Genomic DNA, 55,137 nt, shown 5'->3' with positions numbered 1-55,137 from the left:
CACGGCCTCGTCGACCATCGAGTTGACCTTGATGCGGACGTAGGCGGGGCGGCCGGCGCGGTGGTGCTGGATCTCCTTGTGGATCCGGGACACCAGGCCGTCACGCAGGGACTTGGGCGCGACGAGGAGGCGGCGGTAGGTCTCGCGGCGGGAGTAGCCGGAGAGGCGGTTGAACAGGTCGGAGAGGTCCGCGCCGACCTGCGGGTCCGCGGTGAGCAGGCCCAGGTCCTCGTAGAGGCGGGCCGTCTTCGGGTGGTAGTTGCCGGTGCCGACGTGGCTGTAGCGGCGCAGCGTCTCGCCCTCCTGGCGGACCACCAGCGACAGCTTGCAGTGGGTCTTCAGGCCGACCAGCCCGTAGACGACGTGGCAGCCGGACTCCTCCAGCTTGCGGGCCCACTTGATGTTCGCGTGCTCGTCGAAGCGGGCCTTGATCTCGACCAGGACGAGGACCTGCTTGCCGGACTCGGCCGCGTCGATGAGCGCGTCGACTATCGGGGAGTCGCCGGAGGTGCGGTACAGCGTCTGCTTGATCGCGAGGACGTCGGGGTCGGCGGCGGCCTGCTCCAGGAAGGCCTGGACGGAGGTCGAGAAGGAGTCGTACGGGTGGTGCAGGAGTACGTCGCGGCTACGGAGGGCGGCGAAGACGTCCGGCGCGGAGGCGGACTCGACCTCGGCCAGGTCACGGTGGGTGCCCGCGACGAACTTCGGGTACTTCAGCTCGGGGCGGTCGATGCCCGCGATGCGGAAGAGGCCGGTGAGGTCGAGGGGGCCGGGGAGCGGGTAGACCTCGGCCTCGCCGATCTTCAGCTCGCGGACCAGGAGGTCCAGGACCTCGCGGTCGACCGACTCCTCGACCTCGAGGCGGACGGGCGGGCCGAAGCGGCGCCGCATGAGTTCCTTCTCGAGGGCCTGGAGGAGGTTCTCGGCGTCGTCCTCCTCCACTTCGAGGTCCTCGTTGCGGGTGAGGCGGAAGGCGTGGTGCTCCAGCACCTCCATGCCGGGGAACAGCTCTTCGAGGTGGGCGGCGATGACGTCCTCGATGGGGACGTAGCGGCCCGGGGACGCTTCCAGGAAGCGGGAGAGCAGCGGCGGGACCTTGACGCGGGCGAAGTGGCGGTGGCCGGTGACGGGGTTGCGTACGACGACCGCGAGGTTGAGGGAGAGGCCCGAGATGTACGGGAAGGGGTGCGCCGGGTCGACCGCGAGGGGGGTGAGGACCGGGAAGATCTGGTGCCGGAAGAGGGTGAAGAGGCGGGCCTGCTCCTTCTCCGCGAGTTCGTTCCAGCGGACCAGGTGGATGCCCTCCTCGGCGAGTGCCGGGGCGACGTCCTCGTGGAAGCAGGCGGCGTGCCGGGCCATGAGTTCGCGGGAGCGGGCCCAGATCATCTCCAGGACCTCGCGGGGCTGGAGACCGGAGGCGGAGCGGGTGGCGACACCGGTCGCGATGCGGCGCTTGAGGCCGGCGACGCGGACCATGAAGAACTCGTCCAGGTTGCTGGCGAAGATCGCGAGGAAGTTCGCGCGCTCGAGGAGCGGGGTGTTCGGGTCCTCGGCGAGCTCGAGGACGCGCTCGTTGAACGCGAGCCAGCTGCGCTCGCGGTCCAGGAAGCGGCCCTGCGGGAGCTGGGCGCCGCCGGCCTGGGACTCCTCCGACTCCTCGTACCCGTCGAGGTCGGCGTCGATGTCGGGCTCCAGGTCGGAGACCGTGGCGGCCACGGTGTGCGGGCGGTGCGCGGCGATGGAGCCCACGGAGGGCTGTGTGTGCTGGACCTCTGCCTGGGTGTTCGGCTGCCTCATGAACCCATTCTTCCGCGCCACGCGCAGGACAGGCGCGTCGGAAGGCGCGTGATGCTCTGCTCCTGGTGGCTCCGGCACGGTCGGCTTCATTCGGTGAGCGTCGCAAGGCTGTCTGAATCGATGGTTACGGGGACATGACGTGTGGGATAGCGGCGGGCTTCCGACGGTGGTGTCCGCCGGCGCCTGCGGCGGGCTGGACGGGGTCGGCCTGCGTCCGTGCCGGGTGACGGGACGACGTGTCCGCGCCGGGTAGCGGGGACGACGTCCGGGCGCCCGCGTGCGCGCCGGGTGACGGGACGACGAGTCCGTGCCAGGTAGTGGGGACGACGTCCGGGTGCCCGCGTGCGCGCCGGGCGACTGGATGACGGGCCCGTGTGTTCGTGCGGGGCGAGCGGGCGATGTGGCCGTGTGTTCGTGCGGGGCGAGCGGGCGATGTGGCCGTGTGTTTGTGCGGGGCGAGCGGGCGATGTGGCCGTGTGTTTGTGCGGGGCGAGCGGGCGGCGTGGTCGTGTGTTCGTGCGGGACGAGCGGGCGGCGTTCGCGTGGGGCGGCCGGGTGGTGTGCCCGCGTTCCCCGCACGGGATTTCCGCCTGCGATCGTGTGAACCGGTTGGCCGGGCTCGTCCGATGAGGAGACGTGAGCGAAACGAGAAGCGACGGGGAGCTGCTGCGGGCCGTCGCGGCGGATGCCGACCGGCGTGCCTTCGAGGAGCTGTACCGCCGGTACGCCCCCTGGCTGACCGCCCGTATGCGCAGCCGCTGCGCCGACGCCGGTGTCGTCGACGACGTCGTACAGGAGACCTTCCTCGCGGTGTGGCGGGGCAGTGCGCGCTACCGGGAGGAAGGCGACGTGGCCGGCTGGCTGTGGCGGATCGGATCGCGGCGGCTGGTCGACGTCCTGCGCGGCGACGGTGCGCGGGGCCGGCTGCGGCAGGCACTGGCGCGGCTGCGGCACCGGGACGAGGTCTCCGCCGAGGAGCGGGTGCTCGCCGGCGTCGAGCACGGCGACCTCGCCGGCGCGCTCGTCCGGCTCTCCCCGGAGCTGCGCGCGGTGCTCCAGGCCACCGTCATCGACGGGCTGACCACCCGTGAGGCGGCCGTCCTGCTCGGCATCCCGCCGGGCACGGTCAAGACGCGGGCGATGCGCGCCCGCCGGCAGCTGCGGGAGGCGCTGGCATGAGTATCGAGGGAAGCCGTCGCCGGGACACCTGGCACGTGGACGAGGACGACCTGCGGGCCTACGCCCGGGGCGAGCTGGCCGCGCCCGCGCTGTGGTCCGCCGACGCCCACCTGACCGCCTGCCCGCACTGCCGCGGCGTCCTCGCCGAGGTGAGTGACGTCGCCGTCCTGGACGCCGGGTGGGAGCGGCTCGACGCCGAGCTGGACGCACCCCGGCCGGGCTGGTTCGAGGGGCTGCTGGTGCGGTGCGGCGTCGGTGACGGCACCGCGCGGCTGCTCGCGGCCACCCCCGTACTGCGCCGGTCCTGGCTCGGCGCGGTCGTCGCCGTGCTGCTGATGACCTTCGGCGTCGCCTTCGCGGCCTCCGGCACGCCCACCCTCTTCCTCGCCCTCGCCCCGCTGCTGCCGCTGGCCGGGGTGGCGCTCGCCTACGGGCCCGCGCTGGACCCGACGTACGAGATGGCGGTCGTCTCGCCGATGCACGGCTTCCGGCTGCTGATGATCCGTACGGTCGCCGTGCTGGCCGTCGCGCTCGCGGTGAACGGGCCGGCGACCCTCGCCCTGCCGGGATACGGGCTGCGCGCCCTGTCCTGGCTGCTGCCCGGGCTGGCGCTGACCGCGACCGGGCTCGCGCTGGCGCCCCGGCTGGGTCCGGTCCTCGCGCCCTCCGCGGTCGCGGGGGCGTGGGTGGCGCTGCTGTTCGCCGCGGACGCGGCACGCGCGGCCGAGGACAGTCCGCTGGCGCCGTTCACCGCGGCCGGGCAGGGCGTGTCCGGGCTGGTGGCCGTGCTGGGTGCCGGGCTGCTGTTCCTGTTCCGCGACCGGTTCGACGTCTCGGCGCGGGGTGCCGCGTGAGTGCTGTCTTCTCCCCTTCCGTCTCCGTCTCTGTCTTCCTCTTCCTCCTCGTCCCCTTTCCGTCCGGGAGCGCCGCATGACCCACCCCACTGTTTCCGCCTCCGGGCTCAGCCTTCATTACGGCCGCACCCGCGCCCTCGACGACGTGTCGCTGCGGCTGACCCCGGGCGTCACCGGGCTGCTCGGGCCCAACGGGGCCGGCAAGACCACGCTGCTGCGGGTGCTCGCCACCGCCGTGCCCGCCGACCGGGGCGCGTTCACCGTGCTCGGGCACGACCCGGGGACCGCGCGCGGACGGCAGGAGGTGCGGCGGCGGCTCGGGTACCTGCCGCAGACGCCCGGCTTCCATCCGGACTTCACCGCCTTCGAGTTCGTCGACTACGTCGCGATCCTGAAGGAGCTGGCGGATCGCGGCGCCCGCCACCGTGAGGTGCGGCGGGTGCTGGACGAGGTCGATCTGGGCGAGGTGCGCGGGCGGAGGATCAAGAAGCTGTCCGGGGGCATGCGGCAGCGGGTCGCGCTCGCGGCCGCGCTGGTGGGCGACCCCGGGTTCCTCGTGCTCGACGAGCCGACCGTCGGTCTGGACCCGGAGCAGCGGATGCGGTTCCGGGAGCTGATCGCCGGGGCGGGGGAAGGGCGGACCGTCCTGCTGTCCACCCACCAGACCGAGGACGTGGCGATGCTCTGCCACCGGGTCGTCGTCATGGCCGCCGGAGCGGTGCGGTTCGACGGCACCCCGGCCGAGCTGACCGCGCGGGCCGCCGGGCGCGTGTGGAGCAGCAAGGAGAAGGATCCGGGCGCGAAGGCCGGGTGGCGTACCGGGACCGGGTCCTTCCGCAACGTGGGCGATCCGCCCGCCGGAGCGGAGCTGGTCGATCCCACCCTCGAAGACGGCTACCTGCTCGCCCTCGACGGCGCCGGCACGGAGGTGGCCGCGTGAGCGCCGTGCTGGCCCAGGCCCCGCCCGCCGTCGGGAACGAACCGCGCGGCGGTACGCGGGCCGTGCTCGCCCTGGCCCGGTTCGAGGCGCGCCGGCTGCTGCTGAGCATCCCGGTCGTCATCGCCTTCGTGGCGTACGTCGCGTGGATCGTCTGGCGTACCCGGAGCTCCTGGGACGGTCACCCGGCGTTGCAGGACGTCGACCGCGCCACCCAGAGCATGCCGATGCTCGTCGGCCTCGCCGTCCTGCTGTCCGCCAACATCGCCGTCCTGCGCTCCGAACGGCACGGCACCGAACCCCACTTCGCGGTGCTGGTGCTCGCGCCCTGGCGCCGTACGGTGGCCCACGCGCTGTCCGTCGTACCGGCCGCCCTGCTCACCGCGGTGTGCGTGGCCGGGCAGTTCACCTGGGAGGCCTTCAAGCCGGGTGCGATCGGGCACGGTTCGCCGGCCGAGCTGCTCGTCGGGCCGCTGACGGTGCTGCTGTCCGGGACGGTCGGGGTGCTGCTGGCCCGGTTGGTGCGGTCGGCGCCCGCCGCGCCGCTGCTGCTGGTCGTCCTGCTGTTCACGCTCGTTCTCGGCACGGGGCCGGGCGGTGCGAGCGGACTGTCGTGGCTGGCACCGGTCGTCGCCGACATCAGCTCCAACACCCTGCCCTCCGACCTGCTGGGGCGGCCCGCGGCCTGGCACGCCCTGTACCTGGCGGGCGCGGGCCTGTGCGCGGCCTTCCTCGCGGTCCTCCTCGCCGGTGGCCGGAACCTGGCCGTCCGAGCGGGCGTCGCGCTGACCCTCGCGCTGGCGGTGACGGGCGGGGTCCTGCAGGCCCGGGGCGTGTCGCCGTCGCCGGAGCTGACCGCGGCCCGCGAACGGGCCTCGGTGCGGCCCGAGCACACCTGCGTCGAGCACGGCGGGTCGACGTACTGCGCCTTCCCCGAGTGGGTGCCCCGCACCGGCACCTGGGCCGGGGTAGTGGACCGGGTCCAGTCCCTCGCGGGCGGCTCCGCGCACGACCGGCGGCTCGTCGTACGGCAGCGGATCGACGCCCGGTACGGGCTGGAGGGCGACGCCGCGATCCCCGCGCTGGCCGACGCGCACCAGGTGACCGTGGGCACCGCCTGGGGCGGCAACCGGGTCCCCGAGTTCTCCAGCGCCGTCGCCGCGGTCCTCGTCGCGGGCACGGAGAAGGCGGGGAGCGAGATCTGCGACGGGCGGATGGTCACCCTCATGTGGCTCTCCCTGAGCTGGCAGGACGACCCGGTGAACGCCCTGCGCCGGGTCCGCCTCGACGACAGTGTGGAGGGCTCGGCGATCGTCCTGTCGCCCACCGACCCGCTGTCCATGACGGAGGGCCAGACGGACGTCGTACGGCGTCTGCTGGAGAAGCCGCGCCCCGGTGTCGGGGACCGGGTGAAGGCGCACTGGGCCGAGCTGACCGCCCCGGGCGTCACGACCGCCCGGGCCGCCGAACTGCTGGGCGTCGCCGGGCCGGAGAAGGCGGACTCGTGCGAGGAGTGAGAGGAGTGACACGGGCCCTGGCCGGCCCGGTGTGGCGCACGCTGCCGCGGCGGGCCCTGGCCGCGGCCGGAACTCTCGGGCTGCTGGTCGCGGCCGCGCCGGTCGTCGTCGGCGCGGAACCGACGCCCTCGCAGACGCTCACCCTGCTGCGGGGGACCGCCCTGATCGGCGCGCTCGCCCTGGCCTTCCTGCTGGACGACCCGGCCCGGCACCTCACCGTTCCCGTCCCGGTCCGGCGCTCGCTGCGGCAGGCGCTGCGGGTCGCCCTGGTCGCACCGCTCGCCGCGCTGTGGTGGACGGCCGTACTGCTGCTCACCCCCTCGGCGAACCGGCCCCCGGCCGGTGACATCACCCTGGAGGCGGCGGCGCTGGGCGCACTCGCACTCGCCGGCGCCGCGACGGCGGTACGGCTGACGGACGAGGCGCGTCCGGGTCCGGCCGTCGCGGCGGCCCTGCTGCTCATGGCGGTTCTCGCGCCCCTGCTGACGCCGGAGGACTGGGCGTTGGTCGTGCCGCCCGAGGACCCGCGGTGGCCGGCGGCGCACGACCGGTGGGCGGTGCTGCTGGCGGCGGTGGCCGTGGTGTGGGGGGTGTGCGGGCCGGAGCCGCTGAGGCGGGGGAGGAGGCGGTTCCGCCGAGCCGGCGGACCGGCTCGGGGCCGGACCACCACCTCGAAGCCGGCTGACCGGCATTAGGGCCGGATCACCACGTGGGGCCGGACCGCCGCCATGTGGGGCCGGACCGCCGCCACGTGGGGCCGGACCAGCACATGGGGCCGGACCAGCACATGGGGCCGGACCAGCACATGGGGCCGGACCGCCACGTGGGGCCGGGCCGCCACCTCACGTCTCCGTTCGGTACATCAGGTCCGTCTCGTGGGTGACGAACCCCAGGCGCTCGTAGACGGACACCGCGGCCTTGTTGTCGGCGTCGACGTACAGCATCGCCGTGGGCAGTCCCCGCTCCGCCAGGTGCCGCAGGCCGATGGTGGTCAGGGCCTTGCCGAGGCCGCCGCCCTGGGCGTCGGGGCGGATGCCGAGGACGTACACCTCACCGAGCCGCTCCTCGGCGTGCTCCTTGGTCCAGTGGAAGCCGATCAGCTCGCCGTCCCGCTCGGCCAGGAAGAACCCCGCCGGGTCGAACCACGCCTCGGCCTTGCGGTCGTCGAGGTCCCGCTGGGTGAGGGAGCCCTGCTCGGGGTGGTGGGCGAAGGCGGCGGCGTTCACCGCGAGCCAGGCCGGGTCGTCCTGCCCCGGCACGAAGGTACGGACGGTCACGCCCTCGGGCAGGCGCGGGTCGGGCAGGTCCAGGCCGGTCAACGGGCGCCGCAGCTGCCGCAGTTCGCGGAACAACGTCAGGCCGAGCACCTGTGCGAGGTGCCGGGCGGCGGAGTGGCCGCCGTGCGCCCAGATCCGCAGCCGCTTGCCGGAGGCGGCGAGCAGCGCGGAGCCCAGCGCCCGCCCGTGCCCCTGGCCCCGGTGCGAGGGGTGGACGACCAGTTCGGCGGCCGGCGGCTCCACCGGGTCGGTGCCCTCCAGCTGGGCGTAGCCGAGGAGTTCTCCGCCGTCCACGGTGAGCAGCAGGTGTGCGATGCCCTCCCGCGCGGGGCCGCGCAGCTGCAGCCGTCCCTGCTCGGACACGGCCTGCTGCCCGTCGCTGCGGGCGGCCTCGCTGAGCAGGGCGAGGACCGCCTCGGTCTGCTCCGGGGAGAGTTCGGCGAGGGTCTCGATCGAGCGGGTGCGGCCGGGCCGCACGGTGTCGTCGCTGGTCATGCGTACGAGCGTAAAGGGCGGGCGCGGCAAAGCGGCGGTAGCCGGGGGACGGGCCGCCGGGACGGACCGGGGGACAGGCCGGGGGACGGGTCTGCGGGTCAGGCAGGGGGAGGGATCGGGGGACGGATCCGCGGGACAGGCCGGGGGATGGACCGGGGGAGGGGCCGACGGCGGGATACACCAGGATGTGACCCGGGACCCCCTGTCGCGCTACGCGCGTTGACTCTAGGCTGCTGCGCCGACGAGCCGTCTCCTCAGCGGCTCGCGCTCACGCACACCCACAGGGGGGCGCATGCCAGCCACAGCACCGTCGCACCAACCGCGCGGCAGACGTCGTACGACCCGTCTCCTCGCCGCTGCCGCCACCGTCGTCACCGCCGGGGCGCTCGCCGCCGCGACGCTGCCCGCGTCGGCGAACGCGGGCGAGCGGGACCGGGGCCACGGCGGTCACAAACCCGATCACCGGCCTGGCCGCTACCAGGACGTCCAGCTCCTCTCCTTCAACGACCTGCACGGCAACCTCGAACCGCCCGCCGGCTCCTCCGGCCGGGTCACCGAGCTCCAGCCGGACGGCACGACGAAGACGGTCGAGGCGGGCGGTGTCGAGTACCTCGCCACCCACCTGCGGGAGGCCCGCAAGGGCAACCGCTACTCCATCACCGCCGCCGGCGGCGACATGGTCGGCGCGTCCCCGCTCCTGTCCGGCCTCTTCCACGACGAGCCGACCATCGAGGCGCTGAACGCCCTCGACCTGGACGTGACGAGCGTCGGCAACCACGAGTTCGACGAGGGTGCGCGGGAACTGGCCCGCCTCCAGAACGGCGGCTGCCACCCCACCGACGGCTGTTACACGGACAAGGAGTTCAAGGGCGCCGACTTCCCGTACCTGGCGGCGAACGTCCTGGACGAGAAGACGAAGAAGCCCCTCCTGAAGCCGTACTGGGTGTGGAAGCAGAAGGGCGTCAAGGTCGGCTTCATCGGCGTGACCCTGGAGGGCACCCCGGACATCGTCTCGGCGGAGGGCGTCAAGGGCCTCACCTTCAAGGACGAGGTCGAGACGATCAACAAGTACGCCAAGGTGCTCCAGCGCCAGGGCGTGAAGTCGATCGTCGCCCTGGTCCACGAGGGCGGCTTCCCGGCCTCGTCCTCCTACAACTACGACTGCGACTCCCCGGGCGCCGGCGACGGCATCTCCGGCCCGATCGCCGACATCGCGAAGAACGTCACGCCCCAGGTCGATGCGCTGGTCACCGGCCACACCCACGCGGCGTACGTCTGCACGATCCCCGACCCGGCGGGCAAGCCCCGCATGGTCACGTCGGCCGCGTCCTTCGGCCGCCTCTACACGGACACCACGCTGACCTACGACCGCGCGACGGGTGACATCGCCCGTACGGCGGTGAAGTCGGCGAACCACGTGGTCACGCGGGACGTTCCGAAGGCGCCGGACATGACCCGCCTGATCGACAGGTGGGGCACCCTCGCCGCCCCGATCGGCAACCGCCCCGTCGGCTACATCTCCGGCGACATCAACCGCGACGGCACCGAGTCCCCGCTCGGCGACCTGATCGCCGACGCGCAGCTCGCCCACGGCAGGTCCCTGGACCCGGAGACCGACCTGGCCCTGATGAACCCGGGCGGCATCCGGGCGCCCCTCACCTACGCGGCCACGGGCGGTGAGGGCGACGGCGTCGTCACGTACGCCGAGGGCTTCACCGTCCAGCCCTTCGCCAACACGGTGAACCTCAAGGACTACACGGGCGCCCAGCTGATCCAGGTCCTCAAGGAGCAGGTCAGCGGCCCGAACGAGGCGGCCCCGAAGATCCTCCAGGTCTCGTCCGGCCTCACCTACACCCTGGACCTGACGAAGACCGGCGCGGACCGCGTCATCACGGACTCCATCCGCCTGAACGGCGCGCCCATCGACCCGACGGCGTCGTACCGCGTCGCGTCGAACAGCTTCCTCGCGGGCGGCGGCGACGGCTTCCCCACCCTGGGCGAGGGCGCGAACGAACTCGTCGGCGCGGACGACCTGACGGCGCTGGAGCAGTACCTGACGGCCAACTCGTCGGCGACCGCCCCGATCGCCCCGCCGGCGGCCGACCGGATCACGGTCGTGCGGTAACCGACCGACGGCCTCGAGAAGGGGCCCGGCACACGCGGCAGGCCGTACGAGCCCCGCGTGTGCCGGGCCCCTTCTTCCTGCTCCGGCCCGGGTCCGCCGGGCACGCGCGCGCACGGTGACCGCGGCGGGCCGGTGGCGGTGCCTTCCTCCGGAACGAGTACGAATGGGCGTACGCGTTCACGGTGCGCTCATGTGAGCGCACCGTGAACAGTTGGCCTGTTTTGTCACCGTGATCGGGAAGGTCCCCTGCGCGCGGCCGGGCGTCCTGGCCCTACGACGCCGTGGGCACCCAGCCGCCCAGCCAGTCCGCGACCTCCTGGCCGGCCGCCTGGCCGGCGGTCAGCTGGGGGCGGTCGGCGCTCGCGGGGCCCGCGCCGGGGCCCGTGTTGCGGTACTCGGCGAAGCGGTCGTCCTTCCAGGAGAAGCCGCTCATGTCGGTCCAGGGCGCGGACTTGACCGCGGCGCTCAGGGTGGTGTCGCGGACCGTGGTCTGCGGGTCGAGGCTCGCGTCACCGCCCGCGTGCCAGGGGCGGCCGAGGTGGAAGGAACCGGCCGAGACGTCGCCGCCGATGGCGGATCGGTTGATCAGGATGCCCTTGCGGTGGGCCGGGGTGCTGGGCGCGGTGACGTAGCCGGCCGAGGTGCCGTTCCAGCGCTTCTTCAGGGTGATGACCGACCGGTCGATCACGGCCGTCGCCCGGCCGAAGATGAAGTCGACGTTGCCGACGACGTAGGAGTTCCTCATGTAGACGCGGCCGAGCCTGTCCTTGGCGGCCGTGTCCAGCAGCAGGGTGTCCTGGTCACCGGTGACGATCACGCCGTCCAGGAAGACCCTGTCGGCCGCCGTGCGCAGGGCCACCGCCTGGTGGCCGGACAGGGACTGGTGCGCGGCCTCGTCGAAGTCGTTGGCGATGGTCAGGTTGCGGGCCTGGAAGTCGTCGGCCTCGACGGCGACCGTCGCGCTGCCGGACGTGCCGTAGGTGCCGGAGCCGTCGGGCTTGGGCGTCCCGGCCGCGTTGTCGTAGGTGATCACGGTGTCCTTGCGGCTGCCGCCCGTGCCCTCGATGGTCACGTGCGGCTTGTCGGACGGCACCTTCACCGTCTCGCGGTACGTCCCCGGTTTCACGGAGATGAGGACCCTGGAGGTGTTGTTCGAGGGGACGGCGTTCACGGCGGCCTGGACGGTCCGGTACTGGCCGCTGCCGTCCTTGGCGACCGTGAGCGTGGCCGCCGCCTTCGTGCTCGCACCGCTCGCACCGCTCGTGGCGTTCGTGACGCCGATCGAGGGGCGCGGGCCCGCGCCCGACCTGAGCAGCGCCGGCACGTCCGCGGCCCGGTCGGGCGTGTAGGCGTAGAACTTCCTCGGGTCGAAGGCCGTCCCGCCGCTCTCGTTGCGGCCCGAGGTGCCGGAGAAGACGTTGCCGCGCTGGACGAGCGTCGCGGTGGCGTCCTTGGTGACGGGGTTGCGCACGCCCTGGAAGTAGCTGTTCTCCAGGACCATCGACGTCCTGCCGCGCGCGTAGTTGCCGTAGGAGGAGGTGATGTCCGTGCCCGGCGCGTCCTCCAGGAAGTTGTTGTAGAGGTGCGCGTGGGCGGCGTTGTCGGTGGACGGGTTGCGCTGCTCGGTCTCGCGGAACCAGTTGTGGTGGATGGTGATGTCCGTGGTGACGTTGTCCGTCCAGCCGATGCCGAACGTCTTGTTGTTGTCGCTCAGTCTGTTCCAGGACACCGTCACGTAGGTGCTGTCCTTGCGGACGTCGATCAGTCCGTCGGCCATGTGCCGCAGGTCGTTGTGGTCGATCCAGACGTGGTGCGCGCCGTCCATCTGGATGGCGTCGAAGTCGTGCTCCTTGTCGTTCCAGACGCCCTGGTAGGAGTCCCGGATCGTCAGGTTGCGGATGATCACGTTGTGCACGCCGGTGCCGAGGAAGAAGCCGCCGCCGACGATCTGCCCGGAGGTGCCGGCGCCGACGATGGTCTTGTCCGACCGGACCTTGATCTCCTTGCCGACGGGCGCCATGTCGATGGTCCCGGCGACGACGATGACGTACGGCTCCTCGGCCGTCGCGTACTTCTCCAGCTCCGCCTGCGTCCGTACGGTCACCGTCTCGCCGTCCCGGCCGCCGTACGTGCCGTTCTGCCCGAGGGCGTCGACCGAGGCGAAGCCGTCGGCGGTGGCGGTCGCCCAGGCCGGTGCGGCGGCCGTCGCGGCGGACGCCCGCTGGGCACCGGAGCCGAGCACGCCGAGGTCCGCTCCGTACGCCAGCGTCCCCGCGGCGGTCAGGGCCAGCGGGACCCCGACGGCCAGGGCCTTCCTGCCTTTGCGGTGCCGGGGTTTGCTGCGGTGCTGCTCGCTCATGGGCGTTCCGTTCCACGTGGGGATGGTCCGCTGCTCAGTCGCCGCCCCGCCCGCGAAGGTTGCCGCCCGCCGGACGGGGGAGACGCCGGCCCCGGCTGACCGCGACCCGCAACACGTCCTCCAGCGACTCCGTCGCCCTGGTCAACGCGAACCGCACGGCCCGCTCCCCGGCCTTCCCGTCCCCGAGCACGGCCCTGGCCCCCGCGAGCACCTGCTCACCCGAGCCCAGCTGGGCTTCCTCGATGTCGTCCGCGAGCCGGGAGAGCAGGCTCCGGCTGTCGTCGGTGCTCAGGTAGCAGGGATTGCCTTCGGGAGTGGTCCAGGGGAGGAGGCGGAACGGGGGCGTGGTCATGGGGCTTGTCCCTTCGGGGCTGCGGCCAGGAGTGATTACTGTTCGTGCCTCGATCGTCACTGGTTGCGCGTACGCTGCGGAAGGGGGCAGGCGTTGCCGACGGCCCCGGGCAACAGGGGTGAGGGAGGGCGCCGTGACCGAAAAGGTCGACGGACAGCACGAATCGGGACGCGCGGTGCTCGGGCGAACGCTTCGCTTCCTTCGGGAGAAGGAGGGCAAGTCCCTGGGACAACTGGCCGACGAGTCCGGGTACGACAAGAGCTACCTGTGCCGCCTGGAGTCGGGGGAGCGGCTGTCCAAGGTGACGGTCATGGAGGACCTCGACGGGTACTACGGTTCCGGAGACCTGCTGGTCAGCCTCTGGAAGATGGCCCGGATCGACGCGTTCAAGGACAAGTACAAGGAGTACATGCGGCTGGAGGCAGCAGCGCGGATCATCCGCGTATACGCGCCGAACATCCCTGGGCTGCTGCAGACCGAGGATTTCGCCCGCGAGGTGTTGTCCGGTCACGGGACAACAGAGCAGGAACGCGAGGCTGTTGAGGAGCAGGTGGCCGCGCGCCTGGGCCGACAGTTGCTGCTGCGCAAGAATCCCGCACCCAGCGTCCGCTTCATCATCGACGAGCTGGCGCTCCGCCGTACTTCGGCCAGCACGGAGACCTGGGCGGATCAGCTGACACACATCGAGGCGGTCGCGCGGTCGCCCCATGTGAACATCCAGGTGCTTCCGTTCTCCGCAGGAGTCCATCACCTCATGGGCAAAGGGTCATTGACCCTTCTGCAACAGGCGGACGGAAGCTCCGTGGCCTACACGGAAGGTGGGAGCAGCGGTGTGCTGATGGACGATCCGGAGGACGTCCTGCGCCACTGCTTGTCCTACGATCGGTTGCGGGACCTGGCGCTTGTGCCGTCGGACTCGTTGACGTTCATCCGGGACGTACTGGAGGAGCACCGATCATGAAGCACACCCCCGACCTCAGCACCGCCGTCTGGCGCAAGTCGAGCTACAGCGACGGGGGAGCCAACAACTGCGTCGAGGTCGCCGACGGTTGCCCCGGCCTTGTCCCCGTGCGCGACAGCAAGGTGCCGGACGGCCGGGTGCTCGTGTTCGGGACGAGCCCGTGGAGGACCTTCCTGACGGAGATCAAGCGCGGTGACCGCCACGTGGCGGGCTGACTGGTAGCCGTGACGTGAAGCGGACTGTCCCAACGATGCCGCCGGCACCGACCTGTCGTGCCCATCTGGAAGGCGCGGTGCTGGACCAGGCTGATCTCTCCCACGCATGTCCGGTCAAGGCCGAACTGGATGAGGCCTCCTTGCGTGGTGCCACCCTGGACGGGAGCGGACCTGGTACGGGCCAGCCTGCACGAGGTCGATGCGCGATCGGCTCGTTTCACGTCAGCGAGACTCTTCACCGGGAACTGGACGCGTTGGGGCACAACGAGGCCGTCTACGTGCGGATCGGCGAAGCGAAGGCGCTCGCGTACGTGGCAGCGGTCATGGCGGAGGACGGGTAGCAGGCCCAGCAGCCAAGACGTGACGGTCAGCACCGGGCACTGTGGTGTCGGTGCCGGCTGTCAGGATGACAACGGGCCCGCCTTCCTGCTTCCGTTCAGGTTCGCTTGGGGCCTGTGATCGTCTCTCCGAGCACGAAGCCCGTGGCGGGCCCCTTCGGGATGTCGACGTCGGTTCCGTAGGGGACCCGCACGACGCCCAGCCAGTCGGCCTTGTCGGGCCGGGGTTCGGTCAGGACGGTGACGGTGCCCTGCGCGTCGTAGTCGTCGATGATCACGTAAACGGGAATGCCGGCACGGGCGTACTCACGGCGCTTCCTGACCCGGTCGCGGTCCTCGTGGCGCTTGCCGGGAGAGACGATCTCGACCACCAGTCGCACCGCCGCCGCGTCGACACCGAGACCGTCCTCGTCCGCGTACGGCTCCAAGTCCTCCGGTGCGACGAAGACATCGGGGATCCATCCCTTGCGCCGGAAGATGACGTTGGCGTCCTGGTACGCCGAGACTCGCCCTCTCCCAGGAAGCGCACCAGTGCGTTGCGCAGCCGGTTGGTGATCTGGGCGTGGGACAGGCGGCCGGTGGGCGACACCTCGATGGCTCCCTCGATGATCTCGGCGCGGTAGCCCTCCGGGAGTTCCACGGCCTTCCATGCCTGCCACACGACCTCGTCCAGGTCGGGTCCGTTCTCGGTTCCGGCCTCCGGCCCGGTCGCGGTCCTGATCTCAGACATGGTCTCGGGCCTCTCGTGCGCAAGAGCGGTCATGGTGACGTCACCTCCTCAAGTGTGGGCTGGGTGTGCTCAGGGCACAAGCAATGCGATCACGGTAAGTACAGGGGCGTATCTGGCTGGTGATCACGGCCCGCGGAGGCCGCACGGCACTACCGGCTGGGCGACGGAACGGACGACGCCGCGGCCTGGGGGCGGGTCCGGGACCTAGTCGGGCGGCTGCGACCGCACGGGAAGGCGTCCCGGAGTCAAGTGGGGTGAGTGCCGTCAGTACCTTCGAGTGAAAGGGAACGACGGACGGCAGTCCGCTGGCTGTGGTGTGGTTATGGTGGCTCCATGGCAGAGAGTACGACCATTCAGGTGTCCCGTAAGGCCCGCGACCACCTCGCGCAGGTCGCCAAGGAGCGAGGCATGACCCTCGGCCAGCTGGTCGAGCAGCTGGCCTCGGAGCAGCCGACGGCGGAGCAGATCGCGGAGCGGGTGGCGGCCACGCGCACGGTGCTGCGTGAACGGCTGGGCTGCACACTCAGCGACGAGGAGTTCGACAGCGGACCGAACGTGCTGGCCAACATCTACGCGATGGCGGCGGACAAGACCCGGGCCTCCCGGGAGCACGCCGCGTGATCATTCTCGACGCGGGCGCGGCTCTGGCGCTCGCCCATGGCCACGAGGCCCTGCATCGCCTCGTCGACAACGTCGCGCACACGCCGGGTGACTGGCTGCACCTCCCGGCGCTGTGCCTCATGAAGGCCGAGGAGAGCGAGGCGAACGTCTCAGGCGCGCTGATGGCGCTTCCGGGCCTGCACATCGATCCGCTCGGCCAGGTCGCGGCCGCCACCGTCGGCGGGATGGTGCGGGACGGCTGGGGTGGTGCCGATACGTGTCACGCGCTCTACGTGGCGACGCCGCACCTGGACTCGGGAGGCATGTCGATCATCCTGACCGGTCGGGAGGACCTCTACCCACCGGGCTTCCTCACCGTCGACATCGACGCCCCCGGCATGCTCGGCTACCACTGACCCCCGTCGGCCGCGTTCGTCTCCGGCGGTGGTACCGGCGCCCCCGGCAGCCGCACGGTCGCCACGGTTCCGCCGGCACCGTCCTCGGCCGGGGTCAGGGTCACCTCGCCGCCCCCCTGCTGCACCGTCCGCGCCACGATCGACAGGCCGAGGCCCGAGCCGGGCAGGGCGCGTGCGCTCGGGGAGCGCCAGAAGCGGTCGAAGACGTGCGGGAGTTCGTCGACGGGGATGCCGGGGCCGTGGTCGCGGACGGTGAGGACGCCGTCGGCGAGGCGTACGTCGACGGTGCCGGACTCGGGGCTGAACTTCACCGCGTTGTCCAGGACGTTGACGACCGCGCGTTCCAGGGCGGCCGGTTCCGCGCGCACGTACCAGGGCCGCACGTCCGCCGTGATGGTCAGCTCCGGGCCGCGCAGGCGGGCGCGGCGCAGGGCCGACTCGACGACGTCGTGCCAGGCGAGGATGCGGGTGCGGCCCGTGTGCTGGCCGGTGTCGGGGCGGGAGAGTTCCTGGAGGTCGCCGATGAGCGCCGCCAGCTCCGTCATCTGGGCCTTGACCGAGGCGAGGAGGGCACTGCGGTCCGCCTCCGGGAGGGGGCGGCCGGTCTCCTCGCTGCGGGTGAGGAGCTCGATGTTGGTGCGGAGGGAGGTGAGGGGGGTGCGCAGTTCGTGGCCGGCGTCGGCGATGAGCTGCTGCTGCAGGTCGCGGGAGCTGGCCAGGGACGAGGTCATGCTGTTGAAGGAGCGGGAGAGGCGGGCGATCTCGTCCTCGCTGTCGTCCTCCACGGGGATGCGGACGGTGAGGTCCTCGGTGCGGGCCACGTGCTCCACGGCCCGGGTCAGTTCGTCGACGGGGCGCAGGCCGGTCCGGGCCACCCAGAGGCCGGCGGCACCCGCGCCGACGACACCGGCTCCCGCGACGAAGACGAGCACCAGCGCGAGGTTGCTGAGAGAGCCGTTCACCTCGCCCAGCGGACGCGCGGCGGAGACGGCGACGCCCGAAAGGTCGGGCACGGTGTAGGTGAAGACGCGGTACTGCGTGCCGTCCGACCCGGTGGCGTCGTGCAGCGCGTCGGAGGACGCGCCCTCGGCCACGGCGTGGTCGGCGTCGGTGAGCGGAACCTCCTCCGTGCCGATGATGAGGCAGCTGCCGCCCTTGCGGTCCACGAGCTGTACGGACGAGCCGAAGGGATTCTGCTCGTGGGTGACGGGGTCGTGGGCGCACAGGCCGGTGCGCAGGTTGACGTACTGGCTCACCTGCTGCCGGTCCATGCGGTTCGCCTTCAGCGCCTCGTCCAGCGAGTCCACCAGCACGCTCTTCACCACGAACCAGCACGCCACCGCCGCCGCCGTCACGGCGAACGCCACCGCCGCGGCCACCAGCAGCGCCAGGCGCGAACGCAACGGCAGCGTACGGAAGCGGCGGACCGGTCCTCTCACTCCGCGCCGCCCTGCCGCAGGACGTAGCCGACGCCGCGGACCGTGTGGACGAGGCGCGCCTCGCCGGCCGCCTCGGTCTTGCGGCGCAGGTACATGACGTACACGTCGAGGGAGTTGGAGGACGGCTCGAAGTCGAAGCCCCAGACCGCCTTCAGGATCTGCTCCCGGGTGAGGACCTGGCGCGGGTGCGCCATGAACATCTCCAGGAGGGTGAACTCGGTGCGGGTCAGCTCCACCGGACGTCCGCCCCGCGTGACCTCCCGCGTCGCCAGGTCCATGGTCAGGTCGGCGAAGGAGAGGGTGTCGTCGTCCTCGGCGGTGGCCTCGACGGCCGCCGCGTAGGAGCTGCGGCGCAGCAGGGCGCGGATACGGGCGAAGAGCTCGTCCAGCTCGAAGGGCTTGACCAGGTAGTCGTCGGCGCCGGCGTCCAGGCCGGTCACCCGGTCGCCGACCGTGTCGCGGGCCGTCAGCATCAGGATCGGGGTCGTGTCGCCCGCGCCGCGGATCCGGCGGGCGGCGGTCAGGCCGTCCATGCGGGGCATCTGGATGTCGAGGACGACCAGGTCGGGCCGGTAGGCCGCCGCCTTCTCCAGGGCGTCCGCGCCGTCGACGGCGACCTCGGTGCCGTACCCCTCGAAGGCGAGGCTGCGCTGGAGGGCCTCGCGGACCGCCGGCTCGTCGTCGACGATCAGGATGCGCTGGGTGTCACGGTCGCGGTCGCCGTCTGCGGGGCTCATGGCTCGGGGTCAGTCCTCGGGTGCGGTGGGATACGGGCGGTGGACACGGGCGGTGGGTACGCGCGGTGGGTGCGGGCGGTAGGTCGGTGCGGGCTGCCAACGCCTTCAGCGTCGCACGTCGCGTCGTACGGTTCCGTACCCGCTCAGCCGTCGGCGCCCGCTCGCAGCGCGGGCAGGTCGGCCTTGACGGTGTTGACCGGGATGGCGAAGCCGAGGCCGACGCTGCCCGCACCGGCGGAGGACTCGGCCGACGAGTACATCGCGGAGTTGATGCCGATGATGTTGCCGTTCATGTCGATCAGCGCGCCGCCGGAGTTGCCCGGGTTGAGGGAGGCGTCGGTCTGGATCGCCTTGTACGTCGTCGTGGACGAGCCGGTGTCGCCGTTGAACTCCTGACCACCGAACTCGAACGGCCAGCCGCCGCCCTGCCGCTGCTGTTGCTGCTGCTGCCCCTCGTCCGTCGAGACGGTCACGTCACGGTCCAGGGCCGAGACGATGCCGCTGGTCACGGTGCCGGTCAGGCCCTCCGGGGAGCCGATCGCGACGACCTGGTCGCCGACCCCGACGCCGTCGGAGTCGCCGAGCGTCGCGGCCTTCAGGCCGGAGGCGTTCTCCAGCTTGATCAGCGCGAGGTCCTTGCTGCTGTCGGTGCCGACGACCCGGGCGGTGTACTGCTTGCCGTCGCCGGTCGTCACCTTGACGGAGGAGGCGCCGGACACGACGTGGTTGTTGGTGATGATCTCGCCGTCGCCGGTGATGATCACGCCGGAGCCGGTGGAGGAGCCGGCGTTGGAGGTGGCGCTGATCTCGACGATGCTCGGGCTGACCGCCGCCGCGACCCCGGCGACCGTGCCCTTCTGACCGGCGGGCACCACGTTGGTGCTGGTGGCGCTGGAGACGACGGTGTCGCTGCCGGTCAGCTCCTGGATGCCGTACGCGGTGCCGCCGCCGACGGCCGCCGCGACGATCGCCACGGCCGCGAGCAGGGCGGCGGGGCCGCGACGGACCGTGCGCTTCCCGCGCGGCGGCTCGGGCTGCTCGAACTGGGAGGGCTGCTCGAACTGGGCAGGCGGCTCGAACTGGGCGGGCGGCTCGAACTGGGCGGGCGGCTCGGGCTGTCCGGGCTGAGCGGCCTGCGTGGGCTGAGCGGCCTGCACGGGCTGTCCGGGCTGAGCAGCCGCCTGCGCGGGCCCGGCGGGCGGCTGCGCCGGCGGGGGCGGCCACTCGGGGTTGACGGGAGAGGAGGCGTGCTGCTGGGTGCCCTGGTACGGACTGCCGTACGGGTTCTCGTGCGCGTGCTCGTACTCGCCGCTGCGGCGGAGGCTCTCGGTCATGTTCATGAGCTTCCCGCCCCCGTATGAGAGCGGTCTGAGTGCTGCCTGAGAAGCCCGGCAGAACCTCGTATGCCCGATATAAAGCCGTCCGTGAAGCTACTCGCAGCCGCAGGACTGCCGTACCACCAGCCGCGACGGGAACACCTTCAGCCGCTCCCGCCGTGAGCCCGCCACCCGCAGACCGTCGTCCAGGACCAGGTCCACGGCCGCCCGCGCCATCGCCGACCGGTCCGAGGCGACCGTCGTCAGCGGCGGGTCGGCCAGGTCCGCCTCCTTGATGTCGTCGAAGCCGGCGACCGCCAGCTCGCCGGGGACGTCGATGCGCAGCTCGCGCGCCGCGCGCAGCAGGCCGATCGCCTGGTCGTCCGTGGAGCAGAAGATCGCGGGCGGACGCCTGGGCCCGGAGAGGAGCTCCAGCGCCACGCGGTAGGCGTCGTAGCGGTTGTACGGCGCCTCGAAGAGCCGGCCCTCGGTGGAGAGCCCGGCCTCCTTCATCGCGCGCGTCCAGCCCTCGACGTGGTCGGAGACCGGGTCGCCGACGGACGGGGTCTCGGCGGTGCCGCCCATGCAGGCGACGTACTCGTACCCGTGCTCCAGGAGGTGGCGTACGGCGAGCTGGGCGCCGCCCAGGTCGTCGGTGACGACGGCGACGTCGTCGATGGCCTCGGGGCGCTCGTGCAGCAGGACGACCCGGGCGTCCCAGGCGTCGATCTCGGCGGCGGCCAGGTCGTTCAGGGCGTGGCTGACCAGGATCAGGCCGGAGACGCGCATCCCGAGGAAGGCGCGCAGATAGTGGACCTCGCGCTCGCCGACGTAGTCGGAGTTGCCGACGAGCACCATCTTCCCGCGCTCGGAGGCGGCCCACTCGACCGCGTGCGCCATCTCCGCGAAGAACGGCTGGCGCGCGTCCGGCACGATCAGGCCTATGAGGTCCGTGCGCCGCGACGCCATCGCCTGGGCGACCCGGTCCGGCCGATACCCCAGTTCCTTGATCGCGGCGAGTACACGCTCGCGCGTGGCCGGGGCGACCGGCCGGGGTCCGTTGTTGATGACATAGCTGACGACGGCGGTGGAAGTCCCCGCCAGTCGCGCCACATCATCCCTAGTCACCTTGGCCACGCGCGGAGTCTACGCGGATGGAACCGTACCGGGCAGGGCGTATCACACCTTGGTTCACACCTTGGTTCTCGCCCTGGTTCTCGCCCTGGTTCGCACCTTGGTTCACGCGTTGGCCGACGTCGCCTCCGCCGCGGTGTCCGACCCCGCTTCCGCCTGCGCCTGGGACCGGGCCTTCGCCTTCGCCTTGGCGTCCTCCGAGGCGCGCTCCGACTTCTCGGGCTTCTCCGGCGTGACGAAGCGGTAGCCGACGTTGCGGACGGTCCCGATCAGCGACTCGTGCTCGGGGCCGAGCTTGGCGCGCAGCCGCCGTACGTGCACGTCGACCGTGCGGGTGCCGCCGAAGTAGTCGTAGCCCCAGACCTCCTGGAGCAGCTGGGCGCGGGTGAAGACCCGGCCCGGGTGCTGGGCGAGGTACTTCAGCAGCTCGAACTCCTTGAAGGTCAGGTCCAGGACCCGGCCCTTGAGCTTCGCCGAGTACGTCGCCTCGTCCACCGACAGGTCACCGTTGCGGATCTCCATCGGGGAGTCGTCGCCGACGATCTGCTGGCGGCCCATGGCGAGGCGCAGCCGGGCCTCGACCTCCGCCGGACCGGCGGTGTCCAGCAGCACGTCGTCGATGCCCCAGTCGGCGGTGACGGCGGCCAGGCCGCCCTCGGTGACGACGAGGACCAGCGGACAGCTGAGCCCGGTGGACCGCAGCAGCTGGCACAGGCTGCGGACCTGGGGAAGGTCACGGCGCCCGTCGACGAGGATGACGTCGGCGCCGGGGGTGTCGACGAGGGCGGGTCCCTCCGCCGGGGCGACGCGCACGCTGTGCAGCAGCAGGCCGAGGGCGGGGAGCACCTCCGTCGACGGCTGGAGGGCGTTGGTCAGGAGCAGCAGCGAACTCATCGCGCCCCACCTGCCCGGGTCGTCCTGCGGTCGTGCACGTTTCGCTCGCCCATAACGTCTGGTTCCTCCTGGGTCCCTGCGAGGACGTTTACGGCACTGCTTCGTACAGGTGCGGACCCCGTTGGCCGTGGGGCCCACCGCGCGTCCGGGAGATGAACGCCGCGCGTCGCTCCCGGAAGCACAAAAGGACCCGGGGGCTACGTTGCCCGAGTCCTCTGCCCAGCAGAATAGCCGACATGAGGAACCGACCGGCGGGTCATGTGGCGCGTCCCACCCATCGTCCGCATCCCGAGACGCCCCGCGGGACGCCGCGCCGCACGCCGTCACGCACCTTCCTGCGCGCATCCGACGGGGTCCGGATCGACGCCGTGTACGAGCCCGGCGCGGTCGGCCGCGAGGCCGCTGACCTGGTGTTCGTCATCGCGCACGGTTTCACGGGCGACGCGGACCGCCCGCACGTACGGCGGATCGCGGCGGCGCTGGCGCGCCACGGGGCCGTGGTCGCGTTCTCCTTCCGCGGGCACGGCGCGTCCGGCGGCCGGTCCACCGTCGGCGACCGCGAGGTGCTCGACCTGGCGGCGGCGGTCACCTGGGCGCGCGGTTTCGGGCACGCGCGCGTGGTGACCGTCGGCTTCTCCATGGGCGGCTCGGTGGTGCTGCGGCACGCCGCGCTGTACGGCGCCGACAGCGAGGCGCGTACGGACGCCGTCGTGTCGGTGAGCTCCCCCGCCCGCTGGTACTACCGGGGGACGGCGCCCATGCGCCGGCTGCACTGGCTGGTGATGCGCCCCGCCGGGCGCCTGGTGGGCCGCTACGGCCTGCGCACCCGTATCCACCACCGGGACTGGGACCCGGTGCCGCTGTCGCCGGTGGAGGCGGCGGGGCGGATCGCGCCGACACCGCTGCTCGTCGTCCACGGCGACCAGGACGGCTACTTTCCCCTCGACCACCCCCGGATGCTGGCCGAGGCCGCCGGTGACCACGGCGAACTGTGGCTGGAGCCCGGCATGGGCCACGCGGAGCACGCGTCCGACGAGGACCTGCTGCGCCGGATCGGCGACTGGGCCGCGTCCCGGGCGGGCTAGCCTGCATGTGTTCACTGCCGGTCGACACGGACGCCGATCGGCACCGGCGACGAAGGATGCAGATGGCAAAGGTCACGGTGCGCTACTGGGCCGCCGCGAAGGCCGCGGCGGGGGTGGCCGAGGAGCCGTACGAGGCGGCCACGCTCGCCGACGCGCTCGGCGCGGTGCGCGAGCGGCACCCCGGCGAACTCACGCGCGTGCTGCTGCGCTGCTCGTTCCTCGTCGACGGCGACCCCGTGGGCACCCGCGGGCATGAGACGGTACGGCTGGCCGACGGCGGCACGGTCGAGGTGCTCCCGCCGTTCGCAGGAGGGTGAGCGATGACCAACCAGCCGCATCAGCCGCATCAGCCGCATCAGCAGCATCAGTCGTACGAGGGGTACGAGGGGTACGAGGGGTACGACGCCCAGGCGTGGCCCGCGCAGCAGGCGCAGCAGGCGTACCAGGACGGCCAGGGTTACCAGGACCCGGACGCGGCCCAGTACACGCAGCAGTGGCAGGGGCAGACCTGGGAGACCCAGGTGCAGCCGCCGGTCTCCGCCGAGGAGACGGCGTATCTGCCGCCCCTGTCGACGCAGCCGCCACACGGCCATCAGGAGCCGACGGGCACGCCGTACGGGACGACCGGGGGCTACGCAGCACAGCCGCAGCCGCAGCCGTATCCGTCGCAGCCGCAGCCGCACCAGGCACAGTCACCGCCGTACCAGGCACAGCCGCAGGCCTACGCGCCCCAGCCCCACTCCCAGCCCCACTCCCAGCCGTACGAACCCCCTGCGCCCGACCCCGTGCCCGCCCCCGCGCCCTCCGCCCCCGAACCCTCCGCCCCCGCGGCCTCCGACGCGCCCGGCTACGGTCCCGCGACCATCGCCGGGAACACCCGGATCACCGACGCGCAGCGCGCCCGTGCCGAAGGGCGTTCGCCGATCATCGACCCGGGGATGCAGCCGGCCGGGCTCACCGCGCTGCTCGGGCTGCTGCTGGCCGGGTCGGCGGCGCTCGGCACGTACGCCCTCCTCGTCCCGCTCGTCGCCCTCCAGGCCGTCACCGCGGCGGGCTGGTTCCGTCTGAACGGCATGTGGCCCGCCCGGCAGGGCATCGCGCTGGGCTTCGCGGGCGCCCTGGCCGCCGACGCGGCGATGCTGGTGTCCGACCGTTCCCCGGCGGCGATCCTCGGCACGCTCGGGGTGTGGGTGCTGCTGTCGCTCGTCCTGCAACTGCGCTCGCACGCCGACCCCGACGAGCGGATGTACGGCCTGATGGCCACCGTCGCCGCATCGGCCCTGGCGGTCGTCGCGGGCGGGTACCTCGCCGCCGACGCGGACGCGGTGACCGTCGGCGCGATCGCGGTGGCCGTCGCCGTCGTGGTCCGCGCCCTGCCGCTGCCGACGCCGGTGTCCGTGGTCGCCGCGCTGCTCGCGGCGGCCGGGGCGGGGATCGCGGTCGGCTCGATGACGGACTTCGGGACGTCGGGGGCGCTGCTCGGCGCGGGAGCGGCGGTGTGCGCGCTGATCGGCCACCGGGTGGCGGCCTACGACTACCCGTCCCGGTTCGTCCACTTCACGGCGGGCGTGGCGCTGCCCCTCGCGGCCGCGGCACCGGCCGTGTACGTGCTCGGCCGGGCGTTCGGCTGAGCCGCTGAGCCACCGCCCCGGGCCGTACGCTCCCCGGGCGGGGGTTCCCCGGCCGCGGGTGCTCCCCGGGAGTGGCGCTCCCCGGCCGCGGCGCTCCCCGGGCCGCGCCGGGCCGCCCCCTGTCACAGGTGATCGACAAAACCCCGGTGGCCCTTCCCTGCCGCGTTACCCTCGCGCTGTACGGCCGCCGGCCGTCGGGGGACCGTCGTCGTTGACCGCCCAGGGTTGAGGAACACCGCATGCGTGCACTGCGAATACTGCTGATCGTCGTCGTGATCCTGGGCGGACTCTTCGTGATCGCGGACCGCTTGGCGGTCAACTTCGCCGAGGGTGAGGCGGCGGACCAGCTGCGCAGCACCGAGAACCTGGCCTCGGCGCCGGACGTCTCCATCAACGGCTTCCCCTTCCTCACCCAGGTCGTCGGCGGCGAGCTGGACGACGTCGAGGTCGGCATCGACGACTACGAGGCGTCCACCGGCAACGGCGGCGAGAAGATCATGATCGACAACCTGCGCGCGAACATGAAGGGCGTCGAGTTCTCGAGCGACTACAGCTCCGCCACCGCCGCCACCGCCACCGGCACCGCGACCGTCGGCTACGACGAGCTGATGAAGGCCGCCAAGTCCGAGCCCACGGCCATCGCGCCCGGTATCACCGCCAAGGTCATCGGCCTCTCCGACGGCGGCAACGGCAAGATCAAGGTGTCGCTCGCGGCCACCGTGATGGGCGTCGACGTGCCCCAGCCGGTCGAGGTGCTCAGCACGGTCACGGTCAAGGACAACGACGTGGAGGTCGTCGCCGAAGGCCTGCCGGAGATCGGCGGCAAGCAGCTCGCCGAGTCCCGGATCCGGGCGATCACCGACTTCCAGCAGTCCATCGACGAACTGCCCGGCGGCATCGAGCTGGACAAGGTCGAGGCGGCGAAGGACGGCGTCGAGATCTCGGTGAAGGGTTCGAACGTCGTGCTGGCCGGGTAGGACGACGTTCGGCCTGCCGGGTGACGACGGCCCGGCTGCCGGGCAGGGCGACGGCCGGCTGCCTGAGAGGGCGACGGCCGGCTGCCGGAGATGGGCGGCGAACGACGACCGGGCGTCCGACAGGCGAGACGGCACCGTCCGTACCGCAGATGGAGCGCCGGTCGTCCTGCGTCGGGCACCCTTCGACGGCACTCCCCAACCCTCCGTTGTCCCGCATCGCGGACGATCATGTCTCACCATGCGACACGTCGGTGACATGGCCCACCGTCCGTCCCTACGATCGGGACTCATGAAGCGACAGGCGGATCTCACGAAGCGGCGGGCAGTGGACCTGTGCCGCGTTGCCGCCATGCTCTGTCGCACCTTCTGAGCGGACGGCGACGCCGCCGTCCGGTCCCCCTCACCGCCCTGGTCAGGGCACCCGCGCGCCGCTCCGGCCCGAGCGCGCACACCGTCTCACCGCACGCCCCGCCGCCAACTGCCCCGGAGGAGAAATCATGAGCCGCAGCGACGTACTGGTCGACGCCGACTGGCTGCAGGACCACCTGGACGACCCGAGCATCGCCATCGTGGAGGTGGACGAGGACACGTCCGCCTACGAGAAGAACCACATCAAGAACGCGATCCGGATCGACTGGACCCAGGACCTCCAGGACCCGGTCCGCCGCGACTTCGTCGACCAGGAGGGCTTCGAGAAGCTCCTGTCGGCCAAGGGGATCTCCAACGACCACACCGTGGTCCTCTACGGCGGCAACAACAACTGGTTCGCGTCCTACGCCTACTGGTACTTCAAGCTGTACGGCCACGACAACGTCAAGCTCCTCGACGGCGGCCGCAAGAAGTGGGAGCTGGACGCCCGCGAGCTGGTCGACGGCGCCGACGTGCCCGAGCGCCCCGCCACCGACTACAAGGCCAAGCCGCAGAACACCGCGATCCGCGCCTTCCGCGACGACGTGGTCGCCGCCATCGGCGCGCAGAACCTGGTCGACGTCCGGTCGCCCGACGAGTTCTCCGGCAAGCTGCTCGCCCCGGCCCACCTTCCGCAGGAGCAGTCGCAGCGCCCGGGCCACGTCCCGTCCGCCCGCAACATCCCGTGGTCGAAGAACGCCAACGACGACGGCACCTTCAAGTCCGACGACGAGCTCAAGGCGCTCTACGAGGACGAGCAGGTCGACCTGGCGAAGGACACCATCGCCTACTGCCGCATCGGTGAGCGCTCGGCCCTGACCTGGTTCGTCCTGCACGAGCTGCTGGGCGTGGAGAACGTCAAGAACTACGACGGCTCCTGGACCGAGTACGGCTCCCTCGTCGGCGTGCCGATCGAGCTCGGCGCGGCCAAGTAAGCAAGCGGGTAGTGCACCCGACCGACCTTTCCCAACCCTTCAGGAGTACGACATGTGCGGAGCGAAGGCCGGCGGCCCCGACGCCTCGACGATCAAGCCGGGTGAGACCACGATCCAGGGCCAGGTGACCCGCGACGGCGAGCCGGTGACGGGCTACGTCCGTCTGCTGGACTCCACCGGCGAGTTCACCGCGGAGGTCCCGACCTCCGCCACGGGCCAGTTCCGGTTCTACGCGGCCGAGGGCACCTGGACCGTACGGGCGCTCGTCCCGGGCGCCAGCGCCGACCGCACGGTCGTCGCCCAGCCGGGCGGGCTGGCCGAGGTCGCGATCGCCGTCTGACGGCCAGTGACGGCCGGAGGGCCGCACCCCGAGGGTTGGACGCCGCCCGGGGTGCGGCCCTCCGGCATGTCCGGTACCGCGTCCGGGCTCCTGTCGGGTCCCGCGTCCGGACCTACCCTGGACGTATGTACGCACGGCGGCGGCACATCTACTTCGTGATGATGGGCGTCTGCATCGGGCTGTTCGTCCTGGCCTGGGGCGTCGTCCGTCTCTGGTCGGTCCCCGCGGCCGTCGGCATGTGCGTGGTCGCCATGGTCATCCCCCCGCTCGCCGCGGTCGTCGCCAACCGCCGCGGCCCCGACGACCGCTGGTGGGACGACCCGTCGGGTGACGCCCAGTCCGACGAGTGGTGGGACGAGCTGGACGGCAGGAAGGGACCACGGCACCAGGACCGGCCCTGAACCGCCCCGGACGCCAGCCGGTCAGTAGACCAGCGCCTGCGTCTCGTCCCCCAGCGCCTCCTGCACGAAGACCTGCGCGCCCGCGATCCGCACGCCGTCGAGGACGTCCTCCTCGGTGATGTCGCGGCGGGCCGCGCACTGGGTGCACAGGGTCAGCCGGCCGCCCGCCAGGACCGCGTCCAGCAGGTCGGGCAGCGGCGCGGCGTGCGGCAGCTCGAACTCGGCCGCACGGCCCGGCAGCGCGAACCACGCCGACTCGCCGGTCAGCCACAGGGACACGTCGACCCCGCTGGCCACGGCCACCGCCGCCACCGTGAACGCCTGAGAACACCGCTCGGGCGCGTCGGCGCCCGCCGTCACCTTGATCACGAGCTTCTTCGCCATGGCCGCATCGTACGGCGCACGGGAGGGCCCACCTCGCAAAGTGACGCCGCCCCGGGCCGCGTAAGCTGGGCCACGGCCTTGTGCACGTAGCGCACCCGGCGCACGCACCGCACTCCGCTTTACCGAGGAGCACCCCGTGGAGATCTTCTTCGAAGCCCTGCTGGTCCTGGTCTGCGTCGGCGTCCTCGCCTTCGCCGGTCTGACCGTGAAGAAGCTGTACCAGGGCCAGCGCTGATCACCGACGCCAGGAAGTACCGCTCATGATCGAGATCCCGTCCGACCTCCACAAGGACCTCGTCCCCCTCGCCTTCCTGCTCGGCGACTGGGCGGGCGCGGGCGTGCACGACTTCCCCGGCGCCGAGAAGTGCAACTTCGGGCAGGAAGTCTCCTTCACCCACGACGGCCGGGACTTCCTGGAGTACCGGTCCCACACCTGGGCCCTCGACCAGGACGGCAACAAGGTCCGCCCGCTGGAGTCCGAGCACGGCTTCTGGCGCATCGACGCCAAGCGCAAGGTCGAGGTGACGATGACCCGCGACGACGGCGTCATCGAGATCTGGTACGGCGAGCTGGCCGCCCAGAAGCCGCAGATCGACCTGGTGACGGACGCGGTCGCGCGCACCGCCGCCTCCCGGCCCTACACCGGCGGCAAGCGGCTGTACGGCTACGTCAAGAGCGACCTGATGTGGGTCGGCGAGAAGCAGACCCCCGAGGTCGAGCTGCGCCCCTACATGTCGGCGCACCTGAAGAAGGTCGTCACCCCGGAGGACGTCGAACGCTGGGCCAAGGCCCTGCCCGACGACATGCCCGACGACGGGATCGCCTTCTTCAAGTAGGCCCCTTCGGATTTCAAGTAGGTCCCCCGGAGAGGTCCTAGACTCGTGGGTGTGGTGAGCACCGACTGGAAGAGCGACCTCAGGCAGCGCGGCTACCGGCTGACCCCGCAGCGGCAGCTGGTGCTCGAAGCCGTGGACACCCTGGAGCACGCGACCCCCGACGACATCCTCGGCGAAGTGAGGAAGACGGCGTCGGGGGTCAACATTTCCACCGTCTACCGCACGCTGGAGCTCCTGGAGGAGCTCGGGCTGGTCAGCCACGCCCACCTCGGGCACGGTGCGCCCACCTACCACCTGGCCGACCGGCACCACCACATCCACCTGGTCTGCCGGGACTGCACCAACGTGATTGAGGCCGATCTGTCGGTGGCCGCCGAGTTCACCGACAAGCTGCGGGAACAGTTCGGCTTCGACACCGACCTGAAGCACTTCGCGATCTTCGGCCGGTGCGAGGACTGCTCGCTGAGGGGTTCAACTACCGAGTCGTAGGCTAGGGCGTATGAAGAGCCCCCTGCTGTCCCTGCCCGGCGCCGTCCCCGCCGAGGGCGTGGACGAAGGCGTCGCCGCCCACTACGGCGACCTGTTCCGCGAGCAGCGCGCCCTCGCCGACGGCACCGGCTTCGTCGACCTCTCCCACCGCGGTGTCGTCACCGTCACGGGCGACGACCGGCTGACCTGGCTGCACCTGCTGCTCACCCAGCACGTCAGCGAGCTGCCGGCCGGCGAGGCGACCGAGGCGCTGATCCTCTCCGCGAACGGCCACATCGAACACGCCCTGTACCTCGTCGACGACGGCACGACCGTCTGGGCCCACGTGGAGCCCGGCAGCCAGGAGGCGCTGATCGCCTACCTGGAGTCGATGAAGTTCTTCTACCGGGTCGAGGTCGCCGACCGCACCGCCGACATCGCGGTCGTGCACGTGCCGGCCGGCTCGATCACCGAGGTCCCCGAGGGCGTCGCCGTCCGGGAGACGCCGTACGGCCGTGATCTCTTCCTGCCGCGCGAGGACCTGGAGGCGTTCGCGGCGCAGGCGGGTCCGCCTGCCGGGATCCTGGCGCACGAGGCGCTGCGCGTCGAGCAGCACCGTCCCCGCCTCGGCTTCGAGACCGACCACCGGACCATCCCGCACGAGCTGGGCTGGATCGGGACGGCGGTCCACCTCCAGAAGGGGTGCTACCGGGGGCAGGAGACCGTCGCCCGGGTGCAGAACCTCGGAAAGCCGCCGCGCCGCCTGGTCTTCCTGCACCTCGACGGCAGCGAGGTCCACCTGCCGGGGCCCGGCGCGGAGATCCGCCTCGCGGACGACGGCCCCGACGGCCGCAAGATCGGTTTCGTCACCACGTCCGTACGCCACCACGAGCTGGGCCCGGTCGCCCTCGCCCTGGTGAAGCGGAACGTGCCGGTGGACGCCCGGCTGATGGCCGAGGAGACCGCGGCCGCCCAGGAGACGGTCGTAGAGCCCTGAGCGGGCGCTGATCCCCGGGAGCTCCGGGAGTACCGGGAGCCTGGGAGCCCTGGGAGTACCGGGAGCCCCGGGGGTACCGGTACTCCCGGGGCTCCGACAGCCCTGCGGGCCCGGGTCTCCCAGCGGGGCTCTGCGGGCCCGAGGTCCTGCGGGCCCTGGGCGTCAGACCTCGACGATCACCGTGAACGGGCCGTCGTTCGTCAGCGACACGCGCATCCGGGCGCCGAAACGGCCCGTCGCCACGGTCGCGCCCAGCGCGCGCAGCTGGGCGACGACCTCGTCGACGAGCGGCTCGGCCACGTCGCCGGGCGCGGCGGCGTTCCAGGTGGGGCGACGGCCCTTGCGGGCGTCGCCGTACAGCGTGAACTGGCTGATCACCAGGAGCGGGGCGTCGACGTCACTGCACGACTTCTCGTCGTGCAGCACCCGCACCGACCAGAGTTTGCGGGCCAGCTGCGCCGCCTTTTCCTTGGTGTCGTCGTGGGTGACACCGACCAGGACGCACAGGCCCTCGCCGTCGATCGCTCCCACGGTCTCGCCGTCCACGACGACGCTCGCGCCGTCCACCCTCTGCACCACCGCACGCATCCCGTCATGATGCCGTGTCCCCCCGGGGCGTCCGCAAACGGGCCCGTACGGGGTTTCTTTTCGCTCTCTAACCCCCCATCTGGGGCCGATCGGGGCTGATCATGGGCACTCGGTCACATAGCGGCCACTTGGGGTGGCACGATGCTCCCAGACGCCGGTCGAGGGGACGGTTGATGCACATGGGAACACCGAGTACGGGGCAGCCGCTTGGGACTGTCGCGTTGACATATCCGGGTGGCCTGGAGGCGCCCCGGCCGCCCGTGCAGCGCACGGACAGTCCGGAGCTGCCCGCGGATCCTCCGGGGCACGACCTGACCGCGCTGAGCCTGCCGGAGCTGCGCACCCTGCGCCGGGACGCGCAACGCGAGGAAGCCGACCTGAGTTACGTGCGGCGGCTGCTGCAGGGGCGTATCGACATTCTGCGTGCGGAGCTGGCGCGGCGCCGTCCCGCGTCCGTGGTGACCACCGCGGCGAGGGGGTCCGTCGTCGAGCGGCTGTCGGAGATCCTGACCGACGCCCCGGCCCGGCAGCGTTCCTCCGCCCGCCATGTGACGCTCGGCACGCCACGCAGCGAGGAATGCCGACGGCTGGCCGCGGAGATGCTCGGCGAGGTGGAGCTGTCCGACCTGACGGCCCGCACCGACGCCGAGCTGACCGCCGGGACGGGGCGGCTCGTGCGCTACGAGCAGCAGGTGTCCCGGCGGAGGCAGCGCCTCCAGCGCACGGCCGACGACTGCAGCGCGGAGATCGCACGCCGGTACCGTGAGGGGGAAGCACAAGTCGACGACCTGCTCGTGTGACGCGTGGGGCGGCCTCCGGGCCGCCCTCCGGGACCCGGCGATCCCGGGGTGTCACCGCGGTGGGTCACCCGTCCGGAAGGCCACCGCCGATGCCCGCGCCGCAACCGTCCCAGCCGTCCCAGTCACAGCCCCAGTCGGCCCGGCCCCAGTCGGCCCGGTCCCAGCCGGCCGAGCCGGCGCCCACGTCCGCGCTCTCTCCCGTCGTCCCGCCCGTCCTCGCCGAGGTCGTCCGGTCCGGCTTCGTCGAGGGGCGGCACCGGGGCAGTCTGGTCGTCCTGGGCGCCGACGGGGCCGTGGAGCTGGCGCTGGGGGAGGTGACGGCGCCGGTCTTCCCGCGCTCCGCCAACAAGCCGATGCAGGCGGCGGGAGTCCTGCGGGCCGGTCTCGACCTCACGGGGGAGCGGCTGGCGCTGGCCGCCGCGAGCCACTCCGGGGAGCCCTTCCACCGCGACCTGGTCCGCAAGATGCTGGACGAGTACGGCCTGGACCCCGCCGCGCTCCAGTGCCCGCCCGACCTGCCGCTGGACCCGGAGGAGCGGGACACGTACCTGGCGTCGGGCGCGGCGCCCGACCGGATCACCATGAACTGCTCCGGCAAGCACACCGCGATGCTGGCGGTCTGCGCCCAGCAGGGCTGGTCCCCGGAGACCTACCTCGACCCCGGCCACCCGCTGCAGCGGATCATCCACAGGGTTGTGGAGGACGCCGCGGGCGAGCCGGTCGCCGCCGTCGGCACGGACGGGTGCGGGGCGCCGCTGATGGCGATCAGCCTGGTCGGGCTGGCCCGCGCCTTCCGCTCCTTCGTCCGCGCCGAACCCGGCACGGCCGAGCGTCGCGTCGCCGACGCGATGCGCGCCCACCCCGAGTACGTCGCGGGCACCCGCCGCGCCGACACCTGGCTGATGCGCGAGGTGCCCGGCACGCTCTCCAAGATGGGCGCGGAGGCCGTGCAGGCGGTGGCCCTGCCCGACGGCCGCGCCCTGGCCTTCAAGGTCGAGGACGGCGCGACGCGGGCCCTGGGCCCGGTACTGGCCCGTGCGCTGACGCTGATGGGCGTGGAGGCGCCGGTGGTCGACCGCATCGGCCGTACGCCCCTGCTGGGCGGCGGACGCGAGGTGGGGGAGATCCGGGCCGCCTTCTGAGGGGGCAAGGCAGGAACAAGGGCCGGGGCAGCGGGCCGGGGACGGGGCGGTCGTCGGGCGGTGCGGCGCCGATCGGTGCCGCACTGAGTGGGGTGCCGAGCGTGGCACCGAGTGGGGTGCCGAGCGCGGCGCCGACCGGAGCCGTTCGCCCCGGCGGAACGGCGCCCAGGCGGCCCGGCGGAACGGCGCCCAGGCGGCCCGGCGGCGGGGCGGCCCGGCGGCGGGGCGGACGCTGCCGTCGCGGGCCGGTCCGGCCCGGCAAAATCGTGCGACGCCGGCGCGGTCGCCGACCTACCGTGAGCACATGACGCGCCCCGCCGACATCGACGTACGTCCCATAACCGAGGCCGAGTTCCCCGACTGGCACCGTGCCCTGAACACCGGGTTCCTGATGCCGCCCGCCGTCACCGCGGAGCAACTGGAGGCCCGCCGCAACCTGTTCGTGCCCGGCCGGTCGGCCGGCGCCTTCGACGGTGAGCGCTGCGTGGCGACCTTCCGGTCCTTCGACCAGGAGATCACCGCCGTCGGAGGCGCCCTCGTCCGGGCCGACGCGATCTCCAACGTCACCGTCACCGCGACCCACCGCCGCCGCGGCCTGCTCACCCGCATGATGGCGCGGGACCTGGCGGCGGCGAAGGACCGCGGGGACGTCGTCGCGACACTGATCGCGGCCGAGTACCCGATCTACGGCCGCTACGGATTCGGCCCCGCCACCACCATGACCGAGTGGACGGTCGACGTGCCGCGCGCCGGCCTCGACCGGCGCTGGGCGGCCCCGGAGGACGGCGGCCGGATCGACCTCGTGGACGGCGAGGACGTCCGGAAACTCGGCCCCGAGCTGCACGAGCGGCTGCGCCGGGCCCAGCCGGGCGCGGTCAGCCGGGCAGAGCTGTGGTGGCTGACCCGGACCGGGGTGCTGAACCTCAACGGCTCCCCGTGGACCGAGCCCTTCTACGCCCTGTACCGCTCGGCGGACGGCGCGGTCGAGGGCTTGGCCGCGTACAAGGCCGACGACCACTGGGGCGACGCCAAGCAGCCGCTGAACACGGCGACCGTCGACTGGCTGCTGGCCGTGACACCGGCCGCCGAGCGCGCCCTGTGGCACTACCTGTGCTCGATCGACTGGGTCATGACGGTGAAGAGCGGCTGGCGGTCCCCCGACGACCTGCTCCCGCACCTCCTGCCCGACCCGCGCGCGGCCAGGATCACCACGCAGGCGGACTGGCTGTGGGTGCGGATCCTGGACGTCGTACGGGCGCTGGAGGCGCGCACCTACGAGGGGCGGGGCTCCCTGGTGCTGGAGGTCGTGGACCGTGGCGGGCTGACCGGCGGGCGGTGGCGGCTGGAGGCCGGGCCGGACGGGGCGGCCTGCACGCCGACCACCGAGAGTGCCCAACTGGTGCTCGACGTGGGCGAGCTGGCGCCGCTGTGGCTGGGCGACGAGTCGGCCGTACGGCTGGCCGCGCTCGGCCGGGTCCGGGAAGAACGAGCGGGCGCCGCCCGTGTGGCCGACGCCCTGCTGCGTACGTCCAGGCGGCCTTGGTGCCCGGACATGTTCTGAGAGTGGCTCCCTTCTGCCGGTGACGGTGGGTGTGCGCATCCGTAGCGCGCTCTTCAGTTGTGGTGCTGCGTTGCTGTGCTGCATTCAGTTGTGGTTGTGGTTGTTGTGCGGTGGTGCTGACTGACTGTCCGGGCTCCCGGCTCCCCTCCGGAAGGGGGCCCGGACAGCAGTACGTCGGTTCAGCCGGACTGGGCGAGCAGCATCACGAGGATCACCGCGCCCACACCGCCGATCATGGTGTTCCTCGCCTTGATGCCGATGGACAGCGCGACGAACGCGATGATTCCCATCGGCCCGTACTTCCATTGCACGAGTTGCTCGAACCCGATGGCCAGAGCGGCGACGACGATGGCGATGAGCGGCATGGTGGTCCCCTGTCACCTTGGTGGCCAACCCTCGAAAGGTGTGACCACATTGCTCAAGTTGGTTGCCAACTTAGCCTTAGTTATTCCTACTTGGGAACGTCCTGTACCCACCTTTCCGCGAACTTCCCAAAGATGGCGGGAAGTTGCAGTGATCGGTCACGGAGCCGAAACGGAACCCCCGCAGCGGGCGGTGCGCCCGGACCGGGACCGGTCGTCCGCGGCCGGGGCGTCGCTCCCTCGCGTCGGACCGGCCGGCCGTCGAGTGCGGCGCCGAGTGCGCCGCCGCCCGTCGGCGACCTGCTCGTTCCCCGGCCGGAATGGCTGAACGGCCGCGCGCCCGAGGGGCCCCGCGGCCGTCGCGCCCGACTCCGGCGGGACCCCGGCCGTGCCCGGCGAAACACCGTGCCGGGCCCTTTCGGGGCGGCCGAAACCGGCCAAGGTCGGCAGGTGCGTCTCTTCGCGTCCCGCGCCATCGGCCTGTTCGCCGCCGGCCCGCCACCTGTCACAGCGCCGGCCCCGCGACGAGGAGGGCCAGCACCACCGCGCCCGCAGAACTGACGGACGGGCTCTTCGCCTTGATGCCCAGGGTGAGCAGGAGCAGGCCGATGATGCCAGTGGCGCCGTACCGCCACTGGAGGATCGCCTCGAAGGCGACGACGAAGACCGTGGAGACGAGCGTGAGGACGGGCATGGTCTTTCCCCCCTTCGGAAGTCTGGGAAGGAACTTCCGCCAACTAGACCAAGTTGGCAACCAACTTCTGTTAAGTTGTCCCCACTTGGCTACTACCTGTAAACAAGTTTCAAGCAACTCCCGGTAGGTAGGTCGAAGTTGTAGCGTTTGGTCGTGACTCAGGAGAACGCGTCCGTGAACGGCAACAGAAGGCTCTCGGCCCAGGAGTTGGCCGACATCCTGCGGGAACGGATCCGCGGGGGTGACCTCAAGGCGGGCGACCGCCTGCCCACCCAGGCCGAACTGGCCGAGGAGTTCAAGGTGGAGCGCGGCACCGTCCGCCAGGCACTGCGGGCCCTCCAGGAGGACGGCCTGCTCACCAACGTGAGCAAGGGCAGCCCGCCCCGCATCGCCGAGCCCGCCCCGGTCCGGGCAGGAGAGGCGCAGCCGGCGTTGGCGGCGCTGAAGTCGAGGCTGACGGAGGCGTTCTCGGCGCCGCGGGTGCGGGTGGACGTCGTGTGCCACACGTCGGAGACGCTGATGATCGCCCTCAGCGAGCCGCTCCGCCTCATCCACGAGGGTCACATCTGCCCGGAGTCGATCGACTTCCGTGTCCTGATGCCGTCGCGGAACGCCAAGCTGGCCTTCCCCGTCCTGGTCGAGGAGGAGGAGGACGACCCGGTCCACCGGCGCTGGCTCCAGATGCGCAACGCCCATGCCCAGGTACTCGAGCACAACCTGCGCGCCCTGCGCACCACCCGTCACGTCGACGTGCGCGTCACCTTCCGCACCCTGCCCTACTCCCCGCCGATGAAGCTCTACCTGATCAACGGCGATGAGGCACTGATCGGCTACTACATGCTCACCGTGCGCGCGGAGGAGTTCGAGGGCCGGACGCTGGAGATGTACGACGCCCTCGGCGCCCAGTCGCTGCTGTTCTCCTTCCTGAAGCGGGCGGGCCACCGGGACGCGACGTTCGTGGAGGAGTCGCAGAAGTGGTTCGACGCCCTCTGGGACACCATCACCTCGGACATGGCCCTCACCTAGCGGCCGATGACCTGGAGGCCGATGACCTGGAGGCCGATGACCTGGAGAGCGATGAGGCGGAGCGGGCGGTACCGGTGACAGCGGAGGCGGACGACGAGGCGCTGGGCCGCGCGGTCCGGCGCGCACGGCTCGTACTGTGGGACTTCGACGGTCCGATCTGCCGGCTGTTCGCCCGGTACCGGGCGAGCCGGATCGCCGACGAGATGGTGCGGTGGCTGGCGGACCGCGGCATGGCGGGCCTGCTCTCCCCGCACGAACAGGGGACCGGCGATCCGCAGGCGGTGCTGCGGGCCGTGGACCGCCGGTGTCCCGGCAGCGACCTGGCGGCCGGGCTGGAGGAGTTCTGCACGTCGGCTGAGCTCCGCGCCGTGCCCTCCGCGATGCCCACCGCCTACGCCGATCCGCTGATCCGCACCTGGTCGGCGATCGGGTGCCGCCTGGCCGTCGTGACGAACAACTCCCCGCGTGCGGTCGGTGCCTACCTGGCCGGCCGCGGCCTGTCGCCCTGCTTCTCCCCGCACGTCTACGGCCGCACCCGGGACCTGCACCGTCTCAAGCCCGACCCGTACTCCCTCGACCGCGCCCTGAGCGCCACGAAGGTCCCCGCCCCCGCCACCCTGATGGTCGGTGACTCCCCTTCCGACCTGGCCGCGGCCACGAGCGTCGGCGTCGCCTTCCTGGGTTACGCGAGAAACGACCGGAAGGAGAAGCTGCTGAGGGACGCCGGCGCGCAGGTGATCGTGGGCTCCCTCGAACCGGTACTGCGGGTGCTGGACCGGTAGGCCCGCGACGACCGATAGGCCTGCGACGACCGCGACGACCGCGACGACCGCGAGGGCCGTGACGACCGCGAGGGCCGCGACGACCGCGAGGGCCGTGACGACCGATAGGCCCGCGAGGGCCGTGACGACCGATAGGCCCGCGACGACCGCGAGGGCCGTGACGACCGATAGGCCCGCGACGACCGCGAGGGCCGCGACGACCGCGAGGGCCGTGACGACCGATAGGCCCGCGACGACCGCGAGGGCCGCGAGGGCCGCGACGACCGCGAGGGCCGTGACGACCGATAGGCCCGCGACGACCGCGAGGCCGTGACCACCGCGACCACCGCGAGGCCGTGACCACCGCGAGCGCCGCGAGGCCCGTGCCGGCCGGGGGCCGTCACCCACAGGCCAGGAGCTCACCTACGGCCCGTACGACCGGGAGATACGAGGGGACCACCGCGTCCGCGCCGTTCTGCCGCATCAGCCGTGCGCGTTCCGCATGCCGTGTGAGGCCGAGGAAACCGGTCCCGGCCGACCGGGCCGCCTCGAGGTCGGTGAGCTGGTCCCCGACGAGCAGGCAGTCGGAGGCGGGCACCGCGAGGTGGCGCAGGGCTCGGTGCACGCAGTCCGGATGCGGCTTCATCAGCCGCGCGTCGTGCGGGGAGCGGCCGAACACCCCGTCGAACTCCGGGCCCAGTCCGAGACGGCCGAGCCAGGCCAGGATGGGCTCCTCCGCGTTGTTGCTGACGACGGCCAGGCGCATGCCGAGGTCGAGGAGCAGGCCCACGAGGGTGTGCAGATGATCCGTGGGGGGCGCTGTGCGCACGGCGTCCCATTCCCGGGCCGTGACCGCGGCTTCCGCGAGTTCCAGCGGGCGGGCGCTCGGTTTGGGTACGGATCGTTCGTACATGTCCCTGAGCGGACGGAGGATTCCGTGGGAGTCGTGGCACTCCTCGACCGAGGGGTCGAGAGGTCCCCAGTGTTGCCGGGCCGCCTGCTTGACGTGCTCGGCCACATCCGCTGTCGCCGCGCCCCCGAAGAGATCGCAGACGGGGCCGTCGAAGTCGAACAGCACCACGCGCGCGGACCCGACCGTGCGCAGCAGCCGGGCCTGGCTCTCGGTGGCTTCCCGCCCGAATCCCGTGTCGGTCACCGCGGCAGTCTGCCCCACGGAGTACGGGCGGACAAAGACGACACGGAACGGTGCGGCAGGGTGCCCCGTCCCATCGCCCCATCGGCTCCACCAGGACGGGCAGAGCACAGGGGATGACACCGGCACGGTTCTCCGCGGCCCGCAGGCGAGCGGTGGCGGTGAGCGGCGACGCGAGCCTGGTCACGGGCCCGCTCAGCGGATACCACCACGAGTCCTATGTGGTCCCCCTGCTCGACGGGACGAAGGTGAAGTTCAGGGAGCCACGCCGGTCCGTGCTGTGGTTCGACCGCCGGTACTTCGAGTCGGAGGACGCTCTGCTGCGCTCCCTGAGCGGGCGGGTCGAGCGGGTGCCCGCGGTGCTCGCGAGCGAGGGCGGCCTGAGCGTGCAGACGTTCATCGAGGGACGTACGCTCGCCGCGTCGCACGCGCCGGGACGGCGGGTGCCCGCGGTGATCCTCGGGCAGATCGTGGCGCTGTTCGGCCAGTTGGCGCGGATCACGCCGGGCACGCTGGGGGTGGAACGACGCCGCGGTGCGCGGAACCACTCGGAGGACGGGGACAGCGGCGGGTTCCTGGAGTGGCTGACCGTCTTCGCCGAGCAGCAGGTCTACGAGCAGAACCGCGCCGAGTTCGGTTCCCTCTACCGCGCGCTGGGCGTGCCGGACGACGCGTTCGACCGGCTCAGGAAGCACGTGGCCGGGCTGCGGAAGCGCCCCTTCTGCCTCCTCCACGCGGACCTGCACCGGAAGAACCTCATCGTCGACCCGCAGCAGCGCCTCTGGACGATCGACTGGGAGCTGGCGCTGTTCGGTGACCCCCTCTACGACCTGGCGACCCACCTCCACCTCATGCGGTATCCGGTGCGTCAGGAGCGGAGGATGGTCCAGGCGTGGTGCACGGCCGTCGAGGAGGTCCGCGAGGGAAGCTCGTACGGATACGCGTCGGACCTGCGGCGCCTCCTCGCCTTCAAGAGGGTGCAGTCCCTCTTCACCGACGTCATCCGGGTGGCGCTCTCCCTCGGGGACGCCCCGGGGCCCGACCGGCCGGCCCTGCGGGCCGCCGCGCGGCGACTGCAGGAGGTGCTGGGCGCCGCGGCCGAGCCCCTCGGGCTGGAGAACGTACCGAGCCGCGCGCAGATCGTGGCGGACCTGGCCCGCTGGCACCGCGAACGGGAGGCGCCGTAGCCGGACCGGCCGGGCGGCGCCGGGAGGTGCGCGGCGCCGCCCGGCCGGCACGTGAAGCGGCCCTGTCGTCCGTGGCGAGGGGGAAGCGGTGCCCACCGTCGTGCAGGCGCCGGCCGGCGAGGCCCTCCCGGTCCGGGCGGCGGCCGGCGCCTTTCTCGACTCGCCCGGCCGCCGACGACGGTGGCGGTGGCGGAGGCGGTGGCGGAGGCGGACGACGAGATCGGAGACGCGCTGGTGACGACGCTCACCGCGTCCCGATGTCGTACGTGGTGCCGTCGGTGACGGCCTGTAGTTTGTCCGGGTTGGCCACGTTGTGGATGGCGGTGATACGGCCGTCGGCGTCGAAGTCGAAGGTGACGGTGGCGATCACGCGACCCGGCCCGCTGAACACCATGCCCGGCCCACCGTTGATCCCGACGAGTTCGGCTTTCATGTCGGCGGGCTCGATGCCCTGGTAGGTGACGGTGCCGATGGCCGCGAACCAGGAGGCCACCGTGGCCGCGCCCACGACCGGGCGCAGGGCCTGGCGGACCTTGCCGCCGCCGTCGGTCCACAGGGTGACGTCCGGGGAGAGCAGCTCCATCAGGGCGTTGACGTCCCCGCCGGTCGCGGCGGCGAAGAACCGCTCGGTGGCCTCGCGCTGCCGCGACCGGTCGGCGGCGAAGCGCGGTCGCCGGGCCCGCACGTGCTCGCGGGCCCGGTGCGCGGCCTGCCGCACCGCGGCTTCGGAACGCTCCACCGCCTCGGCGATCTCGGCGTGGCTGAAGTCGAAGACCTCCTTCAGCACGAACACCGCGCGCTCCAGCGGGCTGAGCGTCTCCAGCACCACCATCATGGCCATCGACACCGACTCGGCGTCCGTGACGGCCTCGGCGGCATCCCCGCCGGTGAGGATGGGCTCCGGCAGCCACGGCCCCACGTAGGTCTCCCGCTTGTGCCGGGTGGAGCGCAGCCGTTCCAGTGCCAGGTTCGAGACGATGCGCGTCAGGTACGCCTTGGGGTCGGCCACCTGCGAGCGGTCCGCGGCGGACCACTTGATCCAGGCGTCCTGGACCACGTCCTCGGCATCGGCGGCGCTGCCGAGGAGGCGGTAGCCCACGGAGAACAGCAGCCGCCGGTGCTCGTGGAAGACCTGATGGCCGGGGTGGGCGGTCAGGTTGGTCATCGGGCCTCCCGGACGCGGGTGAAGCGACCTCCGCGGGGCCAGAACGCGCCCGAGGCGGGCATCTTCTTCATACGGCCGTACGTCGGCCAGGGCGAGGCAGTCACCGTCTCCTTGTACCGGACGGCCGTGCGGCCCGTCAGGCAGATCCGGCGGGGGCTGTCGTCGGGGCGTGTGAACTGCACCACGGCGTCACCGCGTCCCAGGCTCACCGGCGTGTGGTAGTAGCCGAAGCGGAACGGCTTGGGCTGCTTCCCCCTGAGTACCCGGTCGATCGACAGCGCGGCGTGCACCCCGGTCGGCATGCCGCCCTGGCAGGTGCCGTGCATGACGCCGTACCCCTGGCGGATCGCGGCCGCGTCGCCGATCGCGTACACCTCCGGGTGGGACACCGACCGCAGCGCGGCGTCGGTGACGACGCGTCCGCGCTCGTCGACGGCCAGCCCGGCGGCGGCCGCCAGCGGCGACACCCGAGTACCGCACGTCCACAGCACCGCGTCGGCGGCGATGGTCTCCCCGCCCGCCAGCTCGACCGTGTCGGGCAGCACCTTGGCCACCTCGACCCCGGCGCGTACCTGGACGCCCAGCCGGTCGAGCGCGGCCTGCACGTACGCCTTGGCCTTCGGGTTCATGGTCGCACCGGGCTCGGCCCGGCCCAGCAGCACGACGTTCAGCTCCGGGTGCCGCTCGGCGATCTCCGCGGCCGACTCGACGCCGGTCAGCCCGCTGCCCGCGACCACCACCGTGCCGCTGTCGAGCCGTGCCAGCCGGTCGGCCAGCAACTCGGCGTCCTGGGCACTGCTCAGGGTGTACGCGTGGTCCTCGACACCCGGCACCGCCGACGTGTCGGCGACCCCGCCCAGCCCGTACACCAACGTGTCGTAGTGCAGCACCCGGTCGTCGTCGATCCGCACGGTCCTCGCGTCCGCGTCCACCGCGGTGACCCAGCCGCGCGAGAACCGCGCGCCCGTGCCCTCCAGCAGCTCCGGGATGCTCAGCTCGGCGAGTGGCTGCCCGGTCGCCGTCATGTGCAGCCGCATGCGCTCGGTGAACCGTTCCTGCGCGTCCACCACGGTCACCCGCACCCCCTCGCGCCGCCGTACCCGGGCCGCGAGCTGGACAGCCGCGGCCATGCCCGCGTATCCCGCCCCCAGGATCACCACGTGGTGCGCGGTCTCCGTGCCGGTCTTCTGCTGTGCGCTCATCGTTCCGTCCTCCTCGGCTCGCTTGCAGACGCCCACCAGATGGGAGCAGGCGGCCCGGACGTGACATGGGGCGGATGTGATGCGCGACACAGTCCGACGGGCTCCCGGCGGGCCCTGTCGTTCCGACGGGCTCCTGGCGGGCCCCTGTCGTCCCGACGGGCTCCCGGCGGGCCCCTGTCGTCCCGACGGGCTCCCGGCGGCCCTTGTCGTTCCGACGGGCTCCGGGCGGGTCGGCTCCGACGGACTCCGGGGGTCAGCGCCGGGCGATCACCTCGGCGACGCGGGTGAACCCGTCCGTGCCGTGCCCGAGCGCGATGACCCGCCGGGCCTGCCCCTCGATCACGCGCATCAGGCTGGCGTCGATGCCGTGCGCCTCGGAGGCGTGGACGACGTGGGCCATGGTCGAGGCGGCCGAGGTGATCGGGTTCAGCTCGCCCGAGTACGTCCCGGCGTCCGTGTCGGCGGCGAACTCGGTGAACAGGGGCGGCAGGATCGCGGCGATGCCCTGGGCGAACGGGGCGAGCTCCGCACCGGTGACGCCCTCCGCGCGGGCCACGGCGAGGGCGTGGACGAAGCCCCCCATCGCCGTCCAGAAGATGTCGAGCAGCGCGACGTCGTAGGCCGCGGCCCGTCCGGCGTCCTCACCGAGGTGGGTGTGGGTGCCGCCGAGCGCCGCCAGCACGGGCTGGTGCTCCCGGTACAGCTCCTCGGGGCCGCTGTGCAGGAACACGGCGTCGGGCGTGCCGATGGTCGGGGTCGGGGTCATGATCGCGCCGTCCAGGTAGCGGATGCCGTGCAGGCCGGCCCACTCGGCCGTGTCCCGGGCGCGGTCGGGGGTGTCGGCGCTCAGGTTCACGACGGTGCGGCCCTTGAGGGCGGCGGTGACGTCCTCCTGGCGCAGTACGGCGTCCGAGGCGTCGTAGTTGACGACGCAGACGACCGTCAGCGGGGAGGCGGCGACCGCCTCCGCGGCCGACGCCGCCGCGACCGCGCCCCGGGCGACGAGGTCGCCGTCCCGGCCCGGGGTGCGGTTCCAGACGGTGGTGCGCAGGCCGGCGTCCAGGAACGCGGCGGCCAGCGCCCGGCCCATCGGGCCGAGCCCGAGTACGGTGACGGCGGCGGGGGACTGGTCGGTGTGCACGGACATGCTTCAACTCCCGTAACGTACTGAGTAATTGCTGGGTGATCGGGTAATCGCTGATGAAGGGGGTACGGCATGGCGCACCGGCGCCACGATCCGAACGTCTGCGGGGTGACCGCTGCGATCGCCGTGATCGAGGGCAAGTGGAAGACCACGCTGCTGTGGATGCTGGAGTCCGGCCCGCACCGGCCGGCCGAACTGCGCCGGCGGGTGCCCGGCCTCACCGAGAAGGTGCTGACCCAGGCGCTGCGCGAGATGGAGGCGGACGGCCTGGTGGACCGGCGGGTGTACGACGTGCTTCCGCTGAAGACCGAGTACTCCCTGACCGCGTTCGGCCGCGACCTCGCCGAGGCCCTTACTCCTCTCTCCGACTGGGGGCACCGGCGGCTGGACAAGCTGGGCGGTCAGGAGATCGGCGCCCGCGCGGCCTCCTGACGTTCACCCGCCCCTTCAGCTTCGGCGGAGAGGGGCGCGCTGCCAAGTACGCACAAAAAGGTGGGTAGGGGCGGGCCGGCCGCGGCCGGCCCGCCTCCGTCGCCCGGTACGTCCGCGTCCTGCGCGCCGTCGCCGCGCCGATCCTCGTCTCCTGGGCCCTCGGCGCGTCCCCGGGCCGCCACGACAACCCCGGCCGGAGCCGTCGCGGTGAAGCCGGCCGCCGCCGGCCGGCCGTTGCGTTCGCACACCTCTCGCCGGCCCGCGCCCGTCGACCCGGAACGCCTCGGCCGAGGCACCCGCCCCACCTTCCCGTGTTCCTTTTGTCTGCCCTGCGGGTTTCCGCATTGCCGAGTTCCGAACAATGGGCACGGTTCAACGCGCATCGCCGAGTGGGGAGGATTCCACCGCACGGATGAACGGCCGAGAGAATTCCACAGGACAGCTGCGGAAAGTCCCTCGGCCGCATCGAATGCCGGACGGGTGGAAAGGCGGTGGCGTCGGTGGCCGGAACGGCCGTGGTGACCGGGGCGAGCAGCGGAATAGGCGCGGCGACGGCGCGCCGGCTGGCGAAGAACGGATTCGACGTGGTCGCCGTCGCGCGCCGTACGCAGCGGCTACGGCAGCTGGCCGAGGAGACCGGCGCACGACCGTACCCGCTCGACGTCACCGACGACGGGGCCGTACGGCGTCTCGCCGCCGAACTCGGCTCCTGCGACGTCCTGGTGAACAACGCGGGCGGCGCCCTGGGGGCGGAATCCGTGGCCGAGGCGGACGCGGCGGACTGGGAGCGGATGTACGCGGTGAACGTGCTGGGAACCCTGCGCGTGACCCAGGCCCTGCTGCCGTTGCTCAGGGCCGGCCAGGGCGGCACCGTCGTCACCGTGACCTCCACCGCGGCCTTCACCGCCTACGAGGGAGGCGGCGGCTACTGCGCGGCCAAGTACGCCGAGCGCGCGCTCACCGAGACGCTGCGCCTGGAGCTGAGCGGCGAGCCCGTCCGGGTGATCGAGGTGGCGCCCGGCATGGTCATGACCGAGGAGTTCGCCCTCAACCGGATGCGCGGCGACGCGGAGCGGGCCTCGGCGGTCTACGAGGGTGTCGACCGTCCCCTCACCGCGGACGACGTCGCCGAATGCGTCGCGCTGGCGGTGGGGCTGCCCCAGCACGTCAACGTCGACCGGCTCGTGGTCCGGCCGCTGGCCCAGGCGGCCCAGCACAAGCTGCACCGCGGCCCGCTGTTCCAGGCCTGACCAGCCCTTGCAGGCCTGACCACCCCTTGCAGGCCTGACCAGCCCTTCCAGACCTGACCAGCCCTTCCAGGCCTGATTTCCCCTTCCACCTCCCTCACCCCCTCATCCGCACCAGCCGAGGAGTGCGACCACGTGAAGCTCCACCGTGACGAGCTGACCCCCCAGATGCAGGAGTACGCGCGGTTCGACGACCGCGGCGAAGCCCGCTACCTGCCCTACCTCATGTACTTCCACCGGGCCGATTACCGGTCCTCCGTCATCAACACGGACCGGGCGGGCTTCCGCGTCTCGCACGGCCCGGACGGAGAGACGGCCTCCGCGGCCGGCCGCGTGCCCGCCGGTCCGGTGCGGTTGATCTCGGGCAGCTCCACCGTGCTCGGCATCGGCGCCACCAGTGATGCCACCACCCTCGCCTCCCGGTTGTGGGGCAAGCACGCCCCGTCCGCGCCGTGGCTCAACTTCGGCGGACGCTGCTACAACTCGACCCAGGAACTGCTGCTGTTCACCCTCTACCGCCACCTGCTGCCGGAGATCGAGGAGATCGTCGTCTTCTCGGGGCTCAACGACCTGACCGTCGGCAGGCTGCCGGAGTGGCAGCAGGGCGACCACGGCGCGTTCTGGTTCTGCGGTGAGTACTTCGACAAGATGGAGGAGCTCCGCGAGAGCAACCGCAAGGCCGCCGGCAACAAGCTCCTGGGCCGCCGCGCCGAGCGCCGCCGCACCATCTCCACCCACGACGACGTGCGTCGCGACATCCCGGCGGTCATCGACTCCGCCGCCGAGCTGACCCTGCGCCACCTGGAGAGCTGGCGGCGGCTGGCCGGGCCGGCGGCCCGGCTGACGTACGTACTGCAGCCGATGGCGCTGTGGATGCGGGACCGGCACGCGCCGCAGGAGCAGCTGCTCTTCGACGAGATCGACCACATCTCCAAGCTGGGCACCTGGGAGGCCCTCTACGGCGACATCTCCCGCAAGGAGGTCGCCCGCGCCTTCTCCGAGCAGCTCCGGGCCGGCTGCGAGAAGCTCGGCATCCGCTACGTCGACCTCAACCCGGTCGTGGCCGAGGAGGTCACCGAACGGGACTGGATCTTCGTGGACAGGGCGCACTACACCGACCACGGCTACGACCTGGTGGCCCGCGTTCTCGCCGAAACGCTCGCACTTTCCTGACCCTCCTTTTCCCTTTCGGTTCTTCTGGCAATTCCCCTTGAGAGAAGGTGATGACGCGTGTCCCTTCTGCGGAAGCTCGCGGACGTCCTGTTCCGGCGCAAGAAGCGCGCCAACCGTAAGAACGACGCATCCATCTATCCCATGTTCTGACGCGTTCCCGCGGAGAAACAGGCCGTTCGAAAGGAGAAGGATGTACGACGACGGCGGCCCCGCCCGGGTCGTGTACGCGTACGCCGCCGATCCCGAGGCATCGCTGCCGGACGGCGGATTCGTCGAGGAGGTCCGCACCGAACTGCGCCGGGCGGCCGTCGCGGACGGCCCGCTCGACGACCTCGTGGTGCGGGCGGCCGACTGGGCGGCGGCCGAAAGCAAACGATTCACAGGCCTGCTCGACGCCGGGCACCGGGAGGGCCGGCCCACCGGGCACGAGGAGGTGCTGGTACGCCGTGCCGTCCTCGGCTGCTCCCCGCTCTCCCTCGTCTCGGGTGCCTGGCTGCAGTGGCTGAGCGCGCCGGGCAACTTCGAGGTCCCCGTGGTGCTGCGGATCCTCGCGCTGTACGCCTCCGACGTGGGCGCCGGACATCCGCACGCCTCCCGGGGCAGCGCCTTCCTCGAGCTGCTGCGCAGGCTGCGGCTCGCGGAGCACGCGGTACCGGCGGCCCGGCTCACCGGCGACCAGCGCATTCCCGAGACGGCGTTCCGGCTGCCCAGCCTGCTGCTGGCGATGAGCAGGCGTCCGGACGAGTTCCGCGACGAACTGCTCGGCGCCGACCTGTGCCTGCGCACGGTCGGCCTGCTGCCCGCCCTCAGGATGGTCAGGCTGGCCCGTCCGGCCGGCACCGACTGGGAGGCGGTGGACCCCTCGGTGCCGCGGGACGACGTCGCGGAGCGGCCGGAGCTCCAGTGCCGGGCCCTGGTCGACGAGCTGGTCGAGGAGGGCGGCCACCGGGCCGCGGCCGCGGTGGGCCGGGGCTTCGCCTGGACGCTGGGGGCGCTGCGCGAGTGGTCCGGGGCGCTGTACGCGGAGCTGGTCGCGGCCGGAGACCCGGCGTTCGACATGGCGGAACTGATGCGGCAGCGCTCCCGTGAGGGCTCCGTGTACCACCACCAGTTCCAGCTGGAGGGCAAGCCCCTCGCCCGCTGGCTCGCCGAGTGCCGTACCGACGCGGGCCCGCTGCTGGACGCCCTGGCCCGCAGCAGACTCGTCAAGCCCGGCCGGTCGCACGCCAGCTCGCTGGTGCGCGGGCTGGTCGGTGAGCGCGGGCCGATGTTCCGGGTGTTCTCACCGGAGGACCTGAACGTCATCCGGCGGTGGATCGACTCCTTGCCGGCGGCACCCCAGAGCCCCGCCCGCACCGAGACCCGTACGGAGGGCACGCCCGCCGCTCCCGCCGCGGTGGCCGCCGCCCTCCGCGCCGGCCACCGCTCGCCGGGCCGCGCCCCTTCCTCCGTACGCGAGGCCTACACCCTGCTGATGCGCCGCACCGACACCCCGGAGCTGCGGGCCTGGGCCAAGCGGTACGTCGCCGGCTGGCTGGCCCGGTCGCGGCACGGTATGGACGAGCGGACCATGCCGCTGCCGGAACGCTGGACACGGGAAGGACTGCGGCCCTGGCTCCAGGACCGGCACGACCGGCACGGGGCGGAGTTCGAGGAGAACGCCGAGGTGCCGCTGCCCTCCCGGGAAGCCGTCGTCGACGACACCGTGCAGACGGCGCCGCTGACCCTGATCGACGGCAGCTGGCTCCAGGGGTTCACCGACTACGAGCAGGCGTCCTCGGAGATCGGGCACTCGCTCTTCGAGACGTACTGGGACGAACTCGGCAACGGCGAGCCCCGGCTGAACCACCCGCTCATCTACCGGGACGTCCTCGAGGAGATGGGCGTCGACCTGCCGCCCACCGCCTCGGCGGAGTTCGCCCGCTGGCCCGGCTTCCGGGACGAGTCGTTCGAGCTGCCGGTGTACTGGCTGTGCGTCGGCCGGTTCCCGAGGACGTTCCTGCCCGAGGTGCTCGGGCTGAACCTGGCGATGGAGCTGTCGGGAGTCGGCGGCACCTACCGCCGGGCCCGGCTCGCGCTGAAGGCGTACGGCTTCAGCACGCGCTTCGTCGACATCCACAACACCATCGACAACGTCGCCACCGGGCACTCCGCGTGGGCCGCGGACGCGGTGGACACCCTTATGGCCGCCCTGCCCGAGACCCCCGGTCCAGGCGGCCGGGCGGAGACCTGGCAGCGCGTGCGGGTGGGCTACCGCTCGCTGAACCCGCCGAGCGGCGTGGGCGCCCGGCTGGCCGCCCGCCGCGGGCGGCTGGCCGGCCGGCGGGGATGAGGCAGCGCCCGATCGCAAGGACCACAACCCGCACACCAATTCCGTGGAGGAACGCAGCGGTGTCTGACCTGATCCTGGGAGTGTCGGCCTTCTACCACGACAGCGCCGCGGCGCTGATCGCCGACGGCGTGCCTGTCGCGGCTGCCCAAGAGGAACGTTTCAGCAGGCGGCGGCACGACCCCTCCTTCCCCTCGGCGGCCGTTCGCTACTGCCTCGAGGAAGCGGGCGCACGCCTGGACGACGTGTCCGCCGTCGCCTACTACGAGGACCCGCGGCTGAAGTTCCGCCGGGTCCTGGCCACCTTCCTCGGCGCCGCCCCGACCGGCTTCGCGTCCTTCCGCGACACCCTCCCCTCCTGGCTCGGGCCGGGCGGCAAGCTGCGCACCGCCGACCGGGTGCGGGCCGAACTCGCCGCCCTGGGCCTGGGCCGGGTGCCGCGGCTGTCCGTGCGCCGCCACCACGAGTCGCACGCCGTGTCGGCCTTCTTCCCCAGCCCCTACGAGTCCGCCGCCGTGCTGTGCATCGACGGCGTCGGCGAATGGGCCACGACCACCCTGTGGCACGGCCGCGGCACCGACCTGACCCCCCTCGCGGAACTGCGCTTCCCGCACTCGCTGGGGCTGCTGTACTCGGCGTTCACCTACTTCTGCGGCTTCAAGGTCGACTCCGGCGAGTACAAGCTGATGGGCCTGGCCCCCTACGGCAGGCCCCGCTACGCGAACCTCATCCGCGAGCAGCTCATCGACATCAAGGCCGACGGCTCCTTCCGCCTGGACATGCGGTACTTCGCGTACCTGCGCGGCCAGGTGATGACCGGCCGGGGCTTCGAAAAGCTCTTCGGCGGACCCCGGCGAGACCCCGAGGGCCCGCTCACAGAGCGCGAGTTCGACCTCGCCGCCTCCGTGCAGGCCGTCACCGAGGAGGTCGTGCTGCGGCTGGCGCGGACCGCGCGTGAACGCACCGGCGAGTCCAAGCTGTGCCTGGCGGGCGGTGTCGCCCTCAACTGCGTCGCCAACGGCAAGATCATCGACGCCGGGATCTTCGACGAGGTGTGGATCCAGCCGGCCGCCGGTGACGCCGGCGGCGCGCTCGGCGCGGCCCAGGCCGTCGCCATGGAACGCGGGGTGCGCCGCGACCACCTTGCCACCGGACGCGACGCGATGAGCGGCTCGCTCCTCGGGCCGGGCTACGACGACGAGGAGATCGCCGCCTACCTGGAGTCCCGCGGCATCCCGCACCAGCGGCTGGACCCCGACACGCTGGCCAAGGCGGTCGCGGAAGGGCTGGCCGAAGGGAAGATCGTCGGCTGGTTCCAGGGCCGTATGGAGTTCGGGCCGCGTGCCCTGGGGGCCCGCTCGATCATCGGGGACCCGCGCAACCCGGACATGCAGTCCACCATGAACTTGAAGATCAAGTTCCGTGAGTCGTTCCGCCCGTTCGCGCCCGCGGTGCTGGCTCCCGACGCCACCGACTACTTCGACCTGCCGCAGGAGAGCCCGTACATGCTCGTGGTCTCCCAGGTCACGGCGGCCCAGCGGCTCGACGCCGACAGCGCCGGTGCCGGCGGCCTCGACCTGCTCAAGGTGCACCGCTCGACCATCCCCGCCGTCACCCACGTCGACCACTCGGCGCGGGTGCAGACGGTCACCGAGCACAGCAACCCCGCCTACCACCGGCTGCTGACCGCCTTCAAGGCCCGCACCGGCTGCCCGGTACTGGTCAACACGTCCTTCAACGTGCGCGGCGAGCCCATCGTGAACACCCCGGACGACGCCTACACCTGCTTCATGCGCACCAACATCGACATGCTCGCGCTCGGCAGCTTCCTGCTGGAGAAGAGCGCCCAGCCCGCCTGGTCGGAGGAGCACGACTGGCGCGCCGAGATCCCCCTCGACTGAGCACCACGTCCCACCACGCCTCACGTACCCCGGCGCCCCGCCCGGGTGCAGGGAGAACGGACCGCCCATGCGCACCTTCCTGCTCTTCCTCGTCTACTGCCTCGTAGTGACGCCCGTCGGCCTGCTCGGCCGCGTCGTCAAGGACCCCCTGGCCCGCAGCCGGCCCTCCGGTACGACGACCTACTGGATCCCGTCGGCCCCGTCACAGGCCCGCTGAACGGCGAGCGGCGGAGACGAGCCCAAGACCGATCGGAGGACAAACGATGACCAGCCTGCTCCAGTTCGCCCGGCACCGCATCGACGACAGCGTCCGGGACCTGCTGGACAAGGAGATTTCGGAACGCGTCTCGGAGACCCGACTGGACTCCGATCTCGACGACGCCATCCTCGCCGGCATCGGCGCGTACGCGCTCAGCCGCCATCTCCCCGGTGACGTGCTGCAGAGCGTCCAGGTGTTCACCGCGGCCGCGCGGCACGCCCTGGTGCTGTCCAACCTGCCGGCCCAGGACTTCCCCGCCACCCCGGTGAGCGGCTTCGGGAACGAACCCGAACTGGCCGTCACCAACGCCATCCACCTGGGGCTGATCCGCCTGATCGGCGGCACGCCCTTCGCCGTCGCCTACGAGAACGACGGCCACCTCATCCGCAACGTCGTACCGAACCCGTCGGCCTGCGGCACGACCAGCTCCTGGGGTGCCGACTCGGAGTTCTTCTGGCACACCGACAACCCCCACCAGCCGTTCGGCAGGCCGGGCTCCGACCCTCGTCTCTACACCCCGCCGTACCTGACCTTCTACGCGGTACGCAACGAGGAGCAGGTCCCCACCGAGATCGCCGCGCTCGACGACGTCGTCGTGCGTCTGGACGCCGATACCCGGCAGATCCTGCAGACCGCCCAGTTCGAGGTCGGCGCGCCGGACTCCAACGACGGCGGGGTCACCGGCCCGCTGCGCGAGGCCGCGATCCTCGAACCCGACGGCACGGGCCGCCACCGCGCCCGCTACGACCGCGGCACCACCCGCGGCGTCACCGACCGCGCCCGGACCGCCCTGGACAGCTGGTGCGAGGCGCTGGCCACCATCCCGGCTGCCGAACTCGTCCTGGACACCGGCGACTTCATGATCTTCGACAACCACCGGGTGCTGCACCGCCGCAAGGCCTTCACCCCGCGCCCCGACGCAACCGCCCGCTGGCTGCGCCGCTGCTACGCCGCCTGACGCCGACCGTCCTGAACACCCGCACGGAGGAAACCCCATGAACAAGTACCGCGTGGCCGTCGTCGGCGGCCGCCCGGCCCCGATCGCCGGCGCCAAGCAGCTCGGCATCGACGTCGTCCTCGTCCATGAGGAGGGCGCCTACGACCCGGCCATCGCCGAGCACTGCGAGCGCATCGTGCACGTCCCCATCGCCGACGGTCAGGCCGTCCTCGACGTACTGAAGCCGCTGCACGACGAGCGGCCGTTCGACCGGGTGCTCACCACCACCGAACCGGCCGCCGAGTCCACCGGGTTCGTCGTCGACTCGCTCGGCCTGCCCGGTGTCACCGAGGCCACCGCCCGCGCCCTCAAGGACAAGGCGCTCACCCGCGAACTGCTCGACAAGCACGGCCTGAGCCCTGTGCGTTACCGGATGGTCAACAGCGCCGCGGAGATAGCCGACTTCCGCGCCGAGGTCGGCGAACGGATCATCGTCAAACCGGTGGACGGTGTGGCCAGCCTGCACATCCACCCCGTGGACGGCACCGAGGACGCCGAACGGGCCTGGCAGGCACTGCGCGAGGCGGACATCAGCGCCGTCATCGCCGAGGAGTACCTCGACGGCCCGGTGGTCAGCGTCGACTCCTTCTCCTACGAAGGCCGTCACCTGCCCATCGGCTACTCCGAGTACCGCATGAACGAGCGGTACGTCGAATGGGAGGTCAGCACGCCCAGCCGGTACGCCCGGCCGTGGCTCGCCGAGCTCCGCGAGCTCACGCCGAAGCTGCTGGACGCGGTGGGCCTCACCGAGGGCCCCTCGCACAGCGAGTTCGTGCTGACCGAGAAGGGCCCCCGGGTCCTGGAGTCGCACGCCCGGCTGGCCGGCAGCGGCGCACCCGAACTGGTCCGGCGGGCCTTCGGGCTGGACCTGAACCGGATGTTCCTCACCGTTCCGCTCGGCATCGACGCGTTGCCCGCCACCTCGCCCGAACCGCTGGGCGGCGCTGCCGTACGGTTCTTCACCCCCGAGCCCGGCACGGTCACCGCCGTCGAGGTCGCCGAGGACGCCGCCGACGAGGTGCGCAGGATCCCCGAGGGCGAGGTGCTGTACGTCTTCCTGCCCTACCTCGACGAGTTCCGGGACACCGAGGTGGCCGCGGTGATCGGCAAGGCCGTGGGCGAGACCGTGCCCCCGCTGCTCACCGTCGCCGACTGCGTCTCCGGGTATGCCATCGCGTCCGGGCGGGATGCCGACGACGCCGTGGCCAAGACCGAGGCCGTCAACGCGAGGATCCGCTTCGAGACGCGCTGAGCACGCCTTCTTCCGACTCCGGCCGGGTGGCCGGGCCCCGCATCCGCCGGCGCCCGGCCGCCCGGTCCCGCCTTCGTGTGCGCCCGACCGCCGCCTGGCCGCGACGTCCCTCGAGGCCTCCGGCCCGCACCGACCACTGGGAGGGAACCGCCCGTGAACCCCATCGCCGCTTCCGCCGCCCCGGCGGGTAGCCCCGCACCGGACCCCGTCACCCAGCTGAACTCCGCCCGGCTGCTCGTGGAGGAGCGGTACACCGACGAGCAGCCGCTGATCCGGGCCGCTCTCCACCTGATCGACTGCGCGACCGACATCGTCGCCGGACTGCCCGAGCCCGACCTCGACGTCTGCCGCGACGCCCTCGGCTCCGCCCGCGCCGCCGTGGTCTCGGCGACCTACGCCGTGGGCCGGGTCCGCGACCTGGCCGTGCCCGGAACGGAGCGCGCATGAGCCACCACATCGTCGTCCTCCACCGCTGGCGCGACCGCCACGCCCACTACGAGGACTACCTGGACCACCGCACCCACCGCGTCACCTACGTCACCACCCGCCTCGCCCTGGACTCCGTACCCGCCGGCGCCGCGGCCGCCCTGGTCGTCCCCGCCACCGACGACACCGCGGCGGTCTGGCGCGCGGTGACCGAACTGCGCGCCCGCTTCGGCCCGCCCGCCCGGCTCCTGGCGCTCAACGAGGGTGACCTCGACACCGCGTCCGTCATCCGCGACCGCCTCGGCTGCGCCGGCCAGACACCGGCCGAGCTCGCCCGGTTCCGCGACAAACTGACCATGAACCAGCTCGTGTCCGGCGCGCGCGTACCCACCCCCCGCTTCGCGGACGCCCCCGACGAGCACGCCGTCCGCGCGTTCGCCGACCGTCACGGCCTGCCCGTCGTGGTCAAGCCGCGCCGGGGTACCGCCAGCCGGGGCGTCGTACGCCTCGACTCGCCCGCCGACCTGCCGCGGCTGCGGGCCCTGCCGTCCGAACCGCGCCTGGTGCAGGAGTACTGCCCGGACGACATCGTCCACATCGACGGCCTGTGGACGGGTGACCGCCTGGGACCGTGGCGGGCCTCGCGCTACGTCAACACCTGCGTCGACTTCACCCAGGGCCAGGCACTCGGCTCCGTCGAGATCGACGACCCGGAACTCCTGGACCCGCTCGGCGAGTTCACCGCACGGGTCGCGGGCGCGCTCAGCTCCGAGCCCTGGGTCTTCCACCTGGAGGCGTTCGTCGGCACCCGCGCCGACGGCCGGCCCGCGATCCGGTTCCTGGAGGCGGGTTACCGGGTGGGCGGCGCGGAGATCCCGTTCGTCTGGCGGGAGGTGCACGGCATCGACCTGATGCGGGCGGCCGCCGACATCCAGCTCGGCCGGACCCCCGACCTCCCCGTGCCCGAGCGGTGGCGCACCGGCGGCTGGCTGCTCGTGCCGTCCCCGGTCCCGCCCCCCTGCCGGGTGGTCGGACACGACCTGCCCGCCCCGCAGGACCCCGCCGAGGCGCCGTACGCCGTGGTCGTCCCCGAGGCCGGCCGGGTCATCCCCCGTGTCGGCGGCTACGAGCACGTCGGCGCCCGCTTCCGGTTCCGCGGCGACTCCAGCGGGGAGGTCGAGAAGGCGGTCCTGCGCACGGCGGCCCAGTTCCGCCTGGAGTGCGCCCCCGAGACCGCGGTCCACGGCGGCGGGGGCCGCCCGGCGTGCGGACTGGACCGATGAGCGGCCGCGGACCCGCTGCGGCCGTACTCGTCCTGGAGGACGGCCGGGCGTTCCGGGGGCGTGCGTACGGGGCGCTGGGGACGGCCTTCGGCGAGGCGGTGTTCTCGACGGGCATGACCGGCTACCAGGAGACGTTGACGGACCCCTCGTACGACCGCCAGATCGTCGTCGCGACCGCCCCGCAGATCGGCAACACCGGCTGGAACGACGAGGACGACGAATCGAGCCGGATCTGGGTGGCGGGGTACGTCGTGCGCGACCCCGCGCGCGTGCCGTCCAGCTGGCGGGCGAGACGCTCGCTGGACGAGGAACTGGTCAGGCAGGGCGTGGTCGGCATCTCCGGCATCGACACCCGTGCGCTGACCCGCCACCTGCGCGAGCGCGGCGCCATGCGGGCGGGAGTCTTCTCCGGTGAGGCGATCGGGCCCGAGCCGGACCTCGTCGCACGTGTACGGGAGCAGCCGCACATGAAGGGCGCGAACCTGTGCGCCGAGGTCGCCACCACCGAGGCGTACGTCGTCCCGGCGATCGGCGAGAAGAGGTTCACCGTCGCCGCCGTCGACCTCGGTATCAAGGGCATGACGCCGCGCCGGATGGCCGAGCGCGGCATCGAGGTGCACGTGCTGCCCGCCACGGCGACCGTCGAGGACGTCTACGCCGTCAACCCCGACGGTGTCTTCTTCTCCAACGGCCCCGGCGACCCGTCCACCGCCGACCACCCCGTCTCCGTCATGCAGGGCGTCCTGGAGCGCGGCACCCCGCTCTTCGGCATCTGCTTCGGGAACCAGATCCTCGGCCGCGCGCTGGGCTTCGGCACCTTCAAGCTGAAGTACGGCCACCGCGGCATCAACCAGCCGGTGCAGGACCGTACGACCGGCAAGGTCGAGGTGACCGCGCACAACCACGGGTTCGCGGTCGA

The 55,137-nt window shown here is 72.3% G+C and carries 56 protein-coding genes (1 of these 56 only partly in view); 38 read left to right on the top strand and 18 right to left on the bottom strand.

The features are described from left to right. Positions 1-1,797 carry the 5' portion of an RNA degradosome polyphosphate kinase gene (locus ACP4J0_RS29965; protein WP_426601855.1) on the bottom strand. It extends 444 nt beyond the left edge of the window, so the window shows 1,797 of its 2,241 coding nt (coding positions 1-1,797); the start codon lies at positions 1,795-1,797; the stop codon falls past the left edge of the window. 636 nt (positions 1,798-2,433) lie between these two features. Here ACP4J0_RS29965 and ACP4J0_RS29960 point away from each other — a divergent pair. The 5 genes from ACP4J0_RS29960 (at position 2,434) to ACP4J0_RS29940 (ending at position 6,979) form a co-directional block, all read left to right on the top strand. Further along, positions 2,434-2,976, top strand: coding sequence for an RNA polymerase sigma factor (locus tag ACP4J0_RS29960; RefSeq protein ID WP_398136042.1), 543 nt, complete (start codon positions 2,434-2,436; stop codon positions 2,974-2,976). Continuing rightward, the gene (locus ACP4J0_RS29955) at positions 2,973-3,830 is read left to right on the top strand and encodes a zf-HC2 domain-containing protein (RefSeq protein WP_426601854.1); all 858 of its coding nucleotides are present in this window, start codon (positions 2,973-2,975) and stop codon (positions 3,828-3,830) included. Before ACP4J0_RS29960 ends, ACP4J0_RS29955 begins: the two co-directional genes overlap by 4 nt. 76 nt (positions 3,831-3,906) lie before the next feature. Continuing rightward, the gene (locus ACP4J0_RS29950; protein WP_426601853.1) at positions 3,907-4,770 is read left to right on the top strand and encodes an ABC transporter ATP-binding protein; all 864 of its coding nucleotides are present in this window, start codon (positions 3,907-3,909) and stop codon (positions 4,768-4,770) included. Next, a complete protein-coding gene (locus ACP4J0_RS29945; RefSeq protein ID WP_426601852.1) occupies positions 4,767-6,284 on the top strand; it encodes an ABC transporter permease in 1,518 nt (505 codons plus the stop codon). The genes ACP4J0_RS29950 and ACP4J0_RS29945 overlap by 4 nt, the downstream gene beginning before the upstream one ends. 5 nt (positions 6,285-6,289) lie before the next feature. Then, positions 6,290-6,979: an ABC transporter gene (locus tag ACP4J0_RS29940; RefSeq protein WP_426601851.1), complete on the top strand. Its 690-nt coding sequence runs from the start codon at positions 6,290-6,292 to the stop codon at positions 6,977-6,979. 147 nt (positions 6,980-7,126) lie between these two features. On the opposite strand, the gene mshD is transcribed toward ACP4J0_RS29940, so the two are convergent. After that, complete coding sequence (gene mshD / locus ACP4J0_RS29935; protein WP_426601850.1) at positions 7,127-8,056, bottom strand: mycothiol synthase; 930 nt, start codon at positions 8,054-8,056, stop codon at positions 7,127-7,129. A 292-nt stretch (positions 8,057-8,348) separates the two neighbouring features. On the opposite strand from mshD, the gene ACP4J0_RS29930 reads away from it, so the two are divergent. Next, entirely contained in the window at positions 8,349-10,181 is a 1,833-nt protein-coding gene (locus ACP4J0_RS29930; RefSeq protein WP_426601849.1) for a bifunctional metallophosphatase/5'-nucleotidase, read from the top strand. Positions 10,182-10,452: 271 nt separating this feature from the next. Here the strand turns inward: ACP4J0_RS29930 and ACP4J0_RS29925 are convergent, their stop codons facing one another. Next, positions 10,453-12,540 (bottom strand): pectinesterase family protein, encoded by a 2,088-nt coding sequence (locus ACP4J0_RS29925; RefSeq protein WP_426601848.1) that lies wholly within the window; start codon positions 12,538-12,540, stop codon positions 10,453-10,455. Between the two features lie 34 nt (positions 12,541-12,574). Further along, entirely contained in the window at positions 12,575-12,892 is a 318-nt protein-coding gene (locus ACP4J0_RS29920) for a hypothetical protein (RefSeq protein WP_426601847.1), read from the bottom strand. A 133-nt stretch (positions 12,893-13,025) separates the two neighbouring features. Here ACP4J0_RS29920 and ACP4J0_RS29915 point away from each other — a divergent pair, with 133 nt between their 5' ends. From ACP4J0_RS29915 to ACP4J0_RS29905, 3 genes are read left to right on the top strand one after another with little or no spacing between them, the layout of a single operon-like run. Next, positions 13,026-13,853 (top strand): helix-turn-helix domain-containing protein, encoded by an 828-nt coding sequence (locus ACP4J0_RS29915; protein ID WP_426601846.1) that lies wholly within the window; start codon positions 13,026-13,028, stop codon positions 13,851-13,853. Then, positions 13,850-14,068 carry a DUF397 domain-containing protein gene (locus tag ACP4J0_RS29910; RefSeq protein ID WP_426601845.1) on the top strand — a complete coding sequence of 73 codons (219 nt, stop codon included), beginning with the start codon at positions 13,850-13,852 and terminating at the stop codon, positions 14,066-14,068. The genes ACP4J0_RS29915 and ACP4J0_RS29910 overlap by 4 nt, the downstream gene beginning before the upstream one ends. A 35-nt stretch (positions 14,069-14,103) precedes the next feature. Beyond that, positions 14,104-14,409: a hypothetical protein gene (locus tag ACP4J0_RS29905; protein WP_426601844.1), complete on the top strand. Its 306-nt coding sequence runs from the start codon at positions 14,104-14,106 to the stop codon at positions 14,407-14,409. A gap of 95 nt (positions 14,410-14,504) precedes the next feature. On the opposite strand, the gene ACP4J0_RS29900 is transcribed toward ACP4J0_RS29905, so the two are convergent. Then, positions 14,505-15,056 carry a Uma2 family endonuclease gene (locus ACP4J0_RS29900; protein ID WP_426601843.1) on the bottom strand — a complete coding sequence of 184 codons (552 nt, stop codon included), beginning with the start codon at positions 15,054-15,056 and terminating at the stop codon, positions 14,505-14,507. Between the two features lie 413 nt (positions 15,057-15,469). On the opposite strand from ACP4J0_RS29900, the gene ACP4J0_RS29895 reads away from it, so the two are divergent. Both ACP4J0_RS29895 and ACP4J0_RS29890 read left to right on the top strand, forming a co-directional pair. Next, positions 15,470-15,757 (top strand): hypothetical protein, encoded by a 288-nt coding sequence (locus ACP4J0_RS29895; protein WP_426601842.1) that lies wholly within the window; start codon positions 15,470-15,472, stop codon positions 15,755-15,757. After that, on the top strand, positions 15,754-16,152 hold the full coding sequence (locus tag ACP4J0_RS29890; protein ID WP_426601841.1) for a hypothetical protein: 399 nt from the start codon (positions 15,754-15,756) through the stop codon (positions 16,150-16,152). Before ACP4J0_RS29895 ends, ACP4J0_RS29890 begins: the two co-directional genes overlap by 4 nt. On the opposite strand, the gene ACP4J0_RS29885 is transcribed toward ACP4J0_RS29890, so the two are convergent. The 5 genes from ACP4J0_RS29885 to ACP4J0_RS29865 all read right to left on the bottom strand — a co-directional run bounded on the left by ACP4J0_RS29885 (position 16,143) and on the right by ACP4J0_RS29865 (position 21,672). Then, the gene (locus tag ACP4J0_RS29885; protein WP_426601840.1) at positions 16,143-17,591 is read right to left on the bottom strand and encodes a sensor histidine kinase; all 1,449 of its coding nucleotides are present in this window, start codon (positions 17,589-17,591) and stop codon (positions 16,143-16,145) included. The genes ACP4J0_RS29890 and ACP4J0_RS29885 overlap by 10 nt on opposite strands. Continuing rightward, the gene (locus ACP4J0_RS29880) at positions 17,588-18,328 is read right to left on the bottom strand and encodes a response regulator transcription factor (protein WP_426601839.1); all 741 of its coding nucleotides are present in this window, start codon (positions 18,326-18,328) and stop codon (positions 17,588-17,590) included. Before ACP4J0_RS29880 ends, ACP4J0_RS29885 begins: the two co-directional genes overlap by 4 nt. A gap of 143 nt (positions 18,329-18,471) precedes the next feature. Further along, complete coding sequence (locus ACP4J0_RS29875; protein ID WP_426601838.1) at positions 18,472-19,662, bottom strand: S1C family serine protease; 1,191 nt, start codon at positions 19,660-19,662, stop codon at positions 18,472-18,474. Positions 19,663-19,758: 96 nt separating this feature from the next. After that, entirely contained in the window at positions 19,759-20,781 is a 1,023-nt protein-coding gene (locus tag ACP4J0_RS29870; RefSeq protein ID WP_426525398.1) for a LacI family DNA-binding transcriptional regulator, read from the bottom strand. Positions 20,782-20,883: 102 nt separating this feature from the next. Next, complete coding sequence (locus ACP4J0_RS29865; RefSeq protein WP_426601837.1) at positions 20,884-21,672, bottom strand: winged helix-turn-helix transcriptional regulator; 789 nt, start codon at positions 21,670-21,672, stop codon at positions 20,884-20,886. Between the two features lie 236 nt (positions 21,673-21,908). Here ACP4J0_RS29865 and ACP4J0_RS29860 point away from each other — a divergent pair, with 236 nt between their 5' ends. From ACP4J0_RS29860 to ACP4J0_RS29830, 7 genes are all read left to right on the top strand, one after another. Beyond that, positions 21,909-22,757 carry an alpha/beta hydrolase gene (locus tag ACP4J0_RS29860; protein WP_426601836.1) on the top strand — a complete coding sequence of 283 codons (849 nt, stop codon included), beginning with the start codon at positions 21,909-21,911 and terminating at the stop codon, positions 22,755-22,757. Positions 22,758-22,819: 62 nt separating this feature from the next. Further along, positions 22,820-23,074 (top strand): MoaD/ThiS family protein, encoded by a 255-nt coding sequence (locus ACP4J0_RS29855; RefSeq protein ID WP_053133327.1) that lies wholly within the window; start codon positions 22,820-22,822, stop codon positions 23,072-23,074. 3 nt (positions 23,075-23,077) lie between these two features. Beyond that, positions 23,078-24,388, top strand: a complete 1,311-nt coding sequence (locus ACP4J0_RS29850) for a hypothetical protein (protein ID WP_426601835.1) — start codon at positions 23,078-23,080, stop codon at positions 24,386-24,388. 239 nt (positions 24,389-24,627) lie between these two features. Continuing rightward, positions 24,628-25,365, top strand: a complete 738-nt coding sequence (locus tag ACP4J0_RS29845) for a DUF2993 domain-containing protein (RefSeq protein ID WP_426601834.1) — start codon at positions 24,628-24,630, stop codon at positions 25,363-25,365. Positions 25,366-25,862: 497 nt separating this feature from the next. After that, on the top strand, positions 25,863-26,708 hold the full coding sequence (locus ACP4J0_RS29840) for a sulfurtransferase (protein WP_426525388.1): 846 nt from the start codon (positions 25,863-25,865) through the stop codon (positions 26,706-26,708). Positions 26,709-26,760: 52 nt separating this feature from the next. Continuing rightward, positions 26,761-27,048 carry a DUF1416 domain-containing protein gene (locus ACP4J0_RS29835; protein WP_426525386.1) on the top strand — a complete coding sequence of 96 codons (288 nt, stop codon included), beginning with the start codon at positions 26,761-26,763 and terminating at the stop codon, positions 27,046-27,048. Positions 27,049-27,173: 125 nt separating this feature from the next. Further along, positions 27,174-27,449, top strand: a complete 276-nt coding sequence (locus ACP4J0_RS29830; RefSeq protein WP_426601833.1) for a DUF3099 domain-containing protein — start codon at positions 27,174-27,176, stop codon at positions 27,447-27,449. Positions 27,450-27,470: 21 nt separating this feature from the next. Here ACP4J0_RS29830 and ACP4J0_RS29825 read toward each other — a convergent pair whose 3' ends face one another. Next, positions 27,471-27,833: a DsrE family protein gene (locus ACP4J0_RS29825; protein ID WP_426601832.1), complete on the bottom strand. Its 363-nt coding sequence runs from the start codon at positions 27,831-27,833 to the stop codon at positions 27,471-27,473. A gap of 260 nt (positions 27,834-28,093) precedes the next feature. On the opposite strand from ACP4J0_RS29825, the gene ACP4J0_RS29820 reads away from it, so the two are divergent. The 3 genes from ACP4J0_RS29820 to ACP4J0_RS29810 are packed head-to-tail and all read left to right on the top strand — an operon-like array spanning position 28,094 to position 30,134. Beyond that, positions 28,094-28,669: an FABP family protein gene (locus ACP4J0_RS29820; protein WP_426601831.1), complete on the top strand. Its 576-nt coding sequence runs from the start codon at positions 28,094-28,096 to the stop codon at positions 28,667-28,669. A gap of 51 nt (positions 28,670-28,720) precedes the next feature. Next, positions 28,721-29,158, top strand: a complete 438-nt coding sequence (locus ACP4J0_RS29815; protein ID WP_426601830.1) for a Fur family transcriptional regulator — start codon at positions 28,721-28,723, stop codon at positions 29,156-29,158. Positions 29,159-29,168: 10 nt separating this feature from the next. Further along, positions 29,169-30,134, top strand: a complete 966-nt coding sequence (locus ACP4J0_RS29810; RefSeq protein ID WP_426601829.1) for a YgfZ/GcvT domain-containing protein — start codon at positions 29,169-29,171, stop codon at positions 30,132-30,134. A 162-nt stretch (positions 30,135-30,296) separates the two neighbouring features. Here the strand turns inward: ACP4J0_RS29810 and dtd are convergent, their stop codons facing one another. Next, positions 30,297-30,722, bottom strand: coding sequence for a D-aminoacyl-tRNA deacylase (dtd, locus tag ACP4J0_RS29805; protein ID WP_426601828.1), 426 nt, complete (start codon positions 30,720-30,722; stop codon positions 30,297-30,299). A gap of 179 nt (positions 30,723-30,901) precedes the next feature. Here dtd and ACP4J0_RS29800 point away from each other — a divergent pair, with 179 nt between their 5' ends. The 3 genes from ACP4J0_RS29800 to ACP4J0_RS29790 all read left to right on the top strand — a co-directional run bounded on the left by ACP4J0_RS29800 (position 30,902) and on the right by ACP4J0_RS29790 (position 34,225). After that, the gene (locus ACP4J0_RS29800) at positions 30,902-31,522 is read left to right on the top strand and encodes an aerial mycelium formation protein (protein WP_426601827.1); all 621 of its coding nucleotides are present in this window, start codon (positions 30,902-30,904) and stop codon (positions 31,520-31,522) included. 89 nt (positions 31,523-31,611) lie between these two features. Next, positions 31,612-32,664 carry an asparaginase gene (locus ACP4J0_RS29795; protein WP_426601826.1) on the top strand — a complete coding sequence of 351 codons (1,053 nt, stop codon included), beginning with the start codon at positions 31,612-31,614 and terminating at the stop codon, positions 32,662-32,664. Between the two features lie 304 nt (positions 32,665-32,968). Beyond that, positions 32,969-34,225, top strand: a complete 1,257-nt coding sequence (locus tag ACP4J0_RS29790; RefSeq protein WP_426601825.1) for a GNAT family N-acetyltransferase — start codon at positions 32,969-32,971, stop codon at positions 34,223-34,225. 179 nt (positions 34,226-34,404) lie between these two features. On the opposite strand, the gene ACP4J0_RS29785 is transcribed toward ACP4J0_RS29790, so the two are convergent. Beyond that, positions 34,405-34,590, bottom strand: a complete 186-nt coding sequence (locus ACP4J0_RS29785; protein ID WP_426526442.1) for a hypothetical protein — start codon at positions 34,588-34,590, stop codon at positions 34,405-34,407. Positions 34,591-35,092: 502 nt separating this feature from the next. Next, on the bottom strand, positions 35,093-35,281 hold the full coding sequence (locus ACP4J0_RS29780) for a hypothetical protein (protein ID WP_426601824.1): 189 nt from the start codon (positions 35,279-35,281) through the stop codon (positions 35,093-35,095). Between the two features lie 147 nt (positions 35,282-35,428). On the opposite strand from ACP4J0_RS29780, the gene ACP4J0_RS29775 reads away from it, so the two are divergent. Together ACP4J0_RS29775 and ACP4J0_RS29770 are read left to right on the top strand one after the other, a co-directional pair. Next, positions 35,429-36,307 (top strand): winged helix-turn-helix domain-containing protein, encoded by an 879-nt coding sequence (locus ACP4J0_RS29775; protein ID WP_426601823.1) that lies wholly within the window; start codon positions 35,429-35,431, stop codon positions 36,305-36,307. Beyond that, on the top strand, positions 36,256-37,089 hold the full coding sequence (locus tag ACP4J0_RS29770; protein ID WP_426601822.1) for an HAD family hydrolase: 834 nt from the start codon (positions 36,256-36,258) through the stop codon (positions 37,087-37,089). Before ACP4J0_RS29775 ends, ACP4J0_RS29770 begins: the two co-directional genes overlap by 52 nt. 379 nt (positions 37,090-37,468) lie before the next feature. Here ACP4J0_RS29770 and ACP4J0_RS29765 read toward each other — a convergent pair whose 3' ends face one another. Beyond that, a complete protein-coding gene (locus ACP4J0_RS29765; protein WP_426601821.1) occupies positions 37,469-38,224 on the bottom strand; it encodes an HAD family hydrolase in 756 nt (251 codons plus the stop codon). A 113-nt stretch (positions 38,225-38,337) separates the two neighbouring features. Between ACP4J0_RS29765 and ACP4J0_RS29760 the strand changes: the two genes are divergently transcribed. Continuing rightward, positions 38,338-39,408, top strand: coding sequence for a phosphotransferase family protein (locus ACP4J0_RS29760; protein ID WP_426601820.1), 1,071 nt, complete (start codon positions 38,338-38,340; stop codon positions 39,406-39,408). Between the two features lie 244 nt (positions 39,409-39,652). Here the strand turns inward: ACP4J0_RS29760 and ACP4J0_RS29755 are convergent, their stop codons facing one another. From ACP4J0_RS29755 to ACP4J0_RS29745, 3 genes are all read right to left on the bottom strand, one after another. Beyond that, entirely contained in the window at positions 39,653-40,573 is a 921-nt protein-coding gene (locus ACP4J0_RS29755; RefSeq protein ID WP_426601819.1) for an RNA polymerase sigma-70 factor, read from the bottom strand. Then, positions 40,570-41,775: an NAD(P)/FAD-dependent oxidoreductase gene (locus ACP4J0_RS29750; protein WP_426601818.1), complete on the bottom strand. Its 1,206-nt coding sequence runs from the start codon at positions 41,773-41,775 to the stop codon at positions 40,570-40,572. Before ACP4J0_RS29750 ends, ACP4J0_RS29755 begins: the two co-directional genes overlap by 4 nt. A gap of 253 nt (positions 41,776-42,028) precedes the next feature. Further along, entirely contained in the window at positions 42,029-42,922 is an 894-nt protein-coding gene (locus ACP4J0_RS29745; protein ID WP_426601817.1) for an NAD(P)-dependent oxidoreductase, read from the bottom strand. A gap of 69 nt (positions 42,923-42,991) precedes the next feature. On the opposite strand from ACP4J0_RS29745, the gene ACP4J0_RS29740 reads away from it, so the two are divergent. The 11 genes from ACP4J0_RS29740 to carA all read left to right on the top strand — a co-directional run. Then, on the top strand, positions 42,992-43,351 hold the full coding sequence (locus ACP4J0_RS29740) for a winged helix-turn-helix transcriptional regulator (RefSeq protein WP_426601816.1): 360 nt from the start codon (positions 42,992-42,994) through the stop codon (positions 43,349-43,351). Between the two features lie 500 nt (positions 43,352-43,851). Continuing rightward, positions 43,852-44,601: an SDR family oxidoreductase gene (locus ACP4J0_RS29735; protein WP_426601815.1), complete on the top strand. Its 750-nt coding sequence runs from the start codon at positions 43,852-43,854 to the stop codon at positions 44,599-44,601. Between the two features lie 132 nt (positions 44,602-44,733). Next, entirely contained in the window at positions 44,734-45,771 is a 1,038-nt protein-coding gene (locus tag ACP4J0_RS29730) for an SGNH/GDSL hydrolase family protein (RefSeq protein ID WP_426601814.1), read from the top strand. A 190-nt stretch (positions 45,772-45,961) separates the two neighbouring features. Then, on the top strand, positions 45,962-48,103 hold the full coding sequence (locus ACP4J0_RS29725) for an iron-containing redox enzyme family protein (protein ID WP_426601813.1): 2,142 nt from the start codon (positions 45,962-45,964) through the stop codon (positions 48,101-48,103). 59 nt (positions 48,104-48,162) lie between these two features. Continuing rightward, positions 48,163-50,001 carry a carbamoyltransferase family protein gene (locus tag ACP4J0_RS29720; RefSeq protein WP_426601812.1) on the top strand — a complete coding sequence of 613 codons (1,839 nt, stop codon included), beginning with the start codon at positions 48,163-48,165 and terminating at the stop codon, positions 49,999-50,001. Between the two features lie 67 nt (positions 50,002-50,068). Then, on the top strand, positions 50,069-50,218 hold the full coding sequence (locus ACP4J0_RS29715; protein WP_426558477.1) for a hypothetical protein: 150 nt from the start codon (positions 50,069-50,071) through the stop codon (positions 50,216-50,218). Positions 50,219-50,264: 46 nt separating this feature from the next. Continuing rightward, complete coding sequence (locus ACP4J0_RS29710) at positions 50,265-51,218, top strand: TauD/TfdA family dioxygenase (RefSeq protein WP_426601811.1); 954 nt, start codon at positions 50,265-50,267, stop codon at positions 51,216-51,218. A gap of 37 nt (positions 51,219-51,255) precedes the next feature. Next, on the top strand, positions 51,256-52,509 hold the full coding sequence (locus tag ACP4J0_RS29705) for an ATP-grasp domain-containing protein (RefSeq protein WP_426601810.1): 1,254 nt from the start codon (positions 51,256-51,258) through the stop codon (positions 52,507-52,509). A gap of 153 nt (positions 52,510-52,662) precedes the next feature. After that, entirely contained in the window at positions 52,663-52,956 is a 294-nt protein-coding gene (locus ACP4J0_RS29700) for a hypothetical protein (RefSeq protein ID WP_426601809.1), read from the top strand. After that, a complete protein-coding gene (locus ACP4J0_RS29695; RefSeq protein WP_426601808.1) occupies positions 52,953-54,218 on the top strand; it encodes an ATP-grasp domain-containing protein in 1,266 nt (421 codons plus the stop codon). The genes ACP4J0_RS29700 and ACP4J0_RS29695 overlap by 4 nt, the downstream gene beginning before the upstream one ends. Beyond that, positions 54,215-55,137, top strand: a 923-nt coding sequence (gene carA / locus ACP4J0_RS29690; protein WP_426601807.1) for a glutamine-hydrolyzing carbamoyl-phosphate synthase small subunit, incomplete at its 3' end; no start/stop codon positions are given. The genes ACP4J0_RS29695 and carA, both read left to right, overlap by 4 nt.

The sequence above is a fragment of the Streptomyces sp. WG7 genome (assembly GCF_049975785.1).
Lineage (GTDB): Bacteria > Actinomycetota > Actinomycetes > Streptomycetales > Streptomycetaceae > Streptomyces.
This window is presented reverse-complemented; position numbering and strand designations above follow the sequence as displayed.

Bases quoted from the DNA above. Each gene is read 5' to 3' on its own strand.
- ACP4J0_RS29955 (WP_426601854.1), top strand. From the start codon at position 2,973: ATGAGTATCGAGGGAAGCCGTCGCCGGGACACCTGGCACGTGGACGAG.
- ACP4J0_RS29950 (WP_426601853.1), top strand. From the start codon at position 3,907: ATGACCCACCCCACTGTTTCCGCCTCCGGGCTCAGCCTTCATTACGGC.
- mshD (WP_426601850.1), bottom strand. From the start codon at position 8,056: ATGACCAGCGACGACACCGTGCGGCCCGGCCGCACCCGCTCGATCGAG.
- ACP4J0_RS29930 (WP_426601849.1), top strand. From the start codon at position 8,349: ATGCCAGCCACAGCACCGTCGCACCAACCGCGCGGCAGACGTCGTACG.
- ACP4J0_RS29925 (WP_426601848.1), bottom strand. From the start codon at position 12,540: ATGAGCGAGCAGCACCGCAGCAAACCCCGGCACCGCAAAGGCAGGAAG.
- ACP4J0_RS29920 (WP_426601847.1), bottom strand. From the start codon at position 12,892: ATGACCACGCCCCCGTTCCGCCTCCTCCCCTGGACCACTCCCGAAGGC.
- ACP4J0_RS29910 (WP_426601845.1), top strand. From the start codon at position 13,850: ATGAAGCACACCCCCGACCTCAGCACCGCCGTCTGGCGCAAGTCGAGC.
- ACP4J0_RS29905 (WP_426601844.1), top strand. From the start codon at position 14,104: ATGCCGCCGGCACCGACCTGTCGTGCCCATCTGGAAGGCGCGGTGCTG.
- ACP4J0_RS29900 (WP_426601843.1), bottom strand. From the start codon at position 15,056: ATGGAAGGCCGTGGAACTCCCGGAGGGCTACCGCGCCGAGATCATCGA.
- ACP4J0_RS29895 (WP_426601842.1), top strand. From the start codon at position 15,470: ATGGCAGAGAGTACGACCATTCAGGTGTCCCGTAAGGCCCGCGACCAC.
- ACP4J0_RS29880 (WP_426601839.1), bottom strand. From the start codon at position 18,328: ATGAGCCCCGCAGACGGCGACCGCGACCGTGACACCCAGCGCATCCTG.
- ACP4J0_RS29875 (WP_426601838.1), bottom strand. From the start codon at position 19,662: ATGACCGAGAGCCTCCGCCGCAGCGGCGAGTACGAGCACGCGCACGAG.
- ACP4J0_RS29865 (WP_426601837.1), bottom strand. From the start codon at position 21,672: ATGAGTTCGCTGCTGCTCCTGACCAACGCCCTCCAGCCGTCGACGGAG.
- ACP4J0_RS29860 (WP_426601836.1), top strand. From the start codon at position 21,909: ATGAGGAACCGACCGGCGGGTCATGTGGCGCGTCCCACCCATCGTCCG.
- ACP4J0_RS29855 (WP_053133327.1), top strand. From the start codon at position 22,820: ATGGCAAAGGTCACGGTGCGCTACTGGGCCGCCGCGAAGGCCGCGGCG.
- ACP4J0_RS29850 (WP_426601835.1), top strand. From the start codon at position 23,078: ATGACCAACCAGCCGCATCAGCCGCATCAGCCGCATCAGCAGCATCAG.
- ACP4J0_RS29845 (WP_426601834.1), top strand. From the start codon at position 24,628: ATGCGTGCACTGCGAATACTGCTGATCGTCGTCGTGATCCTGGGCGGA.
- ACP4J0_RS29840 (WP_426525388.1), top strand. From the start codon at position 25,863: ATGAGCCGCAGCGACGTACTGGTCGACGCCGACTGGCTGCAGGACCAC.
- ACP4J0_RS29835 (WP_426525386.1), top strand. From the start codon at position 26,761: ATGTGCGGAGCGAAGGCCGGCGGCCCCGACGCCTCGACGATCAAGCCG.
- ACP4J0_RS29830 (WP_426601833.1), top strand. From the start codon at position 27,174: ATGTACGCACGGCGGCGGCACATCTACTTCGTGATGATGGGCGTCTGC.
- ACP4J0_RS29825 (WP_426601832.1), bottom strand. From the start codon at position 27,833: ATGGCGAAGAAGCTCGTGATCAAGGTGACGGCGGGCGCCGACGCGCCC.
- ACP4J0_RS29820 (WP_426601831.1), top strand. From the start codon at position 28,094: ATGATCGAGATCCCGTCCGACCTCCACAAGGACCTCGTCCCCCTCGCC.
- ACP4J0_RS29810 (WP_426601829.1), top strand. From the start codon at position 29,169: ATGAAGAGCCCCCTGCTGTCCCTGCCCGGCGCCGTCCCCGCCGAGGGC.
- dtd (WP_426601828.1), bottom strand. From the start codon at position 30,722: ATGCGTGCGGTGGTGCAGAGGGTGGACGGCGCGAGCGTCGTCGTGGAC.
- ACP4J0_RS29800 (WP_426601827.1), top strand. From the start codon at position 30,902: ATGGGAACACCGAGTACGGGGCAGCCGCTTGGGACTGTCGCGTTGACA.
- ACP4J0_RS29795 (WP_426601826.1), top strand. From the start codon at position 31,612: ATGCCCGCGCCGCAACCGTCCCAGCCGTCCCAGTCACAGCCCCAGTCG.
- ACP4J0_RS29790 (WP_426601825.1), top strand. From the start codon at position 32,969: ATGACGCGCCCCGCCGACATCGACGTACGTCCCATAACCGAGGCCGAG.
- ACP4J0_RS29785 (WP_426526442.1), bottom strand. From the start codon at position 34,590: ATGCCGCTCATCGCCATCGTCGTCGCCGCTCTGGCCATCGGGTTCGAG.
- ACP4J0_RS29780 (WP_426601824.1), bottom strand. From the start codon at position 35,281: ATGCCCGTCCTCACGCTCGTCTCCACGGTCTTCGTCGTCGCCTTCGAG.
- ACP4J0_RS29760 (WP_426601820.1), top strand. From the start codon at position 38,338: ATGACACCGGCACGGTTCTCCGCGGCCCGCAGGCGAGCGGTGGCGGTG.
- ACP4J0_RS29755 (WP_426601819.1), bottom strand. From the start codon at position 40,573: ATGACCAACCTGACCGCCCACCCCGGCCATCAGGTCTTCCACGAGCAC.
- ACP4J0_RS29750 (WP_426601818.1), bottom strand. From the start codon at position 41,775: ATGAGCGCACAGCAGAAGACCGGCACGGAGACCGCGCACCACGTGGTG.
- ACP4J0_RS29745 (WP_426601817.1), bottom strand. From the start codon at position 42,922: ATGTCCGTGCACACCGACCAGTCCCCCGCCGCCGTCACCGTACTCGGG.
- ACP4J0_RS29740 (WP_426601816.1), top strand. From the start codon at position 42,992: ATGGCGCACCGGCGCCACGATCCGAACGTCTGCGGGGTGACCGCTGCG.
- ACP4J0_RS29725 (WP_426601813.1), top strand. From the start codon at position 45,962: ATGTACGACGACGGCGGCCCCGCCCGGGTCGTGTACGCGTACGCCGCC.
- ACP4J0_RS29715 (WP_426558477.1), top strand. From the start codon at position 50,069: ATGCGCACCTTCCTGCTCTTCCTCGTCTACTGCCTCGTAGTGACGCCC.
- ACP4J0_RS29710 (WP_426601811.1), top strand. From the start codon at position 50,265: ATGACCAGCCTGCTCCAGTTCGCCCGGCACCGCATCGACGACAGCGTC.
- ACP4J0_RS29705 (WP_426601810.1), top strand. From the start codon at position 51,256: ATGAACAAGTACCGCGTGGCCGTCGTCGGCGGCCGCCCGGCCCCGATC.
- ACP4J0_RS29695 (WP_426601808.1), top strand. From the start codon at position 52,953: ATGAGCCACCACATCGTCGTCCTCCACCGCTGGCGCGACCGCCACGCC.